The sequence below is a fragment of the Paenibacillus sp. FW507-14B1B genome (genome assembly GCF_058781425.1).
The window spans coordinates 115,343-173,013 of record NZ_JBYSWS010000006.1 but is presented as its reverse complement, the minus strand read 5'-3'; the positions used below and the strand labels follow the sequence as shown (position 1 = coordinate 173,013).

57 protein-coding genes, 1 pseudogene and 1 riboswitch (2 of these 59 running past the window's edge) are annotated in these 57,671 nt (G+C 44.1%); of the genes and pseudogenes, 48 read left to right on the top strand and 10 right to left on the bottom strand.

Annotated features, from left to right (window positions below; all coding sequences use genetic code 11):
* From AC3WJJ_RS23480 to AC3WJJ_RS23395, 18 genes are all read left to right on the top strand, one after another.
* Positions 1-1,141, top strand: the 3' portion of a protein-coding gene (locus tag AC3WJJ_RS23480; RefSeq protein ID WP_492544325.1) for a DNA topoisomerase III. It extends 998 nt beyond the left edge of the window; 1,141 of the gene's 2,139 nt are visible here — the last part of the coding sequence; its start codon lies off the left edge, out of view; it ends in the stop codon at positions 1,139-1,141.
* Positions 1,142-1,207: 66 nt separating this feature from the next.
* Positions 1,208-1,345 carry a hypothetical protein gene (locus AC3WJJ_RS23475; RefSeq protein WP_422659762.1) on the top strand — a complete coding sequence of 46 codons (138 nt, stop codon included), beginning with the start codon at positions 1,208-1,210 and terminating at the stop codon, positions 1,343-1,345.
* Between the two features lie 213 nt (positions 1,346-1,558).
* Entirely contained in the window at positions 1,559-1,822 is a 264-nt protein-coding gene (locus AC3WJJ_RS23470) for a DUF1294 domain-containing protein (RefSeq protein ID WP_492544323.1), read from the top strand.
* A 118-nt stretch (positions 1,823-1,940) separates the two neighbouring features.
* Positions 1,941-2,375, top strand: a complete 435-nt coding sequence (locus tag AC3WJJ_RS23465; RefSeq protein WP_422659764.1) for a universal stress protein — start codon at positions 1,941-1,943, stop codon at positions 2,373-2,375.
* 177 nt (positions 2,376-2,552) lie between these two features.
* Positions 2,553-2,654, top strand: a riboswitch (purine riboswitch).
* A 199-nt stretch (positions 2,655-2,853) separates the two neighbouring features.
* Positions 2,854-3,339: a 5-(carboxyamino)imidazole ribonucleotide mutase gene (purE, locus tag AC3WJJ_RS23460; protein ID WP_492544357.1), complete on the top strand. Its 486-nt coding sequence runs from the start codon at positions 2,854-2,856 to the stop codon at positions 3,337-3,339.
* The gene (gene purK, locus AC3WJJ_RS23455; protein ID WP_492544321.1) at positions 3,336-4,520 is read left to right on the top strand and encodes a 5-(carboxyamino)imidazole ribonucleotide synthase; all 1,185 of its coding nucleotides are present in this window, start codon (positions 3,336-3,338) and stop codon (positions 4,518-4,520) included. The genes purE and purK overlap by 4 nt, the downstream gene beginning before the upstream one ends.
* Before the next feature lie 4 nt (positions 4,521-4,524).
* Positions 4,525-5,823 (top strand): adenylosuccinate lyase, encoded by a 1,299-nt coding sequence (gene purB / locus AC3WJJ_RS23450; RefSeq protein WP_422659766.1) that lies wholly within the window; start codon positions 4,525-4,527, stop codon positions 5,821-5,823.
* Positions 5,824-5,899: 76 nt separating this feature from the next.
* Positions 5,900-6,784, top strand: a complete 885-nt coding sequence (locus tag AC3WJJ_RS23445; RefSeq protein WP_492544318.1) for a phosphoribosylaminoimidazolesuccinocarboxamide synthase — start codon at positions 5,900-5,902, stop codon at positions 6,782-6,784.
* Between the two features lie 63 nt (positions 6,785-6,847).
* Complete coding sequence (gene purS / locus AC3WJJ_RS23440) at positions 6,848-7,093, top strand: phosphoribosylformylglycinamidine synthase subunit PurS (RefSeq protein WP_379242693.1); 246 nt, start codon at positions 6,848-6,850, stop codon at positions 7,091-7,093.
* 2 nt (positions 7,094-7,095) lie between these two features.
* Positions 7,096-7,785: a phosphoribosylformylglycinamidine synthase subunit PurQ gene (purQ, locus tag AC3WJJ_RS23435; RefSeq protein ID WP_492544316.1), complete on the top strand. Its 690-nt coding sequence runs from the start codon at positions 7,096-7,098 to the stop codon at positions 7,783-7,785.
* Positions 7,760-10,006, top strand: a complete 2,247-nt coding sequence (purL, locus tag AC3WJJ_RS23430; RefSeq protein WP_492544314.1) for a phosphoribosylformylglycinamidine synthase subunit PurL — start codon at positions 7,760-7,762, stop codon at positions 10,004-10,006. Before purQ ends, purL begins: the two co-directional genes overlap by 26 nt.
* Entirely contained in the window at positions 9,991-11,475 is a 1,485-nt protein-coding gene (gene purF, locus AC3WJJ_RS23425; protein ID WP_492544312.1) for an amidophosphoribosyltransferase, read from the top strand. The genes purL and purF overlap by 16 nt, the downstream gene beginning before the upstream one ends.
* Positions 11,475-11,918: an immunity 26/phosphotriesterase HocA family protein gene (locus AC3WJJ_RS23420; protein ID WP_492544310.1), complete on the top strand. Its 444-nt coding sequence runs from the start codon at positions 11,475-11,477 to the stop codon at positions 11,916-11,918. Before purF ends, AC3WJJ_RS23420 begins: the two co-directional genes overlap by 1 nt.
* Positions 11,919-11,969: 51 nt before the next feature.
* Positions 11,970-13,010 carry a phosphoribosylformylglycinamidine cyclo-ligase gene (purM, locus tag AC3WJJ_RS23415; RefSeq protein ID WP_492544308.1) on the top strand — a complete coding sequence of 347 codons (1,041 nt, stop codon included), beginning with the start codon at positions 11,970-11,972 and terminating at the stop codon, positions 13,008-13,010.
* Complete coding sequence (purN, locus tag AC3WJJ_RS23410; protein ID WP_492544306.1) at positions 13,010-13,633, top strand: phosphoribosylglycinamide formyltransferase; 624 nt, start codon at positions 13,010-13,012, stop codon at positions 13,631-13,633. The genes purM and purN overlap by 1 nt, the downstream gene beginning before the upstream one ends.
* 250 nt (positions 13,634-13,883) lie before the next feature.
* Positions 13,884-15,431 carry a bifunctional phosphoribosylaminoimidazolecarboxamide formyltransferase/IMP cyclohydrolase gene (gene purH, locus AC3WJJ_RS23405; RefSeq protein WP_492544304.1) on the top strand — a complete coding sequence of 516 codons (1,548 nt, stop codon included), beginning with the start codon at positions 13,884-13,886 and terminating at the stop codon, positions 15,429-15,431.
* Between the two features lie 130 nt (positions 15,432-15,561).
* A complete protein-coding gene (gene purD, locus AC3WJJ_RS23400) occupies positions 15,562-16,830 on the top strand; it encodes a phosphoribosylamine--glycine ligase (protein ID WP_492544302.1) in 1,269 nt (422 codons plus the stop codon).
* A 210-nt stretch (positions 16,831-17,040) separates the two neighbouring features.
* Positions 17,041-18,405: a sugar ABC transporter substrate-binding protein gene (locus AC3WJJ_RS23395; protein ID WP_492544299.1), complete on the top strand. Its 1,365-nt coding sequence runs from the start codon at positions 17,041-17,043 to the stop codon at positions 18,403-18,405.
* Between the two features lie 79 nt (positions 18,406-18,484).
* Here the strand turns inward: AC3WJJ_RS23395 and AC3WJJ_RS23390 are convergent, their stop codons facing one another.
* Together AC3WJJ_RS23390 and AC3WJJ_RS23385 are read right to left on the bottom strand one after the other, a co-directional pair.
* Positions 18,485-20,227, bottom strand: coding sequence for a methyl-accepting chemotaxis protein (locus AC3WJJ_RS23390; RefSeq protein ID WP_492544297.1), 1,743 nt, complete (start codon positions 20,225-20,227; stop codon positions 18,485-18,487).
* A 311-nt stretch (positions 20,228-20,538) separates the two neighbouring features.
* A complete protein-coding gene (locus AC3WJJ_RS23385; RefSeq protein WP_492544295.1) occupies positions 20,539-21,288 on the bottom strand; it encodes an SDR family NAD(P)-dependent oxidoreductase in 750 nt (249 codons plus the stop codon).
* Positions 21,289-21,438: 150 nt separating this feature from the next.
* Here AC3WJJ_RS23385 and AC3WJJ_RS23380 point away from each other — a divergent pair, with 150 nt between their 5' ends.
* The 3 genes from AC3WJJ_RS23380 to ilvA all read left to right on the top strand — a co-directional run bounded on the left by AC3WJJ_RS23380 (position 21,439) and on the right by ilvA (position 24,749).
* A complete protein-coding gene (locus tag AC3WJJ_RS23380) occupies positions 21,439-22,335 on the top strand; it encodes a LysR family transcriptional regulator (protein WP_492544293.1) in 897 nt (298 codons plus the stop codon).
* A 361-nt stretch (positions 22,336-22,696) separates the two neighbouring features.
* Positions 22,697-23,311, top strand: coding sequence for an alpha/beta hydrolase (locus tag AC3WJJ_RS23375; protein WP_492544291.1), 615 nt, complete (start codon positions 22,697-22,699; stop codon positions 23,309-23,311).
* 169 nt (positions 23,312-23,480) lie between these two features.
* On the top strand, positions 23,481-24,749 hold the full coding sequence (ilvA, locus tag AC3WJJ_RS23370) for a threonine ammonia-lyase IlvA (RefSeq protein WP_492544289.1): 1,269 nt from the start codon (positions 23,481-23,483) through the stop codon (positions 24,747-24,749).
* Between the two features lie 132 nt (positions 24,750-24,881).
* On the opposite strand, the gene AC3WJJ_RS23365 is transcribed toward ilvA, so the two are convergent.
* Positions 24,882-25,544: a DUF1129 family protein gene (locus tag AC3WJJ_RS23365; protein WP_492544287.1), complete on the bottom strand. Its 663-nt coding sequence runs from the start codon at positions 25,542-25,544 to the stop codon at positions 24,882-24,884.
* Positions 25,545-25,786: 242 nt separating this feature from the next.
* On the opposite strand from AC3WJJ_RS23365, the gene AC3WJJ_RS23360 reads away from it, so the two are divergent.
* Positions 25,787-25,972: a hypothetical protein gene (locus AC3WJJ_RS23360; RefSeq protein ID WP_422659782.1), complete on the top strand. Its 186-nt coding sequence runs from the start codon at positions 25,787-25,789 to the stop codon at positions 25,970-25,972.
* Between the two features lie 129 nt (positions 25,973-26,101).
* Positions 26,102-26,929, top strand: a complete 828-nt coding sequence (locus AC3WJJ_RS23355; RefSeq protein WP_492544286.1) for an alpha/beta hydrolase family protein — start codon at positions 26,102-26,104, stop codon at positions 26,927-26,929.
* A 97-nt stretch (positions 26,930-27,026) separates the two neighbouring features.
* Here AC3WJJ_RS23355 and AC3WJJ_RS23350 read toward each other — a convergent pair whose 3' ends face one another.
* Entirely contained in the window at positions 27,027-27,563 is a 537-nt protein-coding gene (locus tag AC3WJJ_RS23350; protein ID WP_492544285.1) for a DoxX family protein, read from the bottom strand.
* A gap of 335 nt (positions 27,564-27,898) precedes the next feature.
* Here AC3WJJ_RS23350 and AC3WJJ_RS23345 point away from each other — a divergent pair, with 335 nt between their 5' ends.
* The 5 genes from AC3WJJ_RS23345 to AC3WJJ_RS23325 all read left to right on the top strand — a co-directional run bounded on the left by AC3WJJ_RS23345 (position 27,899) and on the right by AC3WJJ_RS23325 (position 32,389).
* Positions 27,899-29,026, top strand: coding sequence for a DUF3048 domain-containing protein (locus tag AC3WJJ_RS23345; protein ID WP_492544284.1), 1,128 nt, complete (start codon positions 27,899-27,901; stop codon positions 29,024-29,026).
* 222 nt (positions 29,027-29,248) lie between these two features.
* Positions 29,249-29,863 (top strand): DUF47 domain-containing protein, encoded by a 615-nt coding sequence (locus tag AC3WJJ_RS23340; protein WP_422659786.1) that lies wholly within the window; start codon positions 29,249-29,251, stop codon positions 29,861-29,863.
* Between the two features lie 13 nt (positions 29,864-29,876).
* A complete protein-coding gene (locus tag AC3WJJ_RS23335; protein WP_492544282.1) occupies positions 29,877-30,866 on the top strand; it encodes an inorganic phosphate transporter in 990 nt (329 codons plus the stop codon).
* Positions 30,867-30,994: 128 nt separating this feature from the next.
* Positions 30,995-31,951 carry a magnesium/cobalt transporter CorA gene (gene corA, locus AC3WJJ_RS23330; protein ID WP_492544280.1) on the top strand — a complete coding sequence of 319 codons (957 nt, stop codon included), beginning with the start codon at positions 30,995-30,997 and terminating at the stop codon, positions 31,949-31,951.
* 66 nt (positions 31,952-32,017) lie between these two features.
* Positions 32,018-32,389, top strand: coding sequence for a YrhK family protein (locus tag AC3WJJ_RS23325; protein ID WP_492544278.1), 372 nt, complete (start codon positions 32,018-32,020; stop codon positions 32,387-32,389).
* A 181-nt stretch (positions 32,390-32,570) separates the two neighbouring features.
* On the opposite strand, the gene AC3WJJ_RS23320 is transcribed toward AC3WJJ_RS23325, so the two are convergent.
* Positions 32,571-33,149, bottom strand: a complete 579-nt coding sequence (locus AC3WJJ_RS23320) for a hypothetical protein (RefSeq protein WP_492544276.1) — start codon at positions 33,147-33,149, stop codon at positions 32,571-32,573.
* Between the two features lie 266 nt (positions 33,150-33,415).
* Between AC3WJJ_RS23320 and AC3WJJ_RS23315 the strand changes: the two genes are divergently transcribed.
* The 4 genes from AC3WJJ_RS23315 to rlmD all read left to right on the top strand — a co-directional run bounded on the left by AC3WJJ_RS23315 (position 33,416) and on the right by rlmD (position 37,237).
* Positions 33,416-33,706, top strand: coding sequence for a YerC/YecD family TrpR-related protein (locus AC3WJJ_RS23315; RefSeq protein WP_422659791.1), 291 nt, complete (start codon positions 33,416-33,418; stop codon positions 33,704-33,706).
* A gap of 1 nt (position 33,707) precedes the next feature.
* A complete protein-coding gene (locus AC3WJJ_RS23310; RefSeq protein ID WP_492544274.1) occupies positions 33,708-34,469 on the top strand; it encodes a sirohydrochlorin chelatase in 762 nt (253 codons plus the stop codon).
* A gap of 20 nt (positions 34,470-34,489) precedes the next feature.
* Positions 34,490-35,371, top strand: a complete 882-nt coding sequence (locus tag AC3WJJ_RS23305) for a diacylglycerol kinase (RefSeq protein WP_422659793.1) — start codon at positions 34,490-34,492, stop codon at positions 35,369-35,371.
* A gap of 291 nt (positions 35,372-35,662) precedes the next feature.
* Positions 35,663-37,237 carry a 23S rRNA (uracil(1939)-C(5))-methyltransferase RlmD gene (gene rlmD / locus AC3WJJ_RS23300; protein ID WP_492544271.1) on the top strand — a complete coding sequence of 525 codons (1,575 nt, stop codon included), beginning with the start codon at positions 35,663-35,665 and terminating at the stop codon, positions 37,235-37,237.
* Positions 37,238-37,700: 463 nt separating this feature from the next.
* Here rlmD and AC3WJJ_RS23295 read toward each other — a convergent pair whose 3' ends face one another.
* On the bottom strand, positions 37,701-38,081 hold the full coding sequence (locus AC3WJJ_RS23295) for a winged helix-turn-helix transcriptional regulator (protein ID WP_492544269.1): 381 nt from the start codon (positions 38,079-38,081) through the stop codon (positions 37,701-37,703).
* A 274-nt stretch (positions 38,082-38,355) separates the two neighbouring features.
* On the opposite strand from AC3WJJ_RS23295, the gene AC3WJJ_RS23290 reads away from it, so the two are divergent.
* The 6 genes from AC3WJJ_RS23290 (at position 38,356) to AC3WJJ_RS23265 (ending at position 44,828) form a co-directional block, all read left to right on the top strand.
* Positions 38,356-39,072 (top strand): 3-ketoacyl-ACP reductase, encoded by a 717-nt coding sequence (locus AC3WJJ_RS23290; protein ID WP_492544267.1) that lies wholly within the window; start codon positions 38,356-38,358, stop codon positions 39,070-39,072.
* A 427-nt stretch (positions 39,073-39,499) separates the two neighbouring features.
* Entirely contained in the window at positions 39,500-39,886 is a 387-nt protein-coding gene (locus AC3WJJ_RS23285; RefSeq protein WP_492544265.1) for a VOC family protein, read from the top strand.
* Positions 39,887-39,901: 15 nt separating this feature from the next.
* Complete coding sequence (locus AC3WJJ_RS23280) at positions 39,902-40,561, top strand: AlkZ-related protein (RefSeq protein ID WP_492544263.1); 660 nt, start codon at positions 39,902-39,904, stop codon at positions 40,559-40,561.
* 375 nt (positions 40,562-40,936) lie between these two features.
* A complete protein-coding gene (locus AC3WJJ_RS23275; RefSeq protein ID WP_492544261.1) occupies positions 40,937-42,013 on the top strand; it encodes a DUF1648 domain-containing protein in 1,077 nt (358 codons plus the stop codon).
* 376 nt (positions 42,014-42,389) lie between these two features.
* Complete coding sequence (locus tag AC3WJJ_RS23270) at positions 42,390-43,601, top strand: MFS transporter (RefSeq protein WP_492544259.1); 1,212 nt, start codon at positions 42,390-42,392, stop codon at positions 43,599-43,601.
* Between the two features lie 153 nt (positions 43,602-43,754).
* Positions 43,755-44,828: an alpha/beta fold hydrolase gene (locus tag AC3WJJ_RS23265; protein ID WP_492544257.1), complete on the top strand. Its 1,074-nt coding sequence runs from the start codon at positions 43,755-43,757 to the stop codon at positions 44,826-44,828.
* Positions 44,829-44,834: 6 nt separating this feature from the next.
* On the opposite strand, the gene AC3WJJ_RS23260 is transcribed toward AC3WJJ_RS23265, so the two are convergent.
* Positions 44,835-45,773, bottom strand: a complete 939-nt coding sequence (locus AC3WJJ_RS23260) for a helix-turn-helix transcriptional regulator (RefSeq protein ID WP_492544256.1) — start codon at positions 45,771-45,773, stop codon at positions 44,835-44,837.
* A 110-nt stretch (positions 45,774-45,883) separates the two neighbouring features.
* Between AC3WJJ_RS23260 and AC3WJJ_RS23255 the strand changes: the two genes are divergently transcribed.
* The 10 genes and pseudogenes from AC3WJJ_RS23255 (at position 45,884) to AC3WJJ_RS23210 (ending at position 55,502) form a co-directional block, all read left to right on the top strand.
* Positions 45,884-46,333 (top strand): VOC family protein, encoded by a 450-nt coding sequence (locus AC3WJJ_RS23255; RefSeq protein ID WP_492544254.1) that lies wholly within the window; start codon positions 45,884-45,886, stop codon positions 46,331-46,333.
* 247 nt (positions 46,334-46,580) lie between these two features.
* Positions 46,581-47,519: pseudogene (gene ftsZ / locus AC3WJJ_RS23250) on the top strand (cell division protein FtsZ); the annotation flags it as partial.
* 106 nt (positions 47,520-47,625) lie between these two features.
* A complete protein-coding gene (locus AC3WJJ_RS23245; protein WP_492544251.1) occupies positions 47,626-48,873 on the top strand; it encodes an amidohydrolase in 1,248 nt (415 codons plus the stop codon).
* The gene (locus tag AC3WJJ_RS23240) at positions 48,870-50,093 is read left to right on the top strand and encodes an amidohydrolase (RefSeq protein WP_492544249.1); all 1,224 of its coding nucleotides are present in this window, start codon (positions 48,870-48,872) and stop codon (positions 50,091-50,093) included. The genes AC3WJJ_RS23245 and AC3WJJ_RS23240 overlap by 4 nt, the downstream gene beginning before the upstream one ends.
* 214 nt (positions 50,094-50,307) lie before the next feature.
* Positions 50,308-50,856 carry an RNA polymerase sigma factor gene (locus AC3WJJ_RS23235; protein WP_492544247.1) on the top strand — a complete coding sequence of 183 codons (549 nt, stop codon included), beginning with the start codon at positions 50,308-50,310 and terminating at the stop codon, positions 50,854-50,856.
* Positions 50,843-51,580 carry a hypothetical protein gene (locus AC3WJJ_RS23230; protein WP_492544245.1) on the top strand — a complete coding sequence of 246 codons (738 nt, stop codon included), beginning with the start codon at positions 50,843-50,845 and terminating at the stop codon, positions 51,578-51,580. The genes AC3WJJ_RS23235 and AC3WJJ_RS23230 overlap by 14 nt, the downstream gene beginning before the upstream one ends.
* Positions 51,567-52,424 (top strand): ATP-binding cassette domain-containing protein, encoded by an 858-nt coding sequence (locus AC3WJJ_RS23225; protein ID WP_492544242.1) that lies wholly within the window; start codon positions 51,567-51,569, stop codon positions 52,422-52,424. The genes AC3WJJ_RS23230 and AC3WJJ_RS23225 overlap by 14 nt, the downstream gene beginning before the upstream one ends.
* A complete protein-coding gene (locus AC3WJJ_RS23220) occupies positions 52,424-53,584 on the top strand; it encodes a hypothetical protein (RefSeq protein WP_492544240.1) in 1,161 nt (386 codons plus the stop codon). Before AC3WJJ_RS23225 ends, AC3WJJ_RS23220 begins: the two co-directional genes overlap by 1 nt.
* A gap of 17 nt (positions 53,585-53,601) precedes the next feature.
* Positions 53,602-54,768, top strand: coding sequence for a hypothetical protein (locus tag AC3WJJ_RS23215; protein WP_492544238.1), 1,167 nt, complete (start codon positions 53,602-53,604; stop codon positions 54,766-54,768).
* A 272-nt stretch (positions 54,769-55,040) separates the two neighbouring features.
* On the top strand, positions 55,041-55,502 hold the full coding sequence (locus AC3WJJ_RS23210; RefSeq protein WP_492544236.1) for a DUF1097 domain-containing protein: 462 nt from the start codon (positions 55,041-55,043) through the stop codon (positions 55,500-55,502).
* Positions 55,503-55,610: 108 nt separating this feature from the next.
* Here the strand turns inward: AC3WJJ_RS23210 and AC3WJJ_RS23205 are convergent, their stop codons facing one another.
* The 3 genes in view from AC3WJJ_RS23205 to AC3WJJ_RS23195 are tightly spaced (at most 41 nt apart) and all read right to left on the bottom strand, a layout consistent with a single transcriptional unit that may run on beyond the window.
* Positions 55,611-56,318: a TFIIB-type zinc ribbon-containing protein gene (locus tag AC3WJJ_RS23205; protein WP_492544234.1), complete on the bottom strand. Its 708-nt coding sequence runs from the start codon at positions 56,316-56,318 to the stop codon at positions 55,611-55,613.
* 41 nt (positions 56,319-56,359) lie between these two features.
* On the bottom strand, positions 56,360-57,091 hold the full coding sequence (locus tag AC3WJJ_RS23200) for a hypothetical protein (protein ID WP_492544232.1): 732 nt from the start codon (positions 57,089-57,091) through the stop codon (positions 56,360-56,362).
* Positions 57,092-57,108: 17 nt separating this feature from the next.
* Positions 57,109-57,671, bottom strand: the final stretch of a protein-coding gene (locus tag AC3WJJ_RS23195) for an SPFH domain-containing protein (RefSeq protein WP_492544230.1). 736 nt of this gene lie beyond the right edge of the window; only the last 563 of its 1,299 coding nucleotides appear in the window; its start codon lies off the right edge, out of view; its stop codon occupies positions 57,109-57,111.

Here is a 57,671-nt window from a genome sequence, read left to right as displayed (position 1 = left end):
TGGGCCGTATGCAACACTGGCTCGTCCTCTACTTCGTAAGAGTCTTTCACCAGGTAAACGGATTGTGGATGACAGCAAGGTTACAGATCACCATGCGATCATTCCGACCGAAGAGACGGTCTTGTTGAATAAACTGAGTAGTGATGAGCGAAAACTGTACGATCTAATCGTGCGCCGATTTATCAGTTTATTCTACCCGCCAGCTAGATATGATGCTGTATCGGTAACGGTCCAGATCGAAGGGGAGACCTTTAGTGCGAAAGGGACCACTGTTAAAGATAGCGGTTGGCGTGAGGTATACGGTGGGGATTATGACGATGAAGGAGAAGATGAGAGTTCGGAGACGAGTGGTACCGAGCCATCAGGAAAGTTACTTCCAGCGTTGTCTGAAGGTGAGAAGGTTACTGTTCGTCGCTGTATCGTAAAACCAGGCCGGACTCAGCCTCCAAAACGTTATAACGAGGCTGCTCTCTTATCCCAGATGGAGAAGCATGGTCTTGGGACACCTGCTACACGAGCTGATATTATCGAGAAGCTTGTTAGCTCAGATACGATCGAGCGTCAAGGTTCATCCCTGCATCCCACGGGAAAAGGGAAGCAGCTCATCGAGCTCGTAGCTCCGGCATTAAGAACTCCAGAACTCACGGCTAAATGGGAAGCAGAATTAGAGCGAATCGCTAAGGGACAAGGGAAGGCAGACCCATTCTTACGCGGTATTCGTGATATGACGAAAGAGCTGGTCTCTGGGGTCAAAGGCAGTAATGCAGAATACAAGCCTCATAACGTCTCAAATAGTCATTGCCCAGACTGTGGTACGAGATTACTTGAGAAGAAAACGAAGCGTGGTAAGTTTCTTGTATGTCCAAGTGAAGATTGCGGATACAAGCGTTCCGGTGAGAAAAGACTTTCGAATCGTCGCTGCCCGCAGTGTCACAAGAAGATGGAGATGAAAGAAGGCAAGGTTGGTGCGTACGTTCAGTGTTTGGGTTGCGGAATCACTGAAACGCTGAACAAGGACAGCAAGCATGTTAACAAGCGAGAAGAACGCAAGCTTGTCCAGAAATACAGTAAGCAGGAATCCATCGGGTCTAATCTAGGTGACCTGCTTAAAGCTGCATTAGAAAAGAGCAAATCAGAATAGTACAAGGAAGTGCTAAGCATAACCTGTCGTGGAATGGTTCATTCTACGAACAGGAGGTGATATGTCGTGCCACATCACAAGGCAAGAAAAACGGAGAATCAGCAGAACAAATCAAGCATTTTGGAAGAGAGCCAGACACTCAAGCCGAAAAAGGCTCACGATTATGTTCCGAGTCTGAATGGAATTCCAAAACAGGAATCTTAAAGTTGCTTTAAAAAAGGTTATTGGACATACTGCCTGCGGAAAATGCTACATGGATAAGGAACACAGCTTATCACTCATCCGCAGGCTTTTTATTGCTTTTTGTCAACAGAGTGTCATTGAATTCATGAATTTGTAGTTCTATAATAAAGGTAGAAGCTATGATACCTACCAAAATCGAAAGATTTGACGGGGGATTGGAGGTGCGGACAAACATTGAGAACCGCGCTGGGTGTCTGGTTTGTTTTTATTAATGCCGTGGCCTACTTGGTCATGTCCGATGACAAGCGGCGAGCACGTCTTGGCAGGGAACGTATTCCTGAGAAGACACTGTTCTTATTAGCAGCTGTCGGCGGTGCTTTTGGTGTATGGGTTGCCATGTACCGTAAAAGGCATAAGACAAGGCATCTATCGTTTAAGATTGGAGTGCCATTATTGTTATTTCTCAATGCTGTATTGTACGGGTACTTGTGGAAATGACCTCCGATCTACATAACTTCTGAACTTGGAATGCAAGCTATGAATCGTTTCAATTTACGTCTAACGGGTTTAATGAAGAGCAGTTCATTCTTAACACACAGAGAAAGAGGTGGCCTGTATGCTATTCACCAAAATTTTGCTGGCTTATGACGGTTCTAAAGCTTCGAACAAAGCTCTTGGCCGAGCCGTTGAACTGGTTAAAGTAACGCCAGGGGCTACACTAGACATCGTGCATGCTTTTGAATTTCCTCGCTTCTTCGTTGGAGAAGGTATTGCTCCAATTCCGGCTTCAGTTAATAAGGAAATTTATGACCTAGCTGAGCAAACAACAGAAGAACTTAGAGAACGTATGGCTAATGCACAAGTGAATGGTAAGGTTGAAATGATTCAGGGACCTCCTGCGGAAGTCATTCTGGAATATGCGAAACAAAATGAAATGGATCTAATCATTATCGGTAGCCGTGGTTTAGGCGGTATTCGAGAGTTCGTTCTGGGCAGTGTCAGCCATAATGTGGTGCAGCATGCCAAGATTCCAGTCCTTGTTATTAAATAATAAATTAACCTCATTAAAGGGATGCTTATGGGCATCCCTTTTGTTATATATTCAAATATCAAAAAAACGAACAATATTTTTTGAGTATATTAGAATGTTCGTGTTTAGGTTGACATGAGGTGTCAGGGATTGATAAACTGAACTTGTTAAGGATCAATTCAACTGATGAAATGTAAATTTAGTAAATTAAATATGTCTCGTATAAAGCTGGGGATATGGCCCAGAAGTTTCTACCCGGGAACCTTAAATTTTCGGACTACGAGGGAATACGGCACTGCTATATAGAAGCAAATTTATTTGGTTTCTAGCTGGCCAAGGTGTGGAGTTTCTTGTATCTCTGTATTGTCTTCATGACATGGTGATATAGAAGCGGTATTCCCCCGAGAGGTCCGGTGTCCCGCAGATGTAGTACAGGGAAATCGGATTTTTTAATGTGATGAAAAAGATTCGAAAACATGCGAAGAAAGCAGGTGGAGTGATGGCGGTGCAAGTTGCAGTCATTATGGGAAGTCAGTCCGATTGGGATACCATGTCTCATGCGTGCCAGGTGTTGGATGAGCTGGAGATCGCTTATGAGAAAAAGGTTATCTCAGCACATCGGACGCCAGATCTGATGTTCAAGTTCGCAGAAGAAGCGGTGGGACGCGGACTACGCGTTATTATTGCAGGCGCTGGGGGAGCAGCTCATCTTCCTGGAATGGTCGCCTCCAAAACGGTATTACCCGTTATTGGTGTACCTGTTCAATCAAAAGCACTGAATGGACTTGATTCCCTGCTCTCCATCGTTCAGATGCCAGGTGGTATTCCAGTTGCTACTGTGGCGATTGGCAAGGCGGGTGCTACGAATGCGGGGCTGCTTGCCGCCCAGATTCTTGGTGCTTCAGATGAGAGTATCCGTGCAAGGGTTCAGGAGCGAAGAGACCGAACACGCGATGAGGTGCTGAAAGGCAGTGACAATCTATGAAAGAGCAACTGAGTCAGCGTAGTCAGACAAGCGGCGAGCGTTTAGCTCCGGGATCGGTTATCGGTGTGCTCGGCGGCGGACAATTAGGCCGTATGATGGCGCTTGATGGAACACGGATGGGGTACAAGTTCATCACACTTGATCCGCAGCCTGATTGTCCACTTGGACAAATATCAGAGCAGATTATCGCAGCTTACGATAATGCTGAAGCGGCGGGACAACTTGCAGCGAAATCCGACGTCATTACGTATGAATTCGAGAATGTGGATGCTGGTGTTGCAGCGCTGCTTGAAGAGCGGTCTTACGTTCCACAAGGAAGTAAATTGCTCTATACAACGCAGCATCGCCTCCGTGAGAAGGCAGCAATTGAAGCGGCAGGTGTTCCTGTAGCTCCATATCGTGAGATCACAAGCCTCGAAAGCTTACATGAAGCTGTAGCTGAGCTTAGCTTACCCTGTGTGCTTAAGACCGCAACCGGTGGCTACGATGGAAAAGGGCAGGCGGTTCTTCGGCAAGAGGAGCAGCTTGAAGCTGCTTACACTGAGCTGGCTGCCACGGGTGCAGAGCTTGTACTCGAGAAATTCATCACCTTCACAAGTGAGATTTCGGTTATTGCAGCACGTACGCCGAATGGTGAAGTGAAGAGCTTCCCGCCTGCGGAAAATATTCATGTGAACAATATTTTGCATCTGTCCATCGTTCCGGCACGTATACCAACTGAAGTTCAGCGCAAAGCCTGTCAGCTGGCTGAGAAGGTTGCAGAAGGTTTAAATGCGGTTGGACTGCTTGCGGTAGAGATGTTCCTCACGGCTGATGGTTCACTTTATGTGAATGAGGTTGCACCAAGGCCGCATAATTCGGGGCACTACACCATGGAAGCATGCACGACCTCGCAATTCGAACAGCATGTGAGAGCAATATGCAATTTACCACTAGGTGATACTACACTGCTCACGCCTGTGGTGATGGTGAACGTGTTAGGGCAACATCTTGATGAGGTGATTAGCAGATCTATAGTAGAGGATCAGGCAGCAATTTCACTTGGGATTGTGCCTAAGCTTCATCTATATGGCAAAAGCGACAGTAAGCATAACCGCAAAATGGGTCACATCAACTTACTCTGCGGAGATGTAGAGGACGCGCTCGAATGGGTAAAGCAAACTAATATATGGAGGCATTAAATATATGATCGAACGTTACAGCAGACCGGAAATGCGGGCTATCTGGACCGAGGAGAATAAATTCAGAGCATGGCTTGAGGTTGAGTTATGTGCATGTGAAGCATGGGCTGAACTGGGTGTTATTCCTAAAGAAGATACCGTTGAGCTTCGCAAGAATGCGACCTTTGATATCGAGAGAATCTATGAAATCGAGCAAGAGACGCGCCATGACGTTATTGCATTCACCCGTGCGGTATCTGAAAGCCTTGGCGCGGAACGCAAATGGGTACATTACGGCCTGACTTCCACAGACGTAGTAGATACAGCTACAGGTTATCTGCTGAAGCAGGCGAATGAGATTTTGGAGCAGGATATTCTTCGGTTTATTGGCATTCTGAGAGAAAAAGCACTTGCTTATAAGCATACGCCGATGATGGGTCGTACGCATGGTGTACATGCAGAGCCAACAACGTTTGGATTGAAAATGGCACTGTGGCACGAAGAGATGATTCGCAATCTGGAGCGCTTCCGTCATGCGGCTGATGGCGTACAGTACGGTAAAATCTCCGGTGCTGTAGGCACATATGCCAACATTGACCCTTCGGTAGAGCAGTTCGTCTGCGAGAAGCTTGGTACAAAGGCTGCTCCAATCTCGACACAAACACTGCAGCGTGACCGTCATGCTGAATACATGGCTACACTGGCACTCATCGCAACTTCCCTTGATAAATTTGCTACGGAAGTGCGCGCACTTCAGAAGAGTGAAGTTCGTGAAGTGGAAGAAGCTTTTGCAAAAGGTCAAAAGGGTTCCTCTGCAATGCCGCATAAACGTAATCCAATTGGTTCAGAGAATATTTCCGGTCTTGCGCGCGTCATTCGCGGCCATATGGTTTCGGCATATGAGAACGTGTCACTCTGGCACGAACGTGATATTTCCCACTCCTCTGTGGAACGTGTCATTCTGCCGGATGCAACGATGCTTCTGAACTACATGCTGAACCGCTTCGGTAATATCGTGAAGAACTTGACGGTATTCCCAGAGAATATGAAGCGCAACATGGCACGGACCTTCGGTGTTCCATTCTCCGGCCGTGTGATGACGAAGCTGATCGACAAAGGCTTCAGCCGCGAGCAGGCGTACGATACGGTACAGCCGAGAGCGATGCAGGCATGGGAAGAACAACGTCAATTCCGTGAGATTATTGAGGCAACACCGGAAATCACGGAAGTGCTGAGCCGTGAAGAGATCGAAGATGCATTTAATCCAAGCTGGCATCTGAAGCATGTAGATACGATTTTTGCGAAATTGGGCTTGAACGAATAGTAGAGCAGTCGTTCCTTTAACTGCCAAGATAACGGCCGCTATCAAGCGGCCCCCGCTTAAAAGGGAGTGAGATGACATGGCATTACCTGCGCTTTCTACGGCTGTCGATTTAATTGATGCACCTTTGTTGTACAAGGGTAAAGTTCGTGAGCTTTATGATCTGGGTGAGCACATGCTGATTGTGGTTACTGACCGAATCTCAGCGTTCGACTATGTGCTAGACCCACCGGTTCCCGCTAAAGGAACGGTGCTGAACAAGCTTAGTACTTTCTGGTTTGGACTGACTGAACAGTTGATCAACAATCATGTTGTTCATACAGATGTGGAGTTGCTTGGCTCTATCGTTAAGAACAAAGAACAGCTAGAGGGCCGAATTATGGTGGCTCGTAAGGCAGAACGCATCGATATTGAATGTGTAGTCAGAGGATACATCACTGGTGGTGGATGGCGTCAATACCAAGCTACCGGTGAAGTGAATGGCATTAAGCTTCCTGAGGGAATGCGTAAGAATGAAGCCTTTCCAGAGCCGATCTTCACACCTGCGGCTAAGAATGATGTGGGTCATGATGAAGATATCTCCATGGAGCGCATGAAAGAACTCGTTGGCGATGACCTTGCGCTAGAACTTCAAGAGAAAAGTCTGATGCTATACCGATTCGCGCGTGATTACTGCGCGGAGCGAGGAATTATTTTGGCGGATTGTAAATTCGAATTTGGTCTAATTGATGGAAAAGTCATCTTGATCGATGAGATTTTCACTCCGGACTCTTCTCGTTTCTGGGATAAGGCGAATTATGCGCTGGATATTGAGATTGATAGCATGGATAAGGAGCCTGTTCGTACGTACTTGGCTTCATCCGACTGGGATAAGAACAGTAAACCTGATCCGCTCCCTGAGTCCGTTGTTGAAGAAACAACGAACCGTTATACCGATATTTTCCGCCGGATTACGGCGTCTTAGGTTCACAAGGCAATCATAAGTAAGCAATTATTCATATACGATACCGAGGAGGAACAGGAAACGATGTTGAAAGCAAAGGTCTATGTCACCATCAAGCAAAGCGTTTTGGATCCACAAGGGGTAGCAGTACAAGGGGCACTTCATTCCGTAGGATTCAAGGAAGTGGAAAGCCTTCGTATCGGAAAGTATATGGAGTTAGAGCTGGATACAGATAACCGCAAGGAAGCGGAAGAGCGTCTGCAGCAAATGTGTGAAAAGCTTCTGGCTAATACGGTAGTTGAAGATTACCGTTATGAATTGGAGGGCTAACCATGAGATTTGCAGTACTTGTCTTCCCAGGTTCTAACTGTGATATTGACTGTTATAAAGCAGTTGAGGCCATGGGAGAATCCGTGGATTATGTATGGCATACAGAAACAGATCTGTCGCCTTATGATTGCATCTTGGTACCTGGAGGCTTCTCCTATGGAGATTACCTTCGGTGCGGTGCGATTTCCCGGTTCGCCCCGGTCATGAACGAAGTGGCCAAAGCGGCGGAAGAAGGAAAATTCATTCTTGGAATTTGTAACGGATTTCAGATTTTGACGGAAGCAGGGCTTTTGCCAGGTGCTCTTCGTCGTAACGAATCTATGAAATTCCGCTGTCATGATAGTGTACTTAAGGTCGTTAATCAGGAAACACCGTTTACAGGTAGTTATTCGGAAGGACAAGAGATTGTTATTCCTATCGCTCACGGTGAAGGTAACTATTATTGTGATGAAGCTACACTACAACAGCTCCGGGACAACCGGCAAATCGTATTTACTTATAAGGATAATCCGAATGGATCGGTTGCAGATATTGCAGGGATTTGTAACGAGCGTGGCAATGTGCTTGGCATGATGCCTCACCCGGAACGTGCGATGAGCAGCCTGCTCGGATCGGAAGACGGAAAGGCAATGTTTACATCCATCATTCAGACATGGAGGGATCGTCATGACGCAGCAACAAGTGTCCGCTAAAGAACCAACCGCAGAGCAGGTTGCGGAGTTTAAGTTATATGAACAAATGGGAGTATCGGACAGCGAATACGATCTGATCTGTTCGTTTATGGGACGTAAACCTAACTATACGGAAATCGGTGTATTTAGTGTTATGTGGTCCGAGCACTGTGCATACAAGAATTCGAAGCCTTTGCTTCGTAAGTTCCCGACAAGTGGTCCACGCGTTTTGATGGGACCTGGTGAGGGAGCGGGTATCGTAGATATCGGTGACAATCAAGCAGTCGTGTTCAAAATCGAGAGCCACAACCACCCATCAGCGGTTGAGCCTTATCAAGGTGCAGCGACGGGTGTAGGCGGCATTATTCGTGATATTTTCTCCATGGGTGCAAGACCGGTAGCGCTTCTGAACTCGCTTCGCTTCGGCAGACTTGAGAGCGATCGTGTTAAATATTTGTTCGAGCATGTGGTTTCGGGTATTGCTGGCTATGGTAACTGCATCGGAATTCCTACCGTTGGTGGAGAGGTTGTCTTCGACGAAAGTTATGAAGGTAACCCACTTGTTAACGCTATGTGCGTAGGTATTATCGATCATGATAAAATCCAGCGCGGTGTTGCAAAAGGTGTAGGTAACCCCGTGTATTACGTTGGTCCTCCAACGGGCCGAGATGGTATTCACGGTGCAACCTTTGCTTCCGTTGAGTTGACCGAAGAATCTGAGGCGAAACGTACCGCAGTTCAGGTTGGCGATCCGTTCATGGAGAAGCTGGTAATGGAATCTTGTCTGGAGCTTATTGATACCGGCATCGTGCTCGGGATTCAGGATATGGGTGCGGCAGGATTGACATGTTCTAGTGCTGAGATGGCAAGTAAAGCTGGTAATGGACTGGAGTTGTATCTGGATCAGGTTCCACAACGTGAAGAAGGCATGACTCCGTATGAAATGATGCTGTCTGAATCCCAAGAGCGTATGTTATTCGTCGTTGAGCCGAAGGATGAGGCGCAGGCGCTTGAGATTTTTGAACGTTGGGGCGTCATTTGTGCGAAGGTCGGTAAGGTAACAGATGACGGAAGATTGAAGCTGATTCATCACGGTGAAGTCGTTGGTGATATGCCAGTTAAAGCACTGGTAGACGAGTGCCCTGTATATAACAAACCTTCAGCTGTACCTGCTTATTATGAAGCTCAAGCTGCTGTGGATACACTTCGTTATGATGAAGTGAAGGATCTTGGCGGTGCCTTGAAGCAAATTCTTGGTTCTCCAAGCCTTGCAAGTAAAGCTTGGGTGTACAATCAATATGATTATATGGTTCGTACCAGTACGGCGGTTCGTCCAGGTTCTGATGCTGCGGTAGTGACGGTAGACGGCACACGCAAAGGACTTGCGATGACAACGGACTGTAATGGACGTTATGTATATCTAGATCCAGAGCTTGGAGGCAAAATTGCCGTTAGTGAAGCAGCGCGTAACATTGTCTGCTCCGGTGCTGAGCCACTTGCGATTACGGATAACTTGAACTTCGGTAGCCCGGAGAAACCAGAGATTTTCTGGCAGATGGAACGTGCGGTAGACGGAATGGCAGAAGCTTGCCATCAGCTGAACACACCAGTTATCGGCGGTAATGTCAGTCTGTACAATGAAAATGCGAAGGGTGCAATTTACCCAACTCCAGTTGTAGGTATGGTCGGTCTAATTCATGATACAGATCATATTACAACGCAAGGCTTCAAATCCGAAGGCGATGCAATCTACCTGCTTGGTGAAACGTTCGCAGAGCTTGGCGGTAGTGAATTCCAGGCGATCTTGCATGGTGTTTCTGAAGGTCGTCCTCCAGAGCTGAATCTGACTACAGAGAAAAAATTGCTCGATGGCGTACTTACTGCCATTCAGTCTGGATTTGTTAGCTCTGCTCATGATGTATCTGAGGGTGGACTTGCTGCAGCGTTGGCTGAAAGCTGCATTAGCGGAAGTGTAGGTGCTGAAGTTAATCTGAGCACAGAGCTTAGAAATGACATTGCACTCTTCAGCGAAAGCCAATCCCGTATTATTCTTTCCGTATCCCCTGGCAAACAGGCTGATCTGGAGCAGCTTCTGAAGGAAGCAAATATTCCGTTCGCTGCGATTGGCCATGTTGGCGGAGATCAATTAAGCATCAACATTAACGGTACTTCCGCTGTGAAAGAACCGGTGGAGGCTTTGAAGTCCGTCTGGGAGGATGCCATTCCATGCCGAATGAATTAATACCGGAAGGATTATGGACTGGTGATTACTATAATGAAGGAACAGGACAGAGCGATATCTTTGATACGCTCAAAGAGGAATGCGGCGTATTCGGGGTGTTTGGACACCCTGATGCCGCTTCACTGTCCTACTATGGGCTACACGCACTGCAGCACCGGGGCGAGGAGAGCGCAGGAATCTGTGTGGCAGATGGTCGTGAGTTCAACTATCACCGGGGTATGGGACTCGTTAAGGAAGTATTCGACAAGGATGTTCTAGAGTCTTTGAACGGAGATATGTCTATTGGGCATGTTCGTTACTCTACCAGTGGAGATAGTCGCCTGTCTAATGCGCAGCCGCTGATCTTTAAATACCGTGAAGGTAATCTGGCCATTGCAACAAACGGCAATATCGTTAATGAGCCACAGTTACGTCGCGAGCTGGAGAACGCGGGTTCAATCTTCCAGACGACGAGTGATACGGAAGTGATCGCCCACCTGATTGCGCGCTCGCCGAAGGATTTTGTCGAGGCGGCTAAGGATGCACTTCAGCGCCTAGTAGGCGGATTCGCATTCCTAATTATGACGAATGACAAGCTGCTTGTTGCTTCCGACCCGAATGGGCTGAGACCCATAACCATGGGCCGTCTGGGTGAGGCATATGTCTTCGCTTCTGAAACATGTGCCATGGAAGTGATTGGGGCAGAAGCAGTCCGTGATATTGCGCCAGGTGAATTACTTGTCTTGGATGTGAATGGTTCCGGACTACAAGAAGATCGTTACACAGAAGCAGGTCAAAAAGCACTGTGTGCGATGGAATATATCTACTTCTCTCGTCCGGACAGTGATCTGAACGGCTCGAATCTGCACTCCGCACGTAAACGTATGGGCAGTCGGATGGCGCTTGAATCGTTTGTGGATGCGGATGTGGTAACAGGCGTTCCGGATTCCAGTATTTCCGCTGCGATTGGATATGCAGAGCAGACGGGTATTCCTTATGAGCTTGGACTTATTAAGAATAAATATACGGGCCGGACATTTATTCAACCTAGCCAAGAGCTGCGCGAGCAAGGCGTTAAGATGAAACTAAGCGCCGTTCGTCGTGTTGTCGAAGGCAAACGTGTCGTGATGATTGACGACTCCATCGTTCGGGGAACGACATCCCGGCGGATTGTGAATCTACTGCGAGAAGCGGGAGCTGCAGAAGTGCATGTTCGGATTACTTCTCCACCGTTCAAGAATCCTTGCTTCTATGGAATTGATACACCGAATCGTCAGGAGCTTATCGCTTCTGAGAAGAGTGTGGAGGAAATTTGCAGGGAAATTAACGCAGATTCACTCTCGTTCCTCAGTCCCGAAGGCCTGATTGCATCCATCGGCGGTTATGATGAGAAAAGCCCGAAGGGCGGTTTGTGTCTGGCTTGCTTTGACAATGATTATCCGACACAGATCGACTTTCAGGGTGAGGAAAAAATGGGGTGCAGCTGTTAATGAAGCGTACGAGTAAGAGTTTTAGCGAAGGCGATATATTTATGATTCCCATGCAGGATGGACGATTTGCAGTATGCCAGGTGGTATGCGCGCTGAAAGGCCGTTACAAAAAGGCTTTTTCGTTCGGTGTCATTCGCTTCGAGCTGAATGATACAGTGAATGTGGAGGATGGAGCCTTTCTCAGCTACTCTTACGGAAATCGGCAAAGAAGCGTGATTTTCACCTCTCCTGTAAATCTCCGAAATGGAATGTGGAAGCTCGTAGGGAATATTCCCTTGACTCCCGACAAGGAAGAAGAGAAGGTATTCCAGTGCGCCGGGCATTTGTACCGTGGAGACGAGTACATTCGTAACCTTAGCCAGGATGAGTATGGTAAGTTCAATACGCTCGGCGTAGCTGGTTATGAGTTGGTGCAGATTCATCTGTTGGAGATGAAGCAATGACAGCTATAGTTGGAATAGCATGTATAGAACCAGATGAAGGGTGCGATGGTAGTGTCAGAAGCATATAAAAAGGCCGGCGTTGATATCGCGGCAGGTAATGAAGCGGTTGAACGGATGAAAAAACACGTGAAGCGTACCTTCCGTCCGGAAGTGATGACAGATCTAGGTGGATTTGGGGCCCTGTTCGGTTTAAACAAAGATAAATATGATGAGCCGGTTCTCGTTTCGGGCACCGACGGCGTTGGTACAAAGCTGAAGCTCGCATTTGCGATGGACCGTCATGACACCATCGGAATTGATGCAGTGGCTATGTGCGTGAACGACGTTGTGGTCCAAGGTGCAGAACCGCTCTTTTTTCTCGACTACTTAGCATGTGACAAAGTCATTCCGGAGAAGATTGAAGCCATCGTTGCCGGAATTGCTGAAGGATGTCACCAGTCCGGTTGTGCGTTGATCGGTGGAGAAACGGCGGAAATGCCGGGCATGTACAGCGAAGGGGAATACGATATTGCTGGCTTCACTGTCGGTATTGTGGATAAGAGTAAGATGATCAACGGCTCCAAGATTGCTTCTGGTGATGTAGTACTTGGATTGGCTTCAAGCGGCGTACATAGTAACGGTTTCTCACTCGTTCGTAAGCTGCTTCTGGAGAAAGCTGGCTTTGCACTTGATCAAGAGCTGCCTGAGCTTGGCGCACGTCTTGGAGATGTATTACTTGAACCAACGAAGATTTATGTTAAACCGCTGCTTGCACTCCTCAAAGAGATTCAAGTGAAAGGTATGGCTCACATTACAGGCGGCGGATTCATCGAGAATATTCCGCGTATGCTGCCAGAGAACGTGAATGTCGACATTGAGTACGGCTCATGGCCAATTCTGCCGATCTTTAAACTGATGCAGGACCAAGGAAGCATCTCCAATAAAGATATGTTTACAACATTTAATATGGGAATCGGCATGGTTGTTGTCGTTGCTGAGCAGGATGCAGATCAGGCGCTTCAGCTCTTGCGTTCCGCTGATGAAGAGCCTTATGTCATTGGAAGAGTTACCGATGGAGAGCGTGCGGTTACCTTTACGGGAGCGAATGTGTAATGGGATCTTACCGGATTGCGGTGTTCGCTTCCGGCAGAGGGAGCAATTTTCAGGCGCTTGTTGATGCGATGGCTAACGGCTCTCTGGGTGGAGAGATCAGTCTCCTCGTATGCGATAAGCCGCAGGCTCCCGTTGTAGAGCGTGCCCGTAAAGCAGGGATTGATTGTTTTTTGTTCCAGCCGAAGGATTATGCTTCGAGAGAAGACTACGAGCGTGAGATTGCAGCAGAGCTTGGTAAACGCGGCGTAGATCTGATCGTTCTGGCAGGCTATATGCGTCTGTTGACCTCCGTTCTGGTGGAACCATACAGTGGTCGTATGATTAACATTCATCCATCGCTGCTGCCTTCATTCACAGGGAAAGATGCCATCGGGCAGGCGCTAGCGTATGGAGTGAAGATGACGGGTATTACCGTTCATTTTGTCGATGGAGGAATGGATACGGGGCCAGTTATTGCACAACGTGCAGTCGAAATCTTGGAAGGGGATGACGAAGCATCCCTTTCTGAGCGTATTCATACCGTTGAACAGCAGTTATACCCTGAAGTCGTATCTTGGTTTACAGAAGGCCGAATTACGCTGAATGGGCGTAATGTGGCGATTACTGCACCGGTGAAGCGGTAAAACCGGACAAGGGCCGCCTTAACATCGACAAGTTCGATATTTCTCGGGAAATACTTTAGGAATTATCTCATATCGACAGCATTTACGATGAGCATAGTTGTAAATCCAATAAACGACGTTTAATCAAGTTCCATTGATCTGAATGAACTTATGATATAGGGTTCTACGGAAGATTTAGAATCGAAATATGCAAATGGAATGGCTAAAGTCACGTTTGGGGAACTTTCCACAATGATAGGGAGGAATAAATGTGAGTATCAAAAGAGCACTGGTCAGTGTGTCAGATAAAACGGGAATCGTGGAGTTTTGCCGCGAATTGGCTTCTCTGGGTGTTGAGATCATTTCAACAGGAGGAACAAAAAGCTTGCTTGCCAAAGAAGGCGTACCGGTTATCGGTATTTCGGATGTAACAGGCTTCCCGGAAATCCTTGATGGACGTGTAAAAACATTACACCCAGCAGTGCACAGCGGTTTGCTCGCGGTTCGTGACAGCAGTGAACATCAACGTCAGATGCAGGAGTTGGGGCTGGACTATATTGATCTCGTTGTTGTAAATCTGTATCCATTCCAGGAAACGATTGCGAAACCGGATGTCGAATATGAAGATGCGATTGAGAATATCGACATTGGTGGGCCAACAATGCTCCGCTCCGCGGCAAAAAACCACGCATTTGTTAGTGTTGTTGTAGATGCGGGCGACTACAGTGCGGTTCTGGAAGAAATTCGCGCGGATGGGGATACAACACTTGAAACGCGTAAACGTCTTGCAGCTAAGGTATTCCGTCATACAGGAGCATACGACACATTGATTTCTGAGTATTTGTCGAATGTAACTGGCGATCCATTGCCAGAACGTCTGAGCGTAACATATGAGAAAATTCAAGATCTTCGTTATGGTGAGAATCCACACCAGAAGGCTGCATTCTACAAGAAGCCGCTGGCAGCAGCAGGTACTTTGACAACAGCTGAGCAGCTTCACGGTAAAGAGTTGTCTTACAACAACATTAATGATGCGAATGCAGCACTGCAGATCGTGAAGGAATTTGATGAGCCGGCTGTCGTTGCGGTTAAACATATGAATCCTTGCGGTGTAGGCGTAGGCACCAATGTATTGGAAGCGTTCAAGAAAGCTTATGAAGCTGACACCACCTCCATCTTCGGTGGGATCGTTGCAGCAAATCGGACGATTGATGGGCCGACAGCTGAGCTGCTAAAGGATATTTTCCTCGAGATTATTCTTGCACCAGACTTCACACCGGAAGCACTGGAGCTGCTCACGAAGAAGAAGAATATTCGTCTTCTGAAAATGGGTGAGTTCGGTTCTGCTAAGGAACGTCAGAGTGTACTTGCTGTAACTTCAATCGAAGGCGGTATGATCGTGCAAGAGAGCGACGTTCATTCGCTTGATGTGGATGATCTGAAAGTTGTTACAGATCGTAAGCCAACGGAAGAAGAACTGAAGCAACTGCTGTTCGGATGGAAAGTCGTTAAGCATGTGAAATCGAATGCGATTGTACTGGCTGCAGATGATATGACAGTAGGTGTGGGTGCTGGTCAGATGAACCGTGTAGGCTCGGCACGCATTGCGATTGAACAAGCGGGCGACAAGGCAAAAGGAGCTGTTCTCGCTTCTGACGCATTTTTCCCGATGGGGGACACGCTCGAAATCGCAGCAAAAGCAGGAATTACCGCTGTCATTCAGCCTGGTGGCTCCGTGAAAGACGAAGAGTCCATTAAGGTGGCTAATGAGAACGGCATTGCCATGGTATTTACAGGCGTAAGACACTTTAAACACTAAAATTCAATGAGGAATCGCATATTCGGGGTAGCCCTGGCATGATGCTGCTGCCCCGGGCGGTTCCTTTGCTGTATAAATGATTCATCTCGTGAATCGATAAATGTAATGATCTTTTGGATGGAGGGGAAGCATGGACATTTTAGTAATCGGTGGCGGTGGACGCGAGCATGCGATTGTATGGGCGCTGTCCAAGAGCCCAAAAGCCGGAACCATATATTGTGCACCTGGAAATGCAGGTATTGCTCAGATTGCAGAAGTAGCACCTATCGCAGTTCATGAGTTCGAACAATTAAAAACATTTGCCCAAGAGAAAGCCGTTGGGCTTGTTGTTGTCGGGCCAGATGACCCGCTTGCAGACGGGATTGTAGATGTGTTCGAAGGGGCAGGGATTCCGGTATTCGGACCACGTAAGAATGCTGCTGAAATCGAGGGCAGCAAAACATTTATGAAAGATCTGCTTCATAAATACAATATCCCAACAGCAGCCTACGAGAAATTTGACGATTACGAACAGGCACTAGCTTACTTGCGGAGTCAGCAGGCTCCAATTGTTGTTAAAGCTGACGGACTTGCAGCAGGTAAAGGCGTTACCGTAGCGCATACCTTAGAAGAGGCAGAGCAGGCGCTTCGCGATATCATGCAATCCAAAGTGTTCGGGGAAGCGGGAAGCCGAGTCGTTATCGAAGAATTCTTAGAAGGACAAGAAATGTCGATCTTGGCTTTCGTTGATGGCGAGACGGTGAAACCGATGTCAGCTGCACAAGATCATAAGCCAGCTTACGACGGCGATTTAGGACCGAATACAGGTGGAATGGGTACATATTCTCCACTTCCACATATTTCGGATTCGATTATTGAAGAAGCGATCGAAACGATCATAAAACCGACCGCGAAGGCGATGGTATCCGAGGGTCGTGCATTCCGCGGTGTGTTGTTCGCTGGTCTAATGATTACACCGGATGGTAAACCGAAGACGATTGAATTTAACGCTCGTTTTGGTGATCCGGAGACACAGGTGGTACTGCCACGCTTAAAGACAGATCTTCTTGAAGTGTTCTTGGCAGCTGTGAATGGAACGCTTGCTGATCTTACGCTTGAGTGGAGTGATGAGGCAGCCGTGTGTGTGATTCTAGCTTCAGGTGGATATCCGGCTTCTTATCCGAAAGGTCTGGTTATTTCTGGTCTGGATGCGGAGGATTCCTCTTCGATCGTGTTCCATGCTGGAACAGCGCTTGATGGAGATGGACGAATGGTTACGAACGGTGGACGTGTTCTCGGGGTTGTGGGGCTTGGTTCTGATATTGCATCCGCTCGTGCGAAAGCTTATGAACGTGCGGAACAGATTACTTTTGAAGGAAAACAGTTCCGTACAGACATCGCAGCGAAAGCATTAATCTGAAACGGTATTTCTAGAGGATTTGCAGCATCATTCTATTATTACAAGTCATTCATTCTAGTGTAAGTAGAGGCCTGCATTTATTGCAGGTCTTTTATATTTATGGCCAGATGGATGTTGGTTTTTTTACAATAGTTGGGTAATTGTTGTATGATGTGTTCAGATAAGCATACCTAGTTACATGAATTGGAGAGGGGTAACAAGGGGATGAGAATGAAGAAAGTAATAGCACTTATAACAGCGTTCACGATCGTATTATCCATATCCGCATGTGGTGGAAAGAAAGCTGCTCCAGAAGTGGACCCACAAGCGCCGGTTGATCAACCTACAGGGGCTAAGACCGACCCACCTCCGGTTGATCAACCAGATGGAGCGTTGACGCCGCCACCACCAACAGAAGCATCGAACGGTGCCAAGACAGCACCACCAGATGCGAATGGCGCAGAATTCAAAGCTGAAGCTGATGCTAAATTGGTGGTATGGGAGAGTAAAGGAGCGGGAACTTACCCAGAAGAATTGATTAAGGCATTTACGGATAAATATGGGGTGGAGGTTACTCGGGAAGTTATAGATTCCGTCGAGCAAACAGATCGACTTGCACAAGAAGGAACATCTGCTGCAGATGTTATGACGCTCCCTAGTAGAGAACTTGGGAAAGCAGTAGAAGCCGGGCTAGTTCTGCCGAACGATCTATTTGAAGTTGAAGCAAGAAGGATGAATGCGAAGAACATAGTAGAAGGTGTATCTTATCAAGGGATTGTGTATGGATACCCCTTCGCAGCAGACACATATCTGCTGTATTACAATAAGAAACTGATACAAGAAGCGCCAAGAACGTTTGATGATGTCATTGACTTCAGTAAGAAGTTTACGAATAAAACGACCAATACATATGGCATCATGTGGGACGTTGGCAATCTTTACTTCAGTTATCCATTCCTTGCGTCAAGTGGCGGTTACATCTATGGCAAGGGTGGAACAGATATTAACGATATGGGTCTGAATAGTGCAGAGGCTCAGCGGGGTATGAAGGTATTCTCCCGTTTAAGAGAGGTTCTTCCTCTGCAATCGGATAAGCTCACACAAGAGTTCAAAAGAGAACGATTTACTTCAGATCAGCTTGCAATGGATATCAGCGGTCCTGAGATGCTAAGTGTTTATAAAAAAGCACTTGGAGATCAGTTAGGCGTTGCTCCACTTCCTGCAGTCGCGGGATATCCTGCGGTCTCCTTCGCGGATATTAAGGCTTGGTATGTGAATGCAGATAGTAAGTATCCTAATGCAGCAAAATTGTTTGCTTATTACGCATCATCTAGGGAAGCGCAGCTGAATTACAGTGTACAAACGGGGGCAATCCCGACAAATATAGAGGTGCAGCAATCGGAACACCTCCTAAGCGATCCCTATATGTCAGCGTTTATCGCTCAGCTTGGCAATGCTCAAGCCGTACCGACTCTGCCAGAGATGGATCTTGTATGGAGGCCGGTGGATGCTGCGCTAGCTGATATATGGGATAAGCAAAAAGATACGAAAGCAGCACTAGATCATGCCGTGAAAGAGATTCAAGCACAGAAATAAATGTTCTTAATGACAGAAAAAGAAGATGCCAGCGATGATATATTGCTGTGCATCTTCTTTATTATCCACGCTTAATCTATTATCCTTGAAGCTTAAATACGCGAACTTCTTTCTCGAGATCATTCACCATGGTTTCTAGCATCGTTGAGGCACTAGCAATCTCCTGCATAGAGGCCATCTGTTCCTCGGATGATGCAGCAACGACTTGAGTGTGTTCGGACGCGCTACGTCCGATTTTAGCCAACTCGCTTAGTGAATTCGATACTTGTCTGCTTCCTGCAGACATTTGCTCCGCAGAAGCAGATACTTCATGGACCTGCTCGTTGACACTTTGAAGAGCGGCAACAATTTCGCCGAAGACGTCTCCAGCCTTCTGAACGGACCCGACTCCTTGCTCTACTTGACCCATACTGGTATTCATCGCGCTTGAAACACGCGTAACATAAGTTGAAATTTCAGCCAGCATGGTGGAAATTTGTTCAGACGAGCTGCCAGACAGCTCGGCAAGCTTACGCACCTCCTGCGCAACAACGGCGAACCCTTTGCCTTGCTCACCAACTCGCGCTGCTTCAATGGATGCGTTGAGCGCAAGTAAATTGGTTTGGCCTGCGATATTAGAGATGATACTGACGATCTGTTGAATTTCATGTGACCGAGTTTCTAGTTCATTCAAGATGTCTACCGTATTGGAGACGGTCGTATGAATTTCCCTCATGTCCTTCACTGAATGTTGAATGACTTCGTTTCCAGATTCCGCTTTTTGCGCGACCTCGTATGAATGCTCAGACAACATTGAAGAATGCTCCGCAATCCGCTGGATGCCGTTCGTCATTTCCTCCATCGCTATCTGGCTTTCCATCGCAGACTGCATTTGGGTCTCAGATCCTTGGGCGACATGTTGAATAGCCATCGTAATTTCCTCAGTCGCCTTTGAGGTCTGGTCCGCACTCATGACCAAGGATTTAGAAGATTGGGACACTTTTTCTGAAGTCTGCTGGACATTCTGGATTAGGTTCCTGATGTTTCCGATCATGGTATTAAAGTTCGCAGACAGAACACTAACTTCATCTTTGTTTGTTACGTGAGCCTCAACAGTTAGGTCACCCTGAGCGGCTCTGGCGCTAAGCTCAGATAATTGGATAATCGGACGCAGAGTTAACCGCACAATGAACACTAGGAGTAAGATGAACATAAGTACGACAATGGAGCCAATGATGCTTGTTTTGATAATGACGGCCCTCTGCTGCTTGGCAACTGAGGAATAATCAAAATCGATACCGAAGATAGCGACTTCTTTGCCACTGCTATCTTTCACGGAGCTGATGACGCTGACCCAAGTACCGAATTCATCAGTATAGACTTCGGATGTTGCATATCCTTTCGCATTCATTTCAGCCAGCGCTTTTGCAAATTCACCTTTTGCTTCATACATGTCACCTGATTTCAGTCCTGAATCGTATAGTTCTTTGTTAGCTAGAATCAGCTGTATATTAACGTTATCTCCCTTTGTAGTTTCAGGTATATAGAGGTAGCTGCTGGAAATCATTTGATTATTTTTCATGCTGTCCAGCTGTTTTTGTAGCTCCATGATGTGCTCGTCTTTCAGCAGCTCTTCAGATCCAAGCATGGTCTTAGCCTTCTCGATATGAGGAATACCTTCCACAATGATATTGTGAAGCGTCCATTCCATATTAGAGAGTTCTGTTAGCTGTTGTTTTTTCATCTCTGACTGATTCAATATCGTCACGATCGCTCCTAATAAGAGAAATAACATAGCCAACATAACGATTGATTTGAACACCAAACTGTTTCTTCTTTTCATACACATCCACCTTATACGTTATATAATTCACTGTAGTCATTTCAGCCGCTTCTTGCTAACTTAGATACCTAAGTTGACAAAAGCACAGATCTGCACAGTTTTACGATGAATAATATATCGACAACTTCCTTATTTTTAATGAGGGGATTTTTTAGTGGAAGAGGACAATATGATCTTCTCTGTTGAAGTGGGGAGAATCTGAGGTAGGATCATTGTTTTGGTAAAAGAACAAAAAGCAGGTCAAGGAAGTTGATCCTTCCTAGCCTGCTTTTTCAGTGAAATTATAAAGTAACCTTGAAGTGTAGAGATACTTATTTAAAGGAAGCGTAGCCTTCGTCTGCCATAACGACACTACCATTAATCGCACTTGCTTCTGGAAGTGTTAGCAAATAGACAGAATCAGCAATCTGCTCCGGCTGTGTTAACTTGTTACCCATCACCTTAGCTTTCATCTCATCAACCATACCATTGTCTTTATAGCCTTGGATGATTGGTGTGTCTACGGCCCCTGGAGCCACGGCAACGACACGAATACCATATGGTGCGAGCTCCAGCGCAGCGGATTTGGTCATCATAATGACAGCACCTTTGGAAGCGTGATAAGCGAATGTACCTGGGGAAGCAAGAAATCCGAAGACGGATGCGGTATTAATAATAACCCCTTGGATGGATAGCTCACGCATTTTTTTACCCGCTGCAATAATACCGTGAGTGACACCATGCTGGTTCACATTAATGACACTGTGATAATCGGCTAGATTCTGGTCCAGTACGGGAGTAATACGTCCAATACCTGCATTGTTGAACATCACATCGATTCTACCGTAGGTTTGCACTGCCGTTTCTACCAAAGCTTCAACTTCTTCATACTTGGACACGTCCGTTTTGACGAAGATAGCTTCTCCACCTGTGGCTTTAATCTGATTGACGGCCTCATTACCAGCAACTTCGTTAAAGTCTGCAATAACGACTTGATCACCCTTGCTTGCGAATTTCAAAGCCGTTTCTTTACCGATTCCACTTGCTCCACCTGTGATAACAGCAACTCTTTTATTAGACATCTAAAATTCCTCCTTCAAGAAATGTAATGGGTTCGTGATTTAAATCCGTTTGTCTATGATCTTTCTATCATTATCGTAGCACTGCTTTATGTTTATATAAATTTAATTATAATTAATATTAATTAAGTATCACTTAACTGAGGTGGAGACATGAATCTCGAGCAGATGGAGTACATCGTACAGGTAGCAAAGACAGGCTCTTTAACGAATGCTGCACAGCAGTCACATGTAACCTTATCGGCTATCAGCCAGGCGATCTCATCTATGGAAGCGGAATTAGGAATAACTCTTTTTACGAGAGCGCGGGGTTCTGGAGCTATACCAACGGCTGAAGGTCAGGTTATCATTCAAAAAGCTAATGAAGTGCTAGTGAAGGTACATGAGTTAAAAGAAGAGGCCCAATCATTTAGCAATGAGTTGAGTGGTAAGTTAAAGATTGCTACTATTCCAGGACCGATGCACCTGTTGGTTGATATTATTGCAAGCTTCAAGAAAGAACATCCAAGCGTGAAGATCGAAGTATATGAAAAAGGACCGAAAGAGATTCTGCATGATATCGAACATAATCATATGGATGCTGGTCTGATTGTGCTCTCAGAGAATCTCGTTGAGAAGAATAAAGAGCTTTCTTTTGAACGCTTATGGGAAGGGAAGATCGTCGTAGGCGTCAGTAAAAATTCACCTTTATCTCTTGAGAAATCGATTACGCCAGAGAAGTTGGTGACTCAAACGTTAGTCTTATATGATGATGAACAGATTCGGGATTTTGTATCGGATTGTATCTCTTCCTTCGGAAAGCCGGATATCTTATTTATCTCGAACAACACGCAAGCCATCAACAATGCAGTTCTTGCGGGATTAGCCGTAACCCTTGGGCTTGATTATTCATTTCAGGATCGGGATCATCAGCTTGGACGTGATATCGTAGCTGTTCCCTTGGAGATTCCCCAACTAAAGCCTGTATATTACGGGTGGGTTAACGCGAAGGGAAAGCATGCGTCTCACCTATCGAAAAGGTTTATGAACAAGCTTAAATATGAACTGTAGAAGGATGGGGACGTCGTTTCATCTGGAATATCATCTAAACAAAATATAATTTTTTGTGAAAACACCCAACACGCAAGCTGACACATTGTGTATCTTTTGATATAATAAAGGAGTTACGGGGGAACACGTACGGTATATACAGATTAGATATATAGAAGAGAGAAGGCCTTCCAAGCTATTGGAGGGCCTTTTCCTATACTTTGAAACTGGAAATGAGGGGGACAGCTAGGGTTGATTTTTAAGATGAATGTGGTAATATGGAATAAAGAATCTTAATGTTAAGATAATTAGAAATTTGATTTATAGATCACTATCTGATTTAAGTATTAGTATGCAGGTTATCTGGAGGGAGATGTTTAATATGCAACATCATCATTTATATAAACAAGGGACATCCGTGGATGCAGAAACATTGTTGTTGCTTCATGGAACGGGAGGCAATGAGCAGGATTTGTTACCACTAGCGGAGATGATTTCTAAGGACGCTAACATTCTGAGTATACGAGGGAATGTATCGGAGAATGGAATGCCGCGCTTCTTTAGAAGACTCGCTGAGGGTGTTTTTGATATCGAGGATCTCATTCAGCGTACTCATGATTTGAAGGAATTTATTGATCATGCGGCTGAGAATTACAATTTTGACCGGAAACGTGTAGTTGCTGTAGGTTACTCGAATGGTGCGAATATCGCAGCAAGTCTGCTCTTTCACTATAGTGATGCACTTCAAGGTGCGGTGCTGCATCATCCAATGGTCCCGCTAAGGGATAAAGAGCTTCCAGATTTGTCTGGGATACCTGTGTTTATCGCAGCTGGCAGACGGGATATGATGTGTCCTCCGCAGGAATCGGAGGATCTAAACTCGATGCTGATCAAAGCGGGCGCGGATGTAAAGCTTCACTGGGAGCAAGGTGGGCATCAGTTGAGCCTTACGGAAGTAGAGGCTGCTGCAATCTGGTTTAAGCAGAAATTCGCATAATACGATATTACAGTTACAGAGAAAAAGGATGGCTTATTTCAATATAAGTCATCCTTTTTTGCGGTTTACCCAAGAAATTTTTAGGAAAAGTGATACAATAGGATAAATACAAGTTCAAGGGTAGACGGAAGGCATCCGCCACCCGGGCGGCGAAGTGGAGTGAGAGAATATGGAAGAAACGCAAACTCAGAAAAAAACCGTTGGTATGGAAGATATCGTACGTGCTCACCACGTGCTGCGAGAGGTGATTATTCGCACACCACTCCAGAAAGATGCGGTGCTGTCTGCCAAACACGGTTGCAATGTGTACTTGAAGCGTGAAGATTTACAGGTAGTCCGGTCCTTTAAGATCCGGGGTGCTTATAATATGATTCGCAGTCTGACAGATAAGGAACTGGCAGCTGGGATTGTCTGTGCTAGTGCCGGAAACCATGCACAGGGTGTTGCCTTCTCTTGTAATGTACTTAATATTCGCGGCAAGATATATATGCCAAGCACGACACCGAATCAAAAAGTGAAACAGGTCAAGCGATTTGGTGGAAGCAGTGTGGAGGTTATCTTAACAGGGGATACGTTCGACGATGCATATGATCAGGCTATGAAGGTATGTAACGAGCAGGGAATGACTTTCATTCATCCATTCGACGAGGCCCGAATTGTTGCGGGTAATGGAACGATCGGAATGGAAGTTATGGAAGAATTGGATGCTCCGGCAGACTATATGTTCGTGACGATTGGTGGAGGCGGTCTTGCCGCGGGTGTTGCGACATATGTGAAAACGGTCAGTCCGATGACACAGATTATTGGTGTTGAGCCGCTTGGAGCCGCTTCGATGACAGAAGCTAAGCAGCGCGGGGAAGTTGTTACACTTCATGAGATCGATAAGTTTATTGATGGGGCAGCCGTCAAGCGTGTTGGTCAGCTTACGTACGATATCTGTAATGAAAAGTTAGATGATATTGTCTTGGTACCAGAAGGCAAGGCGTGTACTACGATTCTTGAACTGTATAACGAGAATGCAATTGTTGCAGAACCTGCGGGTGCTTTATCTGTAGCAGCCCTTGATTTATATGGAGATAAGATTCGGGGTAAGAATGTAGTCTGTGTCATTAGTGGCGGTAACAATGATATTGACCGGATGCAGGAGATTAAGGAACGTTCGTTGATCTATGAAGGATTGAAGCACTACTTCATGATCAATTTCCCGCAGCGTGCGGGGGCTTTGCGAGAATTCCTAGAGGAAGTACTTGGACCGAATGATGATATAGCACGATTCGAATATACGAAGAAGCATAATAAGGAAGACGGACCTGCACTAGTGGGGATTGAGCTGATGTATCCAGAGGACTACGGTTCACTGATTGAGCGCATGAACCGAAAAGGTCTTGATTATACAGAGCTGAACAAAAACATGAACTTGTTCAATCTGTTGATCTAAATCGTTGACTTGATATATTGAGAGTATGCTCTCTATAGAAAAAGGAGTTGTCCCAAAAGTAGATTTTCTACTGCGGAACAGCTCCTTTTTATGCGCTTAGGGATTTTGAAAGTGTACGATCCGGCTTCAATGTTATCTTCGGAAAAATAACAATTTTGTCCCAATAAGACCGATGATGAATATCACAAGGCTGCCCCATGGCGGGATGACCAACACGGGAAGAACGCGACCAAGCCATACGCCTACCATGAGAATCACAACTGCGATTGCGGTATAGATACCCATGCCTCGTATATTGATTTTTCGTTTGTTCTCCTCTGGTTTAAAGGTTTCTCGGTTCATGAAATTCATAATTAGTTTGATCAGGATATAGGCACCAGCAGCAATGAGTACAAGTGTAGAAACTCGTACTTGGGACACTTTCTCCACAGATCCACCCGTCCATTGTGTAACGAACCCAATAAGAGCCTGTGCGAAAAAGAACCAAGTAAGTGCGACCCATGGAATCATAATGATGTATTGCAGCTGACTTAGGCCAGTCTGTTTCGGCAGGTTCTGCACAAGTTCTTCACAATAGGCAACTGGCTCGCTGCCAAATAGTTCTTCTGCACTTTTACCATTACGCTGCGCCTCTAGTAGGTGCTGACCGATCTCTAGGAGCAGCTCTTCTCCCCGGATTTCATTCACTGGACTCGTACGAATGTAGATAACCACATCCTCATAATATTTCAAGTTGGAAGGTGTCATTTGCTCTTGTAATCGGTTGTTCTCTCGGATCATCTGCTGTTTCTTCATGGTTGTGTACCTCCATTGCTCTAAATATGATCCACGCTATATTTCAGCGTATCCGAAGTTCTACTGAGATCTGCTCCGGGGTGTATACAAAATTGAGAATGTACAAAGTATATCACACTAGGTTGTATTGCAAGCTACGACGAGAAAAAAGTGAAGCTTTTGCAAACGAGAATAATCCACGCTCAGACTCTTAACAATATAACCAATCTTTAAACAAGTACACAAGAAAGGGTGACATCCGCATGGCTCGTGAGAACAGTGCACGTAATTCAGTAAGAGCAAGACAAGCTACTGATGAAAAAATGATTAAGGATAAGGACAAAGAGACGGCGGTTGCAGCTAATCTGTGGGGAGAAGTAGCAGAGGAAGAAGAGTGGATTAAAGGACGGCTCGAGACACGTTCTATGTTCCTTCGTAGTTATGATTAAGTACGTTATGGATTAGATTAGATCCCGTTGACAATTCGTATAAGGTGATGCTAAGATAAATTTAATTAATTCATATTAAACTTATCGGAATTATATAATATACGAATGGTCACTCGGGGAGGAATGGACATGGAGCGGCAAATTATTATTCGACACGATCAAGAGGAGTTAACCGCAAGTATTCACTATCCATCAACAGACAGGAATCAGGAAGGACGCTGCAATCGTGTTCCACTGGCTGTTATCTGCCACGGTTTTGTGGGGAGCCGCATCGGTGTAGATCGTCTGTTCGTGAAGACGGCACGGGAGCTTGTTGAGGATGGATACATGGTTGTTCGCTTCGATTATATCGGTTGTGGCGAAAGCTCAGGCTCTTATGGTGCAGAAGGATTAGAGTCTATGATTGCCCAGACCCGTTCCGTGCTCGATTATGCGCTTAGCTGCGCCGATGTCGATCCAACTCGAGTGACGTTGATCGGGCATAGTCTTGGAGGTGCGGTTGCTCTTCAGACGGCTGTTCGTGATCAGCGTGTGAAGAATCTTGTTCTTTGGTCCGCTGTGGGTTATCCGTTTAATGATATTGTGACGATCACAGGCCGGAGTGTATATGATGAGTCCGTGAAGTCTGGAAGAGCAGATTATTTGGGGTATGAGTTTACACCCACCTTTTTCGAATCATTGGCAGCAGGACAGCCGTTTCAGGAAGCCGTCAAGTTCAGTGGAGATGTATTAGTGATTCACGGAACTTCTGACGATATTATCCCGGTTGATTATGCGTTTCTGTTTCAAAAAGTGTTCTGGATGCGCCCCGAAGGACGATGCGATAAAGAGATTATCTTTCAGGGAGACCACACATATTCCGCAGGACCGCAGCGTGCTCAGTTACTTAAGCGAACTCGCGATTGGTTAAGGGAACTTGAGAGTCAGCAGCAGGAATGGCAGCACTGGAGTATTTAAGCTGGTCGTAAAAAATATGAAAAAGATGAAGACCTCCACACCACCCGAAATCGGGGAATGTGGAGGTCTTTTTATCGTGATATATTGTACTACTGGATTAAGCAGTGGTGTGCTTTTTGAATATTTTACCGCCGCCTAGGTGTTTCTTATGACCGTCTTCTTTTTTAAACAATCCCCGAATGTAAGGAAGTACATAATAGTCGAGACCAATTTTACCAGCATTCGCAGCTGCCACGATAATCAGTACTTCAAGCAGTAACAATTGTGCGTTGGTGCTTACAGTGCCCGAGAAGAGGAATGCTGCGTTCATCACAAGTCCCATCAGTGCGGCAAAAGTAGTAAATGTTCCGAGAATTAATCCGAGACCGACTAGGAATTCACCGAGAGGTACGACGAAGTTGAATACGTTCACGCCTGGGAGAGCGACATGCTCTAGGAATGCTGCCCACCAACCTTGTACGGCAGGATGATCACCTGTTGCATTGGCGATTGCACCTTTCATGAATCCACTAGCATCAAATCCACCCATCAACTTACCCCAGCCTGCTGTTAACCACTGATATCCAACATAGACCCGGATAAAGGTTAGAAGCCACATTGCAATTTTATTCTCTCTTAGCCAAGTGTTAAACATATGAACCACTCCTCAAATGATTTGTAATTTTAGTATTTATTCGCTTTGGTGTGAGTTGCTTCTTGTTGTATGTAAGATGATCATCTCTTTCATGTCTTTATTATAAGTGAAAAAAATCACATGATTTGTGATTTAAATCACAATTTTAAATAAATTTTTAAATAAATTTTAAGATAGGCTAAGAAGCTGTTTCACACAGGTGTATATATCGATCTTTCCTATGGCATTACAGACAAAAAAACCGTTTTATGATTAAATGTAAAATATAGTATTTTGTCGGATAAGCCAATGTTGATATGTATGTGGGAGTGCTGAGGAAATAGGGGGAAGAAAATATGTTGAATCGTAATAAATCCGTATGGAGGACAAGCATTGTTTCTATTACGGCCGTACTTATGCTATCTGCTTGTGGTGGAGAGAAGAAAGAAGCAGAGCCGATCGTTCCGCCAGAGGTGCAAGCCCCAATTGAATCACCAAAGGATGAACAACTTGTGGAGCAAACGGCTGAATTTACGGCACCGCTTACAGGAATGCCACTTAAAGAAGCTTCGAACCGGAGGCCATTAGCTGTTATGGTCAACAATGCACCCGCTGCTCGGCCACAGTCTGGGCTTAGCCAAGCGGATATCGTATATGAAGTGCTTGCTGAAGGCGGGATTACTCGTCTAATTGGCATTTTCCAAAGCCAGACGGATATCGAGAAGATTGGTCCGATCCGCAGTATAAGACCTTACCTCATTGATATTGGAGAGAGTTATGGTGGGGTGCTTGTTCATGCGGGAGGGAGTCCGGAGGCCTATTCTATTATAAAGAAGCAAGGTAAACAGGATTTGGATGAAATCGGAAGTGCCGGCGCGTATTTTTGGCGTGATAAAAGTCGGAAGGCTCCGCATAACCTCTACTCTAGTGATGAGAAGCTCCGTCAGGGAGCGGACAAGCACAAGTTCTCGGATGAAGTAAAGATACCGCAGTACACCTTTATTAAGGAAGAGACAGTGGAAACGGGAAATACAGAAGAGGCAACTAATCAGGTTTCGAATCCAGACCCTCAGACTGGCGAGCCAGCCGCGAAAGTCGATATTACTTTTTTGCTGAAAAACTATGTGGTGGGCTACACCTATGATCAAGAAACGAAGCTGTATCAGAGATCTATGAACGGTGAGCCGCATATCGATCTAAATGATAAGTCTGTACTGACTGCAGCGAATGTGATTGTCCTCGGGGCGAATCATAAAGTACTTGATGATGTAGGCAGAATATCAGTCGATATTCACTCAGGTGGAGAAGCAATGCTATTCCAACAGGGAAAAGTGATTAGAGGTCAATGGGTCCGTTCTTCTGGTGATGCAATCCGATTTGTAAAAGATGGTAAAGAGGTGCCTTTGGTCGCAGGTACGACATATTTCAACATCGTCCCGAATAGTCCAGGATTTGAAACACATGTGACCATATCAAATCCGTAATTCCGATTTATTGGGATAAACGACACCGGAGCGGGTAAGTTAATTGTAAGGATAAGTTAGAGCTAGAAAAAAGCTGGTTAAAGCTTAGACAATAAGCGAATCTATAGAGGGTTCCATGTAATAGTTTTTATACACACGCATCTTTGGATGTGATAAGATAGTCAAGGTTGTCTTTCCTTTCATTTCGACGTTCTTGGCAATTTTCCGTAAAGGGGTTAGAGTATGAAATTGAAGAAAAAGGATATATTCTTTCAGACGTTGGAGAATATGGCCGACACAATCGTGCAGGCAGCAGATTATTTCTCACAGCACGTTTCTAATCTAAAAGATGTCACAGAATTTGCTAATGAAATGAAAAAATTTGAGTCTCAGTGCGATACATACACGCACACCATCATTACTGAACTCAACAAAACATTTATTACGCCAATCGAACGCGACGACATCATGGATTTGACAACCAGCATGGATGATGTAATGGACGGTCTTGAAGCCACTGCATCCCGATTCTATATGTACCAATTAGGTCAACCTGACGAATATATTGTTCAGTTTGCCGAGATCCTCCGTCAGTCTTCATACGAGATGCAGAAGGCAATTCACTTGCTATCGCAAAAGAAATTGCTGGCTATTCGTGAATACACGATCCGTCTGAATGATCTGGAGAACCAAGGTGACGAGTTGCTGCGTATTTGCATCAAAGACTTGTTCGCAACGGTATCTGATCCGATCGAACTGATCAAACGTAAAGAGATTTACGAACGTCTAGAGACTACCACGGACACTTGCGAAGACGTGGCAAATATGCTCGAATCCATCATTATGCGTAATTCGTAAGGGGTCCTGAACAATGGATACAACTATGCTCGTATTAGGGATTGTCGTATTTCTGGCACTCGCTTTTGACTTCATCAACGGGTTCCATGATACGGCTAATGCCATTGCAACTTCCGTATCGACGAGAGCTTTAAAGCCTCGGACAGCGATTATTATGGCAGCATCCATGAACTTTATCGGTGCGATGATGTTTACTGGTGTAGCCAAAACAATCGGTGGTAGTGTGGCGGATCCGACAACACTCGACAACGGGATTGAAGTCGTTATCGCAACACTTATCGCCGCGATCATCTGGAACTTGGTTACCTGGTGGTTTGGTATTCCGTCATCCTCCTCACACGCTCTCATTGGTGCGTTAGCAGGTGCAGTATTTGTTGGAGCGGGTAGTGACAAGCTTAATTATTCAGGATTTACGGATATTGTGCTTGCGCTCGTGTTATCACCAATCATTGCTTTTGTTGTCGGGTATCTGATCATGCAGCTGCTTAAAGTGATTTTTGCAAAGCGAAGTCCGCATAACGTGAACAAAGGTTTCCGTACGATGCAGATCTTTACGGCAGCACTCCAATCTTTCACGCACGGTACGAACGATGCGCAGAAAGCGATGGGGATTATCACCTTCGCACTCGTGACCTCAGGTCAGCTCAGTGAAATGGAAGTTCCTCTCTGGGTTAAAATATCCGCAGCTACAGCGATGGCGCTTGGTACTTCGGTCGGTGGATGGAAGATCATCAAAACGATGGGCACCAAAATATTCAAAATTGAGCCGATTAACGGATTTGCTGCCGACTTTACTGGCGCGACAGTTATCTTCTCGGCTACACTGCTTCACTTGCCAATCAGTACAACGCATGCCATTACTTCGGCAATCCTCGGTGTTGGCTCAGCCAAACGCTTCTCTGCCGTTAAATGGTCTCTTGCGGGTCGTATCGTAGTGACATGGTTCATTACTATTCCAATTACGGCATTGCTTTCAGGTCTAATCTTCAAAATCCTATTCTAATATGGATTTAACACATACAGATATAATGGATAGCTGTGGAGCCAATCATATAAGATTGGCTTTTTTTGTTTAATATAGAGTAGAAGATCAGATGATAAGAAAGAAGGAAAGAGCGGGGGGCCAAGCTTATGATCCGAACATTAGCAGTAACTCGAAACCGTGAAGCCACGATTGGCCTTCCTCTGGAAGAGCTAAAGATGGAGGAATATGAATGGGTGTGGGTTGACTTTAATATGCCGACACCAGAGGAATCTCGGATGCTGGAAACCTATTTTCATTTTCATCCACTGGCGGTGGAAGATTGTCTACATGTGTTACAGAGACCGAAGCTCGACTACTATGATGATGTACAATTCCTTGTTCTTCACGCCCTCGATGCAGATAATCTGCAAGCGGTAGAGGTCGATTTCTTCCTGTCCCCTAATCTACTCGTGTCCTTTCATATGCAGTCCCTAAATGAAGTAGATGAAGCTTGGGAGCGGGTGAGCGAAAGCGTCAAGAACAGAAGTGTGAAAGTGAATGGGGCAACATTCTCAGCTTATACGGTGATGGATAAGTTGGTAGATCAGTATTTTCCTAGCTTATTCGCTATAGAAGATGAACTAGCGGACATTGAAAGCAAGGGCGGGGACGAGTCGGTCGATGACTTAGTGCAGCAGGTGTTCGCTATACGCTCCAAGCTACTGAAGCTCAGACGAACGGTTGTCCCCATGCGCGATCTCTTGTACCGGGTTGTAAACTCACAGCATGTTCAGAAACACGGGCATCACGCCTATTTCTCTGACATTTACGATCATTTGTTGAAGCTCACAGATATGATTGAGGTGGATCGAGAGATGACTTCTGATTTACGGGATAGTTATATTTCACTCAACTCCAATCGGATGAACAATATTATGAAGACGCTAACGGTGATTACTACGATATTTATGCCGCTCACACTGATCGCTGGTATTTATGGAATGAATTTCGATGTCATGCCGGAGCTACATTGGTCTTTTGGTTATGGAATGGTCCTTTTATTCATGTTCTTGCTGGGTTCAAGCATGGTGCTGTGGTTCGTTCGAAGAGGTTGGTTTAAATAGGTAATGGTCTCATTCGATTCACTCCTGCTAGGACGGGTAAAACCAGACAGAGGAGAGGATTAGGCTATGATGAATAAACTTCGGTATCCGTTTAAAAGTACCAAGAAGCACCGATCTGGCGAACCTCTGCGTTCTAGGCTGCTGCGGAGAATGAGTCGTGAAACAAGACGAAGAAGAAGATTAACCGTGACAAGTCGCTATGAGACGGGCATGATCTTAAGCGAAATTTTGACGGCTATGTTATTTATATCGGGAAGTATTATGATGTTTTATTTCCATTTGAAAAGTATTGCGACTGTCCTATATCTCATTGGTAGCATTATGATGCTCCTGAGGTCTGGTCTTCGAGCTTCCTACTGGTTTCGTCTGAAATCGATGGATCAGAATAATCCAGATTGTAATAAAGATGCCACGGGTGGTGGAGGTTGGAGTCGTTAACGGTTATGGCATAATGAATGAGTGCAAGACTTGGGATCTGAAACATCTTATAGAAAAATAGGCCAATCGGAAGCATAAAGGCGTGAGTTAGCCCTTATTGCTCCTTGATTGGCCTGTTTGCTGCTCCGTATGAACTTCTTCAGACACATGAATTCATCACCTTATGGATGAATATCCTTATTTAAGAGCGTCTACGCTTGCCTGAGGAAGGTCTGCGTGAGCCGGCTCCTTGCTTGCTAGAAGAGCCGGAATGGCGTCTTCTTGATCTGGATCCCTTTCTTTTTATCGAATTCGTAGCATTCGATGAAGCGCCTTTACCTTTTTTACCAAAGACTCCGGTGAGTAGAGACATTACAGGAGCAAGCTGCTGTACACCTTGCATGACTTTCTGAACTTTGCCCATGTTCGCCACAAGACCGTCAATACCGCCCATTTTCTCAATGATGCCTTTAATATCAAGATTGCTGAGGTTTAGCCCACTAAGTAAACTAGCTAATCCACCGCTGGAGCTGCTATTCGTAGGAGCAGGTGTGATTGCCGATACAGGGACTGGATAATTGCCCCCAACTTCCTGCATCCCTTCAAAGGGTGCTAGAGGAGGCTGCGCCGCGTTCGAATAAGGATAGAAATCGGAACCTCCAGCTTCTGCCTGGAAGTCAGCATATGGATTAACACCTGGGTAAGGCGCTGTAGGCGGCAATTCACTGATTGCCCGTTGATCAGAGGGCCGGCGGTGGTGATAATAGTGATGACCTGACATGTTTATCACTTTCCTTTTTGGATGGTTTACTATACTGTATGAAATAGGCGGGCTAATGGATTAGGCTCTTGCCCTTGTTTACGGGATAGGAGCGGAAACGGGCGGTTGCCTATACGGGCTGAAAGCTCATTTTGAATAGGTTATTTTGTCATAAAATTGTAAATGCTATGGTCGTCCTGTAGTGCGTGAAATCGTTAATGCTTGAAAAGATCGTATCGGCTCAGGTACAATGAAAGAGCGTATAAGTAACGGTAGGGGATGATCCAGTGCAATTAAAGAAATTAAATGATAAAAGCATCGATCAATTATTTGAGGCAGTGTTGACATTGAAGAACGTAGAAGAGTGCTATGTATTCTTCGATGATCTATGCACAGTCAATGAAATTCAATCCTTGTCACAGCGTTTGGAAGTCGCTCGAATGCTCGGCAAAGGAAACACATACAACCAGATAGAAGCAGAAACGGGAGCCAGCACGGCTACCATCTCACGTGTGAAGCGTTGCTTGAACTATGGTAATGATGGGTATAAAATGACGCTGGAGCGCTTGGGGCGTTAAGATGAGACCTGGAGTGCTTGTCATCAGTCATGGCTCTAGGGAAGAGGCTTGGGTAACGCTTGTGGACGAAGCTGTTCAAGAGCTTGCGAGGCGTGTGGATATACCGGTAGTAGCTTCATACCTGGAATTGGTTGAAGGTCAACTCATTCAAGACGGTATATTTGCGCTAGAAGACCAGGGTGTCACGGACATGCTGGTTATTCCGTTGTTCGTATCTTCAGGTAGCACGCATATTGATGAAATAGCATACGCTTTGGGTGTGAAGTCTGTTCCTGATAAGGAAACGGATCTAGAGCCGTTTGAGGTGAGGGCACGGGTTCACTTTGGAAACCCAGTTGACGATGATCCTGATATTGCTGTAATGATATGGGATAAGGTTCGTGAACGATCTACAGATCCTTCAAACGAGGTTGTTCTGCTGGTTGGTCATGGCAGTCGCCATGAACTGTTTCGCACACGCTGGGAACGGGGTATACATTCATTGGCCCGTCTCGTAGCGGAAGTGAGCGGGGCGTCTGCGGATGCTGCACTACTAAATCCTGGGAATATTCGGGAGAAGGTAGTTGAGTGGAAGGAGCGCGGCTACGAGGTGATCGTGGCTCCGCTTTTTTTAAGTGAGGGGTATTTTACCGAGAAGGTAATCCCGGACCGGCTTGAGGGGCTTTCGTGTCGTTATTCAGGCCGAACGTTGTTACCTCATCCATTGCTTCCGCAGTGGATGCTGCGCCAGGTTCATACTCTTCTTGAACCCTTGAAATCATGAGTACAGGTGGCGTATCGTAAATGAGAAAAGCACGTTTAATTTATAATCCCACCTCTGGGCGGGAGGAAATGAAGCGGCGACTTGCCGATATACTGCAGCGTTTAGATAACGCAGGTATTGAGACCTCTTGTCATGCGACAACCGGTGAGGGCGATGCGACTCTCGCAGCCGCAGAGGCAGTGGAGCGGGGCTATGACCTTATCATTGCCGCTGGCGGTGATGGAACCTTGAATGAAGTTATCAATGGCATGGCGGAGAAAGAGAATATCCCACCTTTGGGTGTGTTCCCACTGGGAACGACGAACGATTTTGCCAGGGCACTAGGCATACCGAAGAACTGGGAAGAGTACTGTGATCTAGTGATCCGTAATGTGACTCGGCCCATTGACCTCGGTAAGGCAAATGATCGTTATTTCATTAATATTGCAGGTGGCGGGACACTCACAGAGCTTACGTATGAGGTGCCGAGTAAGCTGAAGACGATGATTGGCCAGTTAGCCTATTATCTGAAGGGCTTGGAGAAGATGGTTAGTCTGACGCCGCAGGAGCTGATCATTAAGGCGAACGGCCAAGAGATGATTCATGATGAGTTCATGGTATTCCTTATCGCGAATAGTAACTCGGTTGGCGGCTTTGAGAAGCTGGCTCCAGGGGCGAGCATCGATGATGGTCTGTTCGACGTCATTGCACTGCGGAAATGTAACCTTGCAGAATTCGTTCGTGTAGTCTCGCTTGCTTTGCGTGGGGAGCATATTAACGATAAGAAAGTCATTCACTTCCGGACCGATTATATGGAGGTTGTCTCCCCTGGACCGGTGCAGCTGAATGTGGATGGTGAGTTCGGTGGCGTATTGCCGGGAACGTTCCGGAATCTGCCGCAGCATCTAAGGATTTTTGCATAAGGTAGGAATTAGATTGAATGTCATAGGAAGCTCCCGTATAATGATGGACGGAGCTTTGTCGACTAGCTCCCCCGTGGGGGCTTTTTTGTTGTTTATGACAGGGCTTTAGTATGGAAGCCATGAATAGAGAGAATATAGAGTGATATGGACGTGTACTTCGTCGTGTGAATGGAAGAGTTGAGGTAAGCTCTCCTCGACTTGAATAGATAGATGAAATGTTGAATGTTCCCGTGCGTGGGATCATGATTAGATATATTAATAAGCTGAATGGAAAGAAGTGATCTGCACAACATGAAGAAGAACCGCAGCGGACGCGGTCCGCAACGCAGTAATAAGCCTTCGAATGTTATAGAGGGACTGCCCGTAGGCAAGAACGACGAGGTTGTCATCGACATCATCGGAATGAACCATGACGGTGAAGGCGTAGGTCGCGCTGACGGGTATACATTGTTCGTACAAGGGGCGCTACCTGGCGAAAAGGTTCGTGTAAAAGTGCTTAAGACGAAGAAGCAGTACGGCTATGCGAAGCTCATGGAGCTGGTGGAAGCAAGTAAGTCCCGGACATCGGCTCCTTGTCCGATCTATGATCGGTGCGGTGGCTGTCAGCTTCAGCATATGGATTATGCTGGGCAGCTAGCGTGGAAGCGTCAGCTTGTGGTGGACAACCTGGAGCGGATCGGAAAGCTGCGGGTGCTAAGAGAAGACGCTGTAGCTTCGGAGTCAGCGGACTCTCGTGTGGCTCAGGGTGTGAATACGTCCCGGTCTGAAGGGATAACTACGGAAAATGTAGATCTAAGTAGCACAGGAGAGCAACAGGCTGAATTAGGTAGCATTGTTGTGCGCCCTACGCTTGGTATGAGTGAGCCTTGGCGTTACCGCAACAAGTCACAGGTGCCGATTGGTGTTACCGATGGCGGACTAGTTGGCGGCTTCTACGCGCGTGGCAGCCACCGTATTATCGATATGGAGACATGTCTTATTCAGCATGAGCAGAATGATGTGGTTGTAAATCGTGTGAAGGCGATCGGGCAAAGACTCGGCATTACGGCATACAATGAAGAAACTGGACAAGGCTTGCTACGGCATGTTGTCGTGAAGATTGGTTTTGCCACTGGTGAAATGATGATCGTCCTTGTAACGAATGGTGATCGGATCCCTCGCATGAATGAGTGGATCGAGGCGATTCGTGAGGAGCTGCCGGCTGTTGTGAGCGTCTGTCAGAATGTGAACACACAGAAGACAAATGTGATCTTCGGGGATGTGACCCGTGTCCTGTGGGGACGCGAGGTTATCCATGACTATATCGGAGACGTCAAGTTTGCGATCTCGGCGCGCTCGTTCTATCAGGTGAATCCTGCGCAGACGGAAGTCTTGTATGGGAAGACGGTGGAATATGCCGGACTGACCGGTAACGAGACCGTTATCGATGCATATTGCGGCATAGGTACGATCTCGCTGTTCTTGGCTCAGCATGCCAAGAAGGTATATGGCGTTGAGATCGTCAAGGAAGCGATTGAGGATGCTAGAGCGAATGCTAAGCTCAACGAGATGAGCCATGTGGAGTTCGAGGTAGGTGCGTCTGAGGATGTGATCCCTGCATGGAAAGAGAAGGGGATCGAAGCGGATGTCATCGTCGTCGACCCACCGCGTAAAGGCTGCGACCCACGCCTCTTGGAGACGATTCTTGAGATGAAGCCGGAGCGTGTCGTGTATGTGAGCTGTAATCCGTCTACGCTCGCAAGAGATTTACGGATACTCGAAGATGGAGGGTATCGGACGGTGGAGGTTACGCCAGTGGATATGTTCCCGCATACGGTGCATGTGGAGTGTACAGTAAGACTTGAAAGAAAAGACACAGCAGATTAAACTGTATCTTAATTCTGTAAAAGAGGGTTGGAAAGATTATAATGAATTTTGATCTTTTCGCCCTCGAATATTTTGATTTTTTGTATCAACCTTTTTCAACCTTTTTAGAACGTGTTTCATGACCTGTACATCGTCAATGTCGAGGGTCGAGAACCGTTCTATTTCTTTTTTAAAACTTGTATTCGTTCGTTTTGTCGCTTGAATTGCTTTGGCGTGATCGTACCATCAACGTGTAGACTTAACAGCTTGTCAAAGCGGTTATCAATTTCGGCTAGTTCTTTGTTAATACGCGCTAATTCCTCTTCTGCGGTGATATTCGACGAGCAGTTCCTATAAACGCTCTTTCGATTTTCATCTTACGCACCCCCTTGTTGTTTTGGTTGCGTTCCTATGTCGTGGCTATAGTGCAATATTTGCTAACAGACAGGCAACCTAGAAAACGGAGCTTAACTATTTGTTTTTATTACTCTAAATAATCGTTTTCTTGTTTAATTTGATCTATTCGTTTTTTTCCCCACTCATACATCATTTCAACGATTGGTAATAACGTCATCCCAAGTTCAGTCATTGAATATTCTACTTGCGGTGGAATTTCTGGAATCACTTCTCTATGAACAATTCCATCTTCTATCAGGTCACGTAATTGGTTTGCTAATATTTTATGGGATATTTTTGGGAAAAGTCTTTGAAGTTGGCTGAAGCGATGTGGCCCTTCTACACCTAAATGCCACAAAATAACAACTTTCCATTTTCCGCTAATAATCGATAAGGTAAGTTCTTTTTCACAATGATAATCATGATTTAATATTCTCTCTTTGATCTCTTTCCTTAATGTATCTGACATGGTATTAACTCCTTTTTCTATTTATATAGTAGTAACCGTTTGGTAACCTCCGCTCAAAAAAGTGCGTTCTTCACAATGTAGAGGTTCGAAGGTAGAATGTAGTTAGTCTTACAGTCAAATCTTTATCTATTTTAGGAGGCAAGCATTTCTGAGTAAAACAGCGTATTTAATTATATCACTAGAGCTGTTTTATCAAACGCACCAGACCTAATTGTTATTTTTTACACTTTACTTCGTCAGTAATAAATCTATCTCATCTAGAGGAGCAAAAAAAATGCAAACAATCACAGGAAAAGTGGCATTAATCACAGGAGCAGGGCGTGGAATTGGACGTGCAATAGCAGTAGCTTTTGCGCAGGAAGGTATTCACGTAGGTCTTGTTGGCCGTACGCTTGAGAACTTACAACAAGTTGCAGAAGAACTTAAACAGTATGATGTGAAGGTAGCAATCGCTGCAGCGAATGTAGCGGATTTAGACTCTATCACAGCGGCGGTTGATTCCATTCGTGGCGAACTTGGTGCAATCGATATTTTGGTGAATAATGCCGGTATTTCAAAATTTGGTAGCTTTATGGACTTAACACCTGAAGAATGGACAAATATTATCGATGTCAACGTAAAGGGTGTGTACTACACAACGCGTGCGGTATTACCAGAAATGATAGAGCGTAACACAGGCGATATCATTAATATTTCATCAACAGCTGGTCAAAAAGGTGCACCAATTACAAGTGCATACTCGGCTTCAAAAGCTGCAGTTATCGGACTAAGTGAGTCATTAATGCTTGAAGTGCGTAAGAAAAATATTCGTGTTACAACGCTAACACCGAGTACGGTTGCAACAGATATGGCTGTTGAGCTAAATTTAACAGACGGCAATCCAGAAAAAGTGATGCAAGCAGAAGATTTAGCAGAATTAATGGTTGCACAGCTAAAACTTCATCCACGTGTTGTATTAAAACATGCTGGACTTTGGTCGACGAACCCTTAATAGAATTATTCGAAATATCAAGATGCTTAGCGCGGCGCGCTCTTTGTAAGAAGTTAAGCCTTCGCAACTTGCGGAGATCGCGCGATTTATCAAGAAGAACGAAGGACGGGAAGGCTAACGCCTACCGTCTTTTTTTGCGTTGCCCTACGCCCAGAATCGCCGTGTATAGCGTTACAAGGTGCCGGAAATATGTTCCCACTTAAAAGAAAAGACGCCGTATAACTGCGCCTATAATGTCGTGAATGTATCTCACTCGAGAGATATCTCTTCCCTACTCAAGGCATACAGCATCGAATAGAACATCTCTTTTGAGCATTCACAGTATAGCAGGCTTGCGCAAAATCCAAAAAAGAGGAAAAAGCCTATAAACATTGAATAAGTTAAGTACTGAATTGTCATATTGATTAAGGTCGAGGGGAGATTAGAAATGCAGTTAACCCATACTCGCTTGCTCGTGGATTGCTTTAAGGAATGTTTTGTTTTTTACCGGGATGTGATGGGGTTTGAGCCCATTTGGGGCACAGAAGAAGGTAAATATGCCGATTTCAATACAGGTAATACCACACTCGCTCTTTATGATAGAAAATCCATGGCTGATGCGATCGACTGTACTTATTCAGTAAACGATCATTTTAATGATCGGGTAGTAATTGTCTTTCAGGTGAATGATGTAGACAAGGCATTTCTTGAACTGAAGGAGAAAGTCAACTTGATGTCGGAGCCGATTTCTAGACAATATGGGATAAGAAGCGTTAATTTCAGAGATCCCGCAGGAAACTTAATCGAGCTGTATCACGAAATTCCAATAGAATAAAAGGTGTTGCAGACAATGGAAGTATTAAATTATAGGGAATTTGTAGAGCTGGTTGAGAACTATAAGATTCTACCCTTTTCAGGTTTTGTTCCTGAATACCCTTCACTAACAGATGTGACGGCAGACGATCATTGGCACACAGGAACCGATACCGACCCTTGGCAATGGCGAGTTAAGATCGTTCAAGATGATGTTGCAGCTTATGGAAAATTCTTCGGTGCTAAGGCATGTTTTATTCATAAAGAGTTATTTCCCTTATTCAAAACTATACTTACATTGAACAAAACGGTTGAAGAGCGATATAGCGATGGTCATATTTCCAGAACGGCTTTTCATCTCTATAAAGTTTTGATGGAGTATGGAAACATGGATTCACGGAATTTACGGAAAGAAGCAGGGTTAAATGCAAAAGAGGACAAAAAAGAGTATGAAAAATCACTTGTTGAGCTTCAAAATTATGGCGATATCATCATCACTGGAGCAGCAAAGCAAAGTGAAAATGATGCTGGTTGGAGCAGCATGTGTTACCAGCCATCGGATTTATGGTTAAACTCGGTGAAAGGGACACAGGACTATGTGTCTATTGAGGATGCAAAGAAAATGATGTTAGCGGAATTATCAATAACCTGTACAGATAAATCCTTGAAGTTTTTTGCTCGTAAATTGAAGCTGTAGCCGTAGCCGTCACTGCAAGCTCGTCCTTGAACATGGCAGAGCGAGAGTCCGACTGGCATTCGGTGCATGTGGAGAGTGTAGCGGTGTTGGTAAGAGATGTTGTAACCAATAAATAAGCCCAAAAAATCGAATATAGACGGGATGAAATCGGGGAAGGGATGAATGGAGAAAGGGGAAAACCCTGATCCATCAAGCCTTGCCTCTTTTTTTATATCAGATGTACTTACCACAATTCAGATCTAGCTCTGCGTAGCGAATGGATCTGGGTTAATGTTAATTTCACCCATGTAGTCACTAAAATCAATTATAATTAATTGTATACACACCTAGATTTATGAGGAGGCGAATGACCTGACAATAATGCCTGTTATAATAATGATCTTTGTATTTGTACCTACCATTGTACTCATGGTAACTATGCCTTATTTAACAAGAGAGACGATTAGTTTTGGGGTCACCATCAGCGCTTTACAGTTCCACAGTGAGCCTCTGCGCCAGATGCGGAAGTCATATGCAAGGATTAGTGCTATCTTACATACCATCCTATTTATTGTCTGTATCATCTGTCTAATATACGGTGATGAACATTCCAAGCAACAAAGTTGGATCATTGTCGCTTATTCCCTCGTCATGGTCGTAATCTCCCTAGCCATAAACATTAACTATCATTTCAAAATGAAAAGTTTACTACCTTTCTTGCCTAATGCTCCTGAACCATCGATCATCGCAGTGGACACTGGTTTTCGGAAAAGAAACATTGGCTTGTCTAGTAACTGGTTCTTCATTCATGTTGTATTTATTGTTGTTAGTATTGTAACTGTGCTAAGCAACTACAATCTGATTCCTGCTCAGATTCCGATCCATTACAACAGCAGTTGGCAGGTTGACCGCTATGCAGATAAATCCTATAGTTCGGTGTTTATGCCTACGCTAATCCAAGTGTTCATAACACTTGTGTTCTTATTTGAGAATTGGAGTATTCGCAGAGTGAAGCAGCAGGTTCAACCCACTAATCCGAACCGTTCCATCAGACAAGACGTAACTTTCCGCCGTGCTTGGTCATGTTTTATGATTACAGCAAGCTTCTTAGTCGTTATCCTGCTTTCCGTCGTGCAACTAAACATGATATCTCTGCTTAATATCAATTTCGCTATCCCCATGATCCTAATCATAATAGCTTTTATCATCCTATACGCCTTCGCCTTATCGTTCTGGGCTGGCCAGGGCGGAAGCCGCTTGGAGCGATCTGCTGATCACTCGAATGTCAGACCTGTCCATGATGATGATAAATGGCTATTAGGTATGATTTACTTCAATCGCAAGGATCCAAATCTAATCGTTGAGAAAAGGTTCGGAGTTGGCTGGGGATTAAATTTCGGTCACCCCGTAAGCTGGCTGATTTTGCTCGGAATTATTGTACTGTTCGTTGTAGTAACAAGGCTTAGAGGATAGCACTCGATCTCGCATCATCTAAGACCTAATAAATGAACCTTCATAAAATTCTTATTGAGAAATATGAATAACTTTGCTAAGATACCTTTTGGAACAAATTAACCTTTAATACAGTCCAGAGAGGCTGAAAAGGGATACTTGATATGTGAAGCTATTATCTTATTAATATCTTTGTTTATTCATGCCCTTTTGTCTATCTGACGAAAGGGTATTTTATTTTGCACGTTAGCTGTGACAACACTACTAACGTATCTCTTTTAAAGGAAGTCCAGTGAGGCTGAAAAGGAGAATGGAAAATTGGGTTTTTACAGGTACATCCATTCATTCGTAAAAAAAGAGAGTTATTTCATCTAGAACATACTTGGAGGATCGTAGAATGGATTATCGTAAAAAAACCGTGGTCGCATCGGTAGCTGGTTTAACATTAGAAGGCATGGACATCATGTTTATCTCATTTGCGATGACAATGATTATTTCAGAATTTAACATTGATTTAGCAACTGGAGGACTTATTTCTTCTTTAACGAATGTAGGGATGCTATTAGGAGGAATCATTTTCGGAATTTTAGCAGATAAGTTTGGTAGGGTTAGGGTCTTTACCTACACCGTCATCTTGTTTGCAATTGGTACAGCTTTAACAGGACTTGCTACTAGCATTGAACAAGTATATCTATTCAGATTTATCGCAGGAATCGGTGCTGGAGGAGAATATGGAATTGGTATGGCGCTAGTTGCAGAAGCTTGGCCGAAAAACAAACAAGGGCGTGCGTCTGCATATGTCAGTGTAGGTGCACAATATGGTGTTATTCTAGCAGCGTTACTAAGTGCGATTATTCTTCCTACTTTAGGATGGAGAGCATTGTTCTTTGTGGGTGTAGTACCTGTTATTTTTGCCTTTATCGTAAGGAAGAATTTAGATGAATCACCTGAGTGGCTCGCTGCTCAGAAAGATAAAAAGGCTAGTAATAAAGCTGAAAAGAGTAAGCTAACACAATTGTTTGAAACGCCACGAACAGCGATTACAACCATTTCTTTAATCATCATGGCAACTGTTCAAATTGCCGGTTATAACGGATTAATGATTTGGCTACCATCGATGTTGCAAAAGTCACAAGGTTTATCTGTTTCAGGCTCTGCTATTTGGACAATTAGTACTGCCGTTGGCATGATTGTTGGTATGTTAACCTTTGGACTATTCTTAGATCGATTTGGTGCGAAGCGTACTTTTGGTCTCTTCCTGATCGCCTCTGCATGTGCAGTGTTCTTATACTCTTATGCGACGGGTAGTATAGGTGTACTCATAGGTGGTGCAATTGTTGGATTCTTCTCCAATGGAATGTTCGCCGGATATGGAGCGTTGATTGGTAGTCTATATCCCGTTCAAATTCGAAGTACGGCAACCAATACAATCTTTAACTTTGGTCGAGCAATAGGCGGTTTTTCACCAATACTGGTCGGCTATATTCTACAAAATTATGATATGAAAGTTGCGATGCTCTACTTAGCAGGCTTATACTGTATTTCCTTTATTGTCATGCTCATGCTTAAAAAAGATGATCTAGGGAATGCGAGCAAAACAATATTATAAAGTAAGTTTATTTAACCATCAATTGAAATGCATTTGCGTTTTGATTGGTGGTTTTTTGTATTGCAATTGGAAGGATAGCGTCTGTCTGTTATCATTTTAATAAACATAGGAGCAGGTGAGAGATCAGGTAATACCGAACAACCGCAATAGTGAATGTATTATGAAGGAGCCGTCACATTGAAAAGAAAATACATAAAGATCATCAAAGTAAGTATATCTATGATTGTTGTGCTTCTTGTAATCGGATTGGTTTTTCCAACATGGACACCTTCCATTGAAGGAGACAATAGCATAAGTTCTCTAGAACAGATTGAGATTAATGGTACGGATCATGAAGTCATGATTAGGGGAGTGGATCGAAGCAATCCGGTCGTCATCTTCGTGCATGGCGGGCCGGGCTGTTCTGAAATTCCTTATGTACGCAAATATCAGGATTTGCTTGAACAAAACTTTACCATTGTACACTATGATCAACGCGGAAGCGGGAAGTCATATCACTTTTCTGAGGATTACTCTACATTATCGGCAGACTTGCTGGTAGATGACTTGTTAGCATTAACAGATTATGTGGAAAAGGAATTTGGACAAGAAAAGGTGCTACTTATAGGACACTCTTTTGGCACTTATATCGGGATGAAAGCAGCCGCAAAAGCACCTGATAAATTTGCTGCATATGTTGGAATTGGGCAGGTTGCCGATCAGGGGAACAGCGAATTGGATAGCTTGAATTATTCTATCGAACAAGCAAGATTAGCCGGCAACTTAAAGGATGCAGAACGATTAGAACAGCTTCGAGGTCCAATAGAAAACAGGGAGCAACTTACTCCAAGAGATATGGTTCGAAAATATGGTGGAGCTGCTAGATTAATCGATGATAATAGGGACTATTACACAGGGTTTCTCTTGAATCCGGAGTATAATCTGCTGGATGTCATTCGCTATTTAAAGGGAGTTTCATTATCGCAAGAAATTTTGCTGAAGGAACAATCGAACAATGATATTACAAGCATTGTAGATAAGTTAGAGTTACCCGTTTATTTTGTAATGGGACAATATGATTATATGACATCTGTAAACGCAGCAAAGGATTACTTTGATGTACTGGAAGCACCGGAGAAGGAATTTGTTATTTTCGAAAAATCCGCTCATTATCCTCAGTTTGAGGAGGAAGCGTTATTTGCGGAATGGCTGCAAAAAACATGGAGTCAGGTCAGCCCCCGGCCATAGTGATTTCTACATTTTTTGATAGTAATTTAATAGATTCTCTGTTCGATCTTGGATCATTTGTTTTAACGATTCAGGTTTCACTGATATAACATAATGACCAAATCTCATAAAATAGTCAGCTAAAAAATCCTCTTCTCCTGGATTATAAAACCCCTTGATAACGGTCTTATTACTACTTTCTATCTTCATCGAAGGATAATGTTCTTTATAAAAAATATCCTTTGCCTGTTCTATAATCTCGACTTCAAAGTCAATACTAATCTCAGAACGGTATATTTCTAATGAGCGACTCACGAGTTCATCTAGGGAGAAGTGAGAATCGAAGTCGTCTTCTTCTATAAAGGTAATTCTGTCACATCTGAAAACTTTATGTTTATTCGAATTTAACTCTATTCCAGCAGCATACCATTGGCCAAACTTGGCGGAAATTTTGAAAAATTGAACGTGAAAACTTTTTTCCTGATTATCTTTGACGTATTGAATTCTACAGCTGCTCTCATTAAGAATGCTTTTTAGAATTTTATCTAAAAAACGACTCACATGATGATGTTGGTACATTTCAAATTGCAGGACCTTTTTCATGTTGTGAATCTGTTTGATTTGTTCATTAGAAAGACAGCTTTCAAACTTCTTATTTAGTTGATTGGCACTTAAATGAAATGGCGTGGATTGATAAGCTTCTAACGTCAACATGGCAAAATACAGAGCGTACACTTCATCCATCGTAAAAAGAATAGGCGATAATAATCTGTTTTTTAAAATGCCATATCGACCATGTCTGCCATGTTCAGAAAAGATCGGCATACCCAATTGCTCTAATGAACTAATATCACGCAAGGCCGTGCTTTTTGAAATATTATAATGTTCCATTAAGTCACTTAAATTGAAGAACTCCCGGCCATTTAAGTATCTAATCATGTCATTTAATCGCTCTGATTTCTTCACCGTAAATCCCCTTGTAATGGTGTCATTAGTTGATACCTTTATATTCTATAATAAGCTCAAGGTATACTTCAAATGACCTAACGTTAGGATACAAAAAGGAGACGGGTACAATGAGTGCAACGCTAGAAGTAGCTATATTCTTGTCCATGAACGGAAAAGCAAAAGAAGCGATCGATTTTTACAAAAAACATTTTAACGCAGAGGAATTGTTGCTTGTAACCTATGAAGATATGGCAAAACGCGACAGCTCGATGCAGCTTACGGATGAAAACAAGCATTTTGTGACTCACTCCGTCTTATCCATCGGAAAAACCAAAGTCATGCTGGCAGAAGATCCAATGGATGCCACAGAAAAATATGTAGTCGGCAACAACACTTCATTATGTATTCAAAGTGCAGACTTAGAAGAAATTGAACATTTTTACAAGAGCCTGACTACAGATGAAAGGGTGCGAATCATCGTCCCATTATCCAGTAATGTGTTTAGCAAAGCATACGGCATTATCGAAGACCCGTTCGGCATTCATATTCAGTTAATGTACGACGATAGACTTAAATAAAACATGCTTTATTGCTTATCAGGTTACATTAGATTAAAATTATAAATGAAGATTCCCCATTGGTACTACAGATCTTGGGGAGTAAAATAATTAAATGAAGGCATTGTTAAAGTAGCTTCCTTTAAGGAACTGCTTTAATAATGCCTTTTTCTTTAAATAACAATAGAGAACAAAAAGTGCTTTGAAAATAAGTTAAAGTTGATCATTTGAAAAAGGTCATAAGGAAGCACCAGAGGGAGCGATAGAGATGGAGTTTGATACAAGTACAGTTGTCATTCAAGTAATCGGTGTGGGTGGCGGAGGTAACAATACAGTAAACCGTATGATCGAGCATGGGACAAAGGGTGTGGAGTTTATTGCAGTTAATACAGATGTGCAAGCTATCAAACTATCACAAGCAGAGACTAAGATACAAATCGGTACAACATTGACAAGAGGTTTAGGAGCAGGCGCTAATCCGAAAATAGGTAACATGGCAGCTGAAGAAAGCCATGAAACGCTCCGGAGGAAAATGAAAGGTGCGGACATGGTGATTGTCACAGCCGGAATGGGAGGTGGTACAGGCACAGGTGCCGCTCCAGCAATTGCAGAAATTGCCCATGAGCTTGGCATTCTCACCGTTGGCATTGTAACATATCCCTTTACGTTTGAGGGTCGTCAGCGTACAACACAAGCGGAAGTTGGAATCGCCTCAATGAAGGAGGCAGTAGATACTTTAATTGTTATTCCAAACGATCGTTTGTTGGGGATGATCGATAAAAGTACACCTATGCTTGAAGCGTTCCGTGAAGCGGATCATGTGCTACGCCAAACGATCGAGGGAATTTCGGATATCATTACCGTACCAGGTTTAATTAATGTTGACTTTGCCGATGTCAAAACAATCATGTCGAGTAAAGGTTCAGCATTAATCGGTATCGGCAGCGCAACAGGTGAAAATCGTGCTGCTGAAGCTGCAAAAAAGGTTATTTCCAGTCCATTGTTTGGGGCTGAAACCTCCATAAATGAGGCTCAGGGTGTACTGATGAAACTTACAGGCGGAACAAATTTAAGCCTATATGATGTACAAGAAGCTGCAAATATTATTGCTTCTGTGGGAGGAGACAAATCAAATATGATTATCGGTGCTGTCATTGACGAAAGCTTACAAGATGAAATTATCATAACTGTTATTGCTACTGGGTTTTAATGATTGGAAAGCTCCAGTCATTAAATCGTATTCCCTAATTGTAAGCGTTTATATAACTTTTGAGTGTGCCCTAATAACAAAATTTAAAAGAGGAGAGATTCCTTTGACATTATTATTAAAGAATGTGCGTTTGGAAACAGGGTATTTGGTTGACCAATCGTTTGTTACAGCTACAGAAACGAAAATAGTTGATGTCTTGATTGAAGATGGCAAGTTTATTGAAATAGCTCCAAATATCGAATCTAGCGATGCCGTAGTAGTAGATGCAAAAAAACAACTACTCGTTCCTTCGTTCAAAGAAATGCATACACATATTGATAAAACATACTTCAGTGGTGAGTGGAAAGCACCAACTCCAGCTACGGAAGGAATTTTCTCTCGTTTAAAAGAAGAAGCGACTTTATTACCTGAACAACTGGATGTAGCTGAAGAGAGAGCTCATGCAATGGTACGACATTATATTAAAAACGGACATACACATATTCGTACACATGTGAATGTTGACCCGCAAATTGAGACGAAGCATATGGAAATAGCGAAGCGTGTTTTAGAAAGTTATCAAGATCAAATTACGTATGAAATCGTCGCATTCCCACAGCATGGTGTATTACGTAACGGTCCAGAATTTTTAACAATCCTTGAAGAAGCAACACAAATGGGAGCTACTCATATCGGAGGGGTGGACCCGGCTTTGGTAGATCGCAATAGCGGGGAAGTTTTAAAAACAACTTTTCAATTAGCCGAAAAATACGATGTAGCAATTGACATTCATTTACATGAACGAAACACCTTAGGGGAATTTGAAATAGGGCAGATTCTAGCTGAAATCGAACAAAGATCTTTTAATAAAGAAGTAACACTCAGTCACGCATTCGCATTTGCAGACTTGCCCCAACAATCATTAGACAAACTAATAGATCAAATGGTTGCTCATAATGTCGGAGTGACAACAACGGTTCCAATTGGGGCAGGTCCGATTACAATTCCTGTGAAATATATGTATGATCGGGGCATCAAAGTTTCTTTTGGACATGACAGCCTTATGGATCACTGGTCTCCTTTTGGAAGTGGCGATATGATTCGAAAATTAAATCAATTTATACAACGTTTTGGCTACATTGATGAATGGCATATTGGACAATCCTTGAAATATGCTACAGGCGGATTAACACCATTAAATGATGCTGGCGAGAAGCAGTGGCCAAAAGTTGGCGATACGGCCAATGCGCTACTCGTCGATGCAGTAAGCTCTGCGCATCTGATTGCCAGACAATGCCCTATTTCGAAAGTAATTTCAAAAGGGAAGATAATTCACGATGAAGAGATAGAGCTAAAGGGGGAATTTCGATGAGTACATGGCTACGCAATGTTCGACTGGAGATTGGTGAAACACCGTATGAGGATGGCAGTATTCAAACAATAACCGATTTGTTTCATATTCAAGTTGCAAATGAAGGAGTAATTCAGACGATTATCCCCGCAACTGAAAATATACCGAATGCAGATGCCATTGATATGAAAGGGAAATTAGCACTTCCTGCATTCAAAGAAATGCATAATCATTTGGATAAAACGTATCTCTCATTAGGATGGAGGGCTTGCCGTCCAGTGAAAGATTTATCCGAGAGATTGGCTCTTGAAGCAGCTGAGTTAGAGCAACTTGCTGAAACAGCGGAACAAAGAGCATCTGCCATGATTGAACTGCACTTGAGTAATGGTGTGAATCATATTCGAACACATGTGAATATTGATCCTTTTATTAAATTAAGAAATTTAGAAGGCGTTAAAAAAGCGCTGAAAGCCTACGAACAATATTTAACATATGAAATTGTTGCGTTTCCTCAACATGGCTTGCTAGCTCATGAAGAGATGCCGGACTTATTAAGACAAGCATTGGAGTCTGGTGCAACAATCCTAGGGGGACTTGACCCGGCAGGCATTGATAAAGACATCGAAAGATCATTACAAGTCACAATGAATATAGCTAAAGAGTACGATGTGGATGTCGACATGCATCTGCATGACCGAGGACAAGTAGGTTTCTATACTATGGATAAATGGCTAGACATGGTGAAAGAACAAGATTATAAGGGAGCCACTGCTTTTAGTCATGCATTTGGTTTAAGTAAATTGTCACCTCATATGCAAAAGAAATTTGCCGAAAAATTAAGCGAGCTTAATGTGGGAATTATGTCTACTATCCCTATTTCTATAAACTCTGAACTCATTCCAATTGATATTCTGAGAGAGGAAGGAGTTAAAGTTGCCTTGGGCTGTGACGGTTTTTTTGATTCTTGGAGTCCTTATGTTCCTGGAGATGTTTTGGAAAAAGTGCATAATTTTTGCGACTATACTGGGAAATCAAGTGAACGCTCGTTACGCGAAAGTTTAAGCTTAATTACACAAGGAATAACGCCATTGAATGGTGAAGGTGAACCAGTGTGGCCTAAGACTGGAGACGAGGCAAGTTTTGTGTTTGTAGATGCTAGTTGCAGTGCAGAAGTAGTTGCCAGACTGCCGAAAAAAAGACTGTTGATGCATAAAGGGAAGTTATACACATCAAAACATTAGAGGATGTAGATGAAAAACACTTAATGGATTGAGTTGAGGTGTATTAGCGTATACAGCAACGGAGCGGGAGAATTCCTGCTTCTTTTTTTTGTGGCTTTTATATTTCAACGGTTGAGGGAGCATAGGCGTTTTTATATATAAAAAATGTTATGTTGAAACTATTCAATGATCCGGAACGAATATACCTGTTGAAGGACAAAATGGAGGTGTGAACTTGAATGGGGAAATCAGGCTTATACGCAAAATACAAAGAACAGGCAGCAAGGAAGCGGCCGATATACTGATACGGGAGTATTATGATGAAATTTATATTTATGTTTTCAGGCAGATTTCTGAAAAGCACTCGGCCATGGACTTGACTCAAACGATCTTTATTTCAATGCTTCAATCGATCTCCAATTATGATAGGAAACAAGCAAGCTTTCGTACATGGCTGTATCGGATTGCTACAAATAAAACGATAGATTATCTTCGTAGCAGATCGATAAAAAGCAAGCTTGTTCTTCATGTAGAAGATGTTGATATCCCTGATGAAGCCGAGTTCGCACGTCAAATAGAAATGAAGGATTTATTACTGCGTCTGCAAGGTTATGTCAATACATTGGAAGTGGATATACAGCAAATTTTCAGGTTGAAGTTTTTTGGGGAGTATACCTTTTCTCAGATCGCAACACTGTTTGCGGTTCCAGAATCAACAGTGAAAACGAAATATTACCGCTTATTGAAAATGCTCAGAGAGGAGTTTAAGGATGAATATCATTAAGCCATCTCCTTACGAAAAAAACAGAGCGATTGAAGATATTTTATCGAGAGGTTTATCTAAGCCCAAAAGCTTGTGGAACTATATTTACGAGCTCTATCGAGCTCTGGGACTCCGATATATCTTTTTGGATTCGGGGCCGGCAATCCTGATAACATTCGCTGTCACTCTGATATGGATTAGGTTGTTTCCTCTTCCAGAACAGCACCCTTATGCGGCATTGTTCGCACTTGCTCCGGTTTTCTTTCTTGCTGCGGTGAGCATTACCGAAATCAATGAGCGGGTTCGAGGACTGTATGCCATCAAAATGACCTACAAATATACGATACAGCAAATAACCGCCTTCCGTGTTCTATGCTTTTCACTGCTGGGGGCTGTGTTTTGTACATTGATAAGTCTGTATTTTAGTCGTTCGCCGGTGGAGTACAGCTTGCTTAAAGCACTGTCAGTTTCTTTTTGCACCCTGTTTCTTTGTGCGGCTTTGACCCTGGTCATGCTACGGCTTTTTAACCGGGTATGGATTTATGGGGCTGCTGCTCTACTTTGGTTGGGATTAGGCTTTGTTCTGGGTAATGTTTTCGGCCAGGTATGGGATCAGTTTTTAGCCCGGATACCGGTTGCCGTGATTCTGCTCATCACTATCATTGTGTTTGCTTTTTTTCTGGTCGAAATAAAACGACATATGAAGTTCCATAAAAGAGAGGTTGTATATTATGCTGGCCGTTAATCACGTTACGAAGAAATTTGGTAGTTTTACCGCTCTTGAGGACATCTCACTAGAGTTTACTAATGGGGTGTACGGATTGCTAGCGCCAAACGGGTCGGGCAAAACTACGCTCATCAAATTGCTTACTACTCTGCTGTTCCCTACAAAAGGAGAAATCTTATGGGAAGGAAGCGATATTGTCAGCTTAAACGAAGGCTATCGTGATGTTATCGGATACTTGCCGCAGGAGTTTGGCTACTATAAAAACCAATCACCTCGTCAGTTCCTCCATTACTTGGCCGCTCTGAAGGGGATTGACAGAACCACTGCAAATCACAAGGTTGTGGAGCTTCTGGGGCTAGTTTCGCTGAATGAAGTCATTGATAAAAAAATGCGCAAGTTTTCGGGTGGTATGATTCAGCGGGTGGGCATCGCTCAGGCTATGCTGAATGACCCTAAAATTCTGATACTGGACGAGCCGACTGCGGGGTTGGACCCTAAGGAGCGGGTGCGCTTCCGCAATTTAATTTCCGCACTCTCCAAAGATCGAATTGTCATTTTGTCCACGCATATTGTATCGGACATCGAAACCATTGCTAATAATGTCATTATGCTCAAAGACCACAAGCTGTTGTGCTGCGATTCCCCCACCAATATCTGCAATACATTAAGCGGTAAAATATTTGAAACATGGGATATCGAAGCGATAAAGCAGCCGTTTCTTCCTTTGACGGAGCGGCAGGAAGATGGACGAAGACTTGTAAGGTTTGCAAGCGATGTGGAATTTTCAAGCGAGTCAGTACGTCGTGTAACAACGAATCTTGAAGATGTTTTTTTATATGTCTACCAGGATAAGGTGCTCTGATGCTGATTTATTGGCTTGAACTAAGAAAGCTGCTGTCGTCCCTAGCGGTGTGGGGATTTATCGCAGTCTGTCTGCTGTATAACACTTATTTAGTTACAAGTTATTCCGGCGACCCATACGCGGATTTTGTTGGTACTGTATCCAAGGATACGGGGTATACTCTGGGACAATCCTTTAATGAAAAGCTCTCGCAATTCTCGGCAAGTGGCGAACAGAGAGAGTATTTAGAGCAGCTTAGAGCTGATACTCACCATGTGACCGATGTATTTGAGGATTACGAGACGAAGGGGATCGGGGAAAGCTATATACTCGCAGGAGGGGCAACAGGCAGATTTGCTGAGGCTATACGGGATAAGTACTTGGCCCTTCAGAAAGTTGTTGATGTAAAGGCCGCGAATGATGAAAGTCTGACGCTTTACTTTGGGGAGTCCACTTACAACCAGCATCAAAAGCTTTTTAACGGGTTAACAGGATGGCTGATCGTGGAAGGTGCTCTCATTTCGGTCCTTATGGTTTTTCTTTCAGTGGGATATGAGAATAACCAAAAGACAGGAGGGGTGGTATATTCCACTAGAGTAGGCCGCCGGATCCTACGTACAAAAATGACATCGTCCCTATCAGCGGGGATCGGCGTATATGCCCTTTTAGCTATGTGTACATTTCTCATCTATTTCTGGCTCAACGATTATAAGGGGGTATGGGGAAGCAGCGTATCAAGTGTATTTAATTACCGGTTTGATGTTTTTGCCGGACACAGGCCATTCGTGACATGGTACAGCTTTAATGTCTTTACGTATTTTCAGGCCATGCTCGTCATGAGCGCAGGCGTTATTGTATGCTTATCGCTTATGGCTTTCTGCGTAGGTGTGTTTATACGTAATCACTATATCGGCTTTATGGTTTTTCTTGCGATGAATGCGGCTTTTATCGTGTTCCCGATGCAAATACCTCAGACCATGACTGAAAGTTTATACGTCAAATATTATTCTATGCTTTCACCTGTGTGGTTGTGGCTGAAACACAGTCTATGGTTTACGGATGGAGACTCTGACATTCTCTGGCCTCATTTTGAATCTCTGGGGCTCTGTGTATCGCTTATAGTATTAATCGCTTTATGCGTATTCGCCTTGATTTACTTCAGAAAGAGGGATTTGACATGAGGATTGTTTTATATGAGATGAAAAAGATTTGGAACGTCAAGATGCTTATAGTGATCGTGCTGATTTGCGCCTTGTTTTATTCTATTTTTATGGGATATTACATAAATTATTTTTCGCATGGGCATTCGATGTCCGAGGAAGTCGGGTATAGTGTCGAAATGACGCAGAGGTATGGTCCGACGCTGGAGGCTGAAGAGCATTCTGAATTTGTTACAGAAACCCGTGAAGATTTGATTGATAAAGCAGATACGTATATTAAGGTTATGCCAATATTATCTGAAGCTGGGATACATACCTATGAGGATTTTGAAAGGATTAGATTAAAAAGAGATATGACAGAAATGGAGAAGAATGCGATTTGGAAATTGTTTGGAAGAGGAGAAGATAGTAGCTTTGTCGGATTTAATCTGCAAGCTATCAATATTATAGAGGGGCGTTTAGACGAATACCAATTCATTTTGGATCGCTTAGCTTCAGAAACTACAAGCGATAAAAAGCTTGCTCGTATTATGGAAATTCGGGAAACGGAAGAGTATAGAAACATTATGGATGGATGGGTATTCGATAATACGGTCACCTATGCCAAAGAACTGGCGATATTGGCGGTATTGGCAGTGCTGATATTCGTTTCGCCGCTTATAGTCACCGACCGTTCCAGAAATGTTCATTTGTTACAGTATACCGCTAAGCACGGCAGGAGAATTTTGAAGGAGCAGCTTACCGCGGTGATTCTTTCGGCATTTTTGTTGACGACAGCTCTAATTTTAGTGTTCGGGGCGATTTATAGTTCAAATGGTACATGGCTCTTTTGGAATAATGGGCTTACTTCTTTCCTTAACCGTCAATCCGTCGCCTTTTGGTTTGATATCACGTACGGCCAATATATTATGGTCTATATTGTGCTGCTCTATATATTGTGTTTGGGAGCAGCAGCCGCTGCGTTCATGCTTTCAAGGTTAAGTAAGAATTCGATAACATTGATCCTGAAGCTAATTCCTGCTTTCGCCTTGCTAGTAGCGTTAAGTCGCAGTGTCTTTGTTACATTATTCAGTTTTGATAATATTTTAGTTGAAGTAACAGGAATTATAGGGATAGAGCCTATTGTTTGCGGTGCTGTACTCATCTTAGGGTTAGCATTAGCTCTCTACATGGTGCGAAGAGAGAAGAAAGTTGAAGTGATTTAAGCAGATTTGATACAAGCTTTATAGACGCTTATATGAAGCCACAAATTGGCATAACGAACGAAGATCTCTGGCGAAAATAACAGCCGGAGATCTTCGTTTTTGACTATGGCGATTATCGAAGGCAGTTCAGGCATTGGGCTGGCTAGGGCCGTTATGGAAGCAGCTGTCTTGGTATAAAAAAGTGACGTTTGAGAAATCTAATAATTAATGCATAGTGCCAACCATACGTGGTTCGACTTGGTAAATATGCTGAAATGGTTGGAGGATGTCAGATGTCATTATTAATCGTGATCGGGATGGTAACGGGAATTTTATCGGGGATTTGGGCGGCGCTAAGCCTGTCACTAGAGTTGATTACTTTTGCTGGTTTCCTAGGATGGTCAACCTTTTTTGCTGTCGGTGGTGGAAATAAGGGGTTACAGTCCACGTTGATTACGAATTTTAGCGGTGTGATCTGGGGTTTTCTTATGATGCAAATGTCGAGTGCTTTCGCTCTGTTCTTAGGTGAAACGCTAGGTCTCGGTGTTGCTGTAGCGATAGGTGCATGTGGCATGTGCTTGCAGTCGCATTTCAAATGGCTAGGGTTTATACCCGGGACGTTTATCGGAGCATCTACATTTTTTGCAACAGGATTTAACCTTAGCGGTAGCATCGCTGCATTGATTCTGGGTGCTTTATTCGGATATATTTCCGAGAAGGGCGTGCATGTATTAAGCCCGAAGAATAGAGGATGAAGAGCTTCGTTGAATGATAAAGTGACACCTGAAAAATAAATAAACCGAAGATGCCATCAAGCTTCAAGGCATCTTCGGTTTATTTTGTTGTGCCGCTTAGAAGCAAGGTTACGCACTAATCACGTTACCACAATAGTCGCATTCCTTCGCATCGTTAGCATTCACAATGATTCTGGCTCCGCAGCTCGGGCATTCCATGGATATAGGTCCGCGCTCCTGATCCTTGCTTATGTCATATTCATAATATTCCTCATCATCGTATTCGTCTTCATCATTATAAGCCTCATGGAAACCATCAGGCTCAAGTTCGAGAATGCCATTTTGGATTCGGCCGAAGGGCAGCATCTGCTCTGTGATCATAAAATCCAAGTCCCGAATGACGTGGTTGGGAGATTGTTTCGTCTCCACGGCAATATGATCAATCTCACTGATCCCTCTGTCTATTACAAGGTAGAAATACTGGCGCAATAACTGGCTGAATTTGCGATCTGCCCGGCTACCCATAATGAAACAAAATATTGCTGGTGTTAGGAGTATGATTCCATATAGCCAGACAGACTCCCAGAAAAGCTGAGCATCCTCAGGGACGTTAAAGTCAATAGATATCACTAAGAGGCCTTCGAGTAAAACATAAGTATAGACCCAGAGCCATCCGATCAATCGGTGATTTCTTCCCTTGCGAGAGTGGTGAACATGAGTCGCTAGTACACGGATTAATAGCATCAAGAGACCGACGGGATATAATATGAAGGTGAGTGTTAAAATAATCTTGTCGAACGTGAAATATTTTGATTTATAAGGTAAATGATCTTCCATCTTTTCGTTCTCCTTGTAATGAATATTCGTATCATACGAAGCTAAGCTCCGCGCCGTTCGCTTACCGTTCTGTTTATATCTCTGACCAATAGGAAGGCTTCTTGAATTAACCTCGGTCTTTCAGTTGCAGGGACTTCTATAATCAGCTTCATCTGGTCCTCTAGAAGTGAGAATTTCTGTTCTATTAATTGATTGATTTCATCGCTGGCTGCGTTCAATACCGGATCACTGAATTGAAGGGTTTCCTCTAATTCATGGATTTCAGCAAGCAACTCCTTTTGCTGAGGCAGCTCAGGTATCCTCTGGATTTGCTTACGCACAGAGATAACTCTGTCAGTCATTCTTCGCTTGGAGCTCAGTAATCCCGAGTCTTTACGATGCAGAGCCGCAGCATATTGTCCGAAGCGTTCGATGACAACGAATATAACTGCACAGCCTACAAAGGCGACAATATGTACCGCCATATATGAGCTGGCTGACAGCTTGAAAATAGAACCGAACAGCATGGTCTCAAGAATGAAGAAGATCGCATAGAACAAGATGACTAGCCCAGATGCTATACGAAAAGGAAACGGGGGATGCCCAAGGCCCTTCCGAATGATCTGAGATATACTCCATAGAACCACAAGCTCCAAGCAGCCTATAACCATGTCAAATATCCAGTGTTTCGTGCTGCTCGAACCGGTCCCGAGTTCTATTACGACTATGGTAAGGACGGATATCATAATCAGTAATAGTAGTTTCCAACTTTTAAACCTAGTTCCTGCATTCAAATTGTTGTTCCTCCCATTCAAGACACCGTTGAGCCACATTCTATACAAAACTTCTGTCCTGGTAAGACTTCGTGATGACAGTTTGTGCATTTCACCATATTGCTGCTGCCGCAGCTTGGGCAGAATTTAGCCTTGGGGTCCAGTAGCTCACCACAACTTTTACAAGGCTTCGGGAGTTCTGATCCACAGGACGAGCATGACTTTGCGTTAAGCGAGTAGTCCTTTCCACAAGTAGGACAAGGAAGATGCGGGTCGCCACAATGTTCGCAAAACTTTGCATGGAGGGGGATCGGATGGCCGCAATCGCTGCAGATGATAGGTTTTTCTGAAGATGTAGTAAGCATAGATTGTCCACACCCCGAGCAAAATCTTGCAGTTTCTGAATTGAGTGTATTGCACTTATCACATGCTCTCTGCTGAATGAGGGATTCATTGTTATGTGAAACTCTCAAATTTCCTGATATTTGATTCACCGTTTCGTACATTGTACCTGCCATGCCGATGCCCATACCTAGTCCTGAACCCATGATGGCTGCGCTACTTCCTGGATTTTTTGCTGCACCCTCTAGCGTGTCAAAGG

Coding starts and splice junctions, on each gene's coding strand:
- AC3WJJ_RS23465 (WP_422659764.1), top strand. CDS start 1,941: ATGCTATTCACCAAAATTTTGCTGGCTTATGACGGTTCTAAAGCTTCG.
- purE (WP_492544357.1), top strand. CDS start 2,854: ATGGCGGTGCAAGTTGCAGTCATTATGGGAAGTCAGTCCGATTGGGAT.
- purK (WP_492544321.1), top strand. CDS start 3,336: ATGAAAGAGCAACTGAGTCAGCGTAGTCAGACAAGCGGCGAGCGTTTA.
- purB (WP_422659766.1), top strand. CDS start 4,525: ATGATCGAACGTTACAGCAGACCGGAAATGCGGGCTATCTGGACCGAG.
- AC3WJJ_RS23445 (WP_492544318.1), top strand. CDS start 5,900: ATGGCATTACCTGCGCTTTCTACGGCTGTCGATTTAATTGATGCACCT.
- purS (WP_379242693.1), top strand. CDS start 6,848: ATGTTGAAAGCAAAGGTCTATGTCACCATCAAGCAAAGCGTTTTGGAT.
- purQ (WP_492544316.1), top strand. CDS start 7,096: ATGAGATTTGCAGTACTTGTCTTCCCAGGTTCTAACTGTGATATTGAC.
- purL (WP_492544314.1), top strand. CDS start 7,760: ATGACGCAGCAACAAGTGTCCGCTAAAGAACCAACCGCAGAGCAGGTT.
- purF (WP_492544312.1), top strand. CDS start 9,991: ATGCCGAATGAATTAATACCGGAAGGATTATGGACTGGTGATTACTAT.
- AC3WJJ_RS23420 (WP_492544310.1), top strand. CDS start 11,475: ATGAAGCGTACGAGTAAGAGTTTTAGCGAAGGCGATATATTTATGATT.
- purN (WP_492544306.1), top strand. CDS start 13,010: ATGGGATCTTACCGGATTGCGGTGTTCGCTTCCGGCAGAGGGAGCAAT.
- purD (WP_492544302.1), top strand. CDS start 15,562: ATGGACATTTTAGTAATCGGTGGCGGTGGACGCGAGCATGCGATTGTA.
- AC3WJJ_RS23395 (WP_492544299.1), top strand. CDS start 17,041: ATGAAGAAAGTAATAGCACTTATAACAGCGTTCACGATCGTATTATCC.
- AC3WJJ_RS23390 (WP_492544297.1), bottom strand. CDS start 20,227: ATGAAAAGAAGAAACAGTTTGGTGTTCAAATCAATCGTTATGTTGGCT.
- AC3WJJ_RS23385 (WP_492544295.1), bottom strand. CDS start 21,288: ATGTCTAATAAAAGAGTTGCTGTTATCACAGGTGGAGCAAGTGGAATC.
- AC3WJJ_RS23380 (WP_492544293.1), top strand. CDS start 21,439: ATGAATCTCGAGCAGATGGAGTACATCGTACAGGTAGCAAAGACAGGC.
- AC3WJJ_RS23375 (WP_492544291.1), top strand. CDS start 22,697: ATGCAACATCATCATTTATATAAACAAGGGACATCCGTGGATGCAGAA.
- ilvA (WP_492544289.1), top strand. CDS start 23,481: ATGGAAGAAACGCAAACTCAGAAAAAAACCGTTGGTATGGAAGATATC.
- AC3WJJ_RS23365 (WP_492544287.1), bottom strand. CDS start 25,544: ATGAAGAAACAGCAGATGATCCGAGAGAACAACCGATTACAAGAGCAA.
- AC3WJJ_RS23360 (WP_422659782.1), top strand. CDS start 25,787: ATGGCTCGTGAGAACAGTGCACGTAATTCAGTAAGAGCAAGACAAGCT.
- AC3WJJ_RS23355 (WP_492544286.1), top strand. CDS start 26,102: ATGGAGCGGCAAATTATTATTCGACACGATCAAGAGGAGTTAACCGCA.
- AC3WJJ_RS23350 (WP_492544285.1), bottom strand. CDS start 27,563: ATGTTTAACACTTGGCTAAGAGAGAATAAAATTGCAATGTGGCTTCTA.
- AC3WJJ_RS23345 (WP_492544284.1), top strand. CDS start 27,899: ATGTTGAATCGTAATAAATCCGTATGGAGGACAAGCATTGTTTCTATT.
- AC3WJJ_RS23340 (WP_422659786.1), top strand. CDS start 29,249: ATGAAATTGAAGAAAAAGGATATATTCTTTCAGACGTTGGAGAATATG.
- AC3WJJ_RS23335 (WP_492544282.1), top strand. CDS start 29,877: ATGGATACAACTATGCTCGTATTAGGGATTGTCGTATTTCTGGCACTC.
- corA (WP_492544280.1), top strand. CDS start 30,995: ATGATCCGAACATTAGCAGTAACTCGAAACCGTGAAGCCACGATTGGC.
- AC3WJJ_RS23325 (WP_492544278.1), top strand. CDS start 32,018: ATGATGAATAAACTTCGGTATCCGTTTAAAAGTACCAAGAAGCACCGA.
- AC3WJJ_RS23320 (WP_492544276.1), bottom strand. CDS start 33,149: ATGTCAGGTCATCACTATTATCACCACCGCCGGCCCTCTGATCAACGG.
- AC3WJJ_RS23310 (WP_492544274.1), top strand. CDS start 33,708: ATGAGACCTGGAGTGCTTGTCATCAGTCATGGCTCTAGGGAAGAGGCT.
- AC3WJJ_RS23305 (WP_422659793.1), top strand. CDS start 34,490: ATGAGAAAAGCACGTTTAATTTATAATCCCACCTCTGGGCGGGAGGAA.
- rlmD (WP_492544271.1), top strand. CDS start 35,663: ATGAAGAAGAACCGCAGCGGACGCGGTCCGCAACGCAGTAATAAGCCT.
- AC3WJJ_RS23295 (WP_492544269.1), bottom strand. CDS start 38,081: ATGTCAGATACATTAAGGAAAGAGATCAAAGAGAGAATATTAAATCAT.
- AC3WJJ_RS23290 (WP_492544267.1), top strand. CDS start 38,356: ATGCAAACAATCACAGGAAAAGTGGCATTAATCACAGGAGCAGGGCGT.
- AC3WJJ_RS23285 (WP_492544265.1), top strand. CDS start 39,500: ATGCAGTTAACCCATACTCGCTTGCTCGTGGATTGCTTTAAGGAATGT.
- AC3WJJ_RS23280 (WP_492544263.1), top strand. CDS start 39,902: ATGGAAGTATTAAATTATAGGGAATTTGTAGAGCTGGTTGAGAACTAT.
- AC3WJJ_RS23275 (WP_492544261.1), top strand. CDS start 40,937: ATGATCTTTGTATTTGTACCTACCATTGTACTCATGGTAACTATGCCT.
- AC3WJJ_RS23270 (WP_492544259.1), top strand. CDS start 42,390: ATGGATTATCGTAAAAAAACCGTGGTCGCATCGGTAGCTGGTTTAACA.
- AC3WJJ_RS23265 (WP_492544257.1), top strand. CDS start 43,755: ATGTATTATGAAGGAGCCGTCACATTGAAAAGAAAATACATAAAGATC.
- AC3WJJ_RS23255 (WP_492544254.1), top strand. CDS start 45,884: ATGAGTGCAACGCTAGAAGTAGCTATATTCTTGTCCATGAACGGAAAA.
- AC3WJJ_RS23240 (WP_492544249.1), top strand. CDS start 48,870: ATGAGTACATGGCTACGCAATGTTCGACTGGAGATTGGTGAAACACCG.
- AC3WJJ_RS23230 (WP_492544245.1), top strand. CDS start 50,843: ATGAATATCATTAAGCCATCTCCTTACGAAAAAAACAGAGCGATTGAA.
- AC3WJJ_RS23225 (WP_492544242.1), top strand. CDS start 51,567: ATGCTGGCCGTTAATCACGTTACGAAGAAATTTGGTAGTTTTACCGCT.
- AC3WJJ_RS23220 (WP_492544240.1), top strand. CDS start 52,424: ATGCTGATTTATTGGCTTGAACTAAGAAAGCTGCTGTCGTCCCTAGCG.
- AC3WJJ_RS23215 (WP_492544238.1), top strand. CDS start 53,602: ATGAAAAAGATTTGGAACGTCAAGATGCTTATAGTGATCGTGCTGATT.
- AC3WJJ_RS23210 (WP_492544236.1), top strand. CDS start 55,041: ATGTCATTATTAATCGTGATCGGGATGGTAACGGGAATTTTATCGGGG.
- AC3WJJ_RS23205 (WP_492544234.1), bottom strand. CDS start 56,318: ATGGAAGATCATTTACCTTATAAATCAAAATATTTCACGTTCGACAAG.